The organism is Streptomyces sp. NPDC089919, from assembly GCF_040684615.1.
In the GTDB taxonomy this organism is placed as follows: domain Bacteria; phylum Actinomycetota; class Actinomycetes; order Streptomycetales; family Streptomycetaceae; genus Streptomyces.
In genome coordinates, this window is sequence record NZ_JBFBGK010000054.1 from 1 (window position 1) to 52,915 (window position 52,915).

Sequence of the window (52,915 nt, forward strand, 5' to 3'; positions counted from 1 at the left end):
CCGGCCGCGCCGGGGCCATCTCAGCCTCGCTGGGGGCACCTCCCAGCGGTAGCTGGGGGAGTTTGAGGCGCGGGGTCCGGGGGCGGAGCCCCGAATCCTGGGCCCCGCCCGCCTTGTGCGCCCCGTTGGGCCGGGGACCGCCATTCCAGCCCCGCCGGCGATTGAGGCGCGGGTTCCGGGCCCGGGCCCGGCCGCTGCGCGGAGCCAGACCCCACCCCGCCCCTTCCCGAAACCGGTGGGCGCTGCCCCCGGATCCCCCGCACCGCCGCTGCGCGACGGTCGCCTCAAACGCCGGCGGGGCTGGGTGGGGGCCGCCACGGCGGGTGTGGGCGGGGTAGGCCCGGCAGGGTCGGGCAGGCTGGGTGGGCCCGCCACGGCGGGTGTGGGCGGGGTAGGCCCGGCAGGGGTGGGAGGGCGCGGTCGGGGGAGGGAATTGGCACTCCGCTTGACCGAGTGCTAATCGCCGGAATAGTCTCGGCCCTGGCACTCGCCACCGGTGAGTGCCAACACAGCGACGGGCAGGTCCGGCACCCGCGACGACGGATCCACCTGGTCGCCACCTCAGACAGTTAACCCCGTGAGATCTCCGAAGGGGGAGGTCGGATCGTGACGACCGCCAGCTCCAAGGTTGCCATCAAGCCGCTCGAGGACCGCATCGTGGTCCAGCCGCTGGACGCCGAGCAGACCACGGCCTCTGGCCTGGTCATCCCGGACACTGCGAAGGAGAAGCCCCAGGAGGGCGTCGTCCTCGCCGTGGGCCCGGGCCGCTTCGAGGACGGTCAGCGCCTGCCGCTCGACGTCTCCGTCGGCGACATCGTGCTGTACAGCAAGTACGGCGGCACCGAGGTGAAGTACAGCGGCGAGGAGTACCTCGTCCTCTCGGCTCGCGACGTGCTCGCGATCGTCGAGAAGTAATTCACCCGAGCACCGCACTTAAGCAGATGCTTTGACCTGCGCCCCGGGCCCCAGACCTCCATATCCGGGTGCCCGGGGCGCAGTTCATTTCACCGAAGAGGACAGAACGCTCCCATGGCGAAGATTCTGAAGTTCGACGAGGACGCCCGTCGCGCCCTCGAGCGCGGCGTCAACAAGCTTGCCGACACGGTCAAGGTGACGATCGGCCCCAAGGGCCGCAACGTCGTCATCGACAAGAAGTTCGGCGCCCCCACCATCACCAACGACGGTGTCACGATCGCCCGCGAGGTCGAGATCGACGACCCGTACGAGAACCTGGGCGCCCAGCTCGTGAAGGAGGTGGCGACCAAGACCAACGACATCGCGGGTGACGGCACCACCACCGCCACGGTCCTGGCCCAGGCGCTGGTCCGCGAGGGCCTGCGCAACGTCGCCGCCGGCGCCTCCCCGGCCTCCCTGAAGAAGGGCATCGACGCCGCGGTCAAGGCGGTCTCCGAGGACCTGCTCGCGACCGCCCGTCCGATCGAGGACAAGAGCGACATCGCCGCCGTGGCCGCGCTCTCCGCGCAGGACCAGCAGGTCGGCGAGCTCATCGCCGAGGCCATGGACAAGGTCGGCAAGGACGGTGTCATCACCGTCGAGGAGTCGAACACCTTCGGTCTCGAGCTCGAGTTCACCGAGGGCATGGCCTTCGACAAGGGCTACCTGTCGCCGTACTTCACCACGGACCAGGAGCGCATGGAAGCGGTCCTCGAGGACCCGTACATCCTGATCAACCAGGGCAAGATCTCCTCCATCCAGGACCTCCTGCCGCTGCTCGAGAAGGTCATCCAGGCCGGTGGCTCCAAGCCGCTGCTGATCATCGCCGAGGACGTCGAGGGCGAGGCCCTGTCGACCCTGGTGGTCAACAAGATCCGCGGCACGTTCAACGCCGTCGCCGTCAAGGCCCCCGGCTTCGGTGACCGCCGCAAGGCGATGCTCCAGGACATGGCCACCCTCACCGGTGCCACCGTCATCGCCGAGGAGGTCGGCCTCAAGCTCGACCAGGCCGGTCTGGACGTGCTGGGCTCTGCCCGCCGCGTGACCGTCACCAAGGACGACACCACGATCGTGGACGGCGCCGGTGCCTCCGAGGACGTCCTCGGCCGCGTCAACCAGATCAAGGCCGAGATCGAGGCCACGGACTCCGACTGGGACCGCGAGAAGCTCCAGGAGCGCCTCGCGAAGCTGGCCGGCGGCGTGTGCGTGATCAAGGTCGGCGCCGCCACCGAGGTGGAGCTGAAGGAGAAGAAGCACCGTCTCGAGGACGCCATCTCCGCGACCCGCGCCGCGGTCGAGGAGGGCATCGTCTCCGGTGGTGGCTCCGCTCTGGTGCACGCCGCCAAGGTCCTCGAGGGCAACCTCGGCAAGGACGGCGACGAGGCCACCGGTGTCGCGGTCGTCCGCCGCGCCGTGGTCGAGCCGCTGCGCTGGATCGCCGAGAACGCCGGCCTCGAGGGCTACGTCATCACCTCGAAGGTGGCGGAGCTCGAGAAGGGCCAGGGCTTCAACGCCGCCACCGGCGAGTACGGCGACCTGGTGAAGGCCGGCGTCATCGACCCGGTCAAGGTCACCCGCTCCGCCCTGGAGAACGCCGCCTCCATCGCCTCGCTGCTGCTCACGACCGAGACCCTGGTCGTCGAGAAGCCGGCCGAGGAGGAGGCCGACGCCCACGGTCACGGCCACGGCCACGGCCACAGCCACTGACGCGTCACCGCTTCGACGAGAAGGCCCCCGTCCCGCCGTTCGCACGGCGGGGCGGGGGCCTTCCCGTATGACCGGGCCCGGCCGGGGTCCCGGTACACCTCACATGGCGCCGAGCTGCCGCATCAGGCCCATGGCGTCGTAGTGCCACCAGCCTTCCTTGATCATCCCGTCCTGACATCGGAAGACCGTGGTGCCGGTCATCGTGCAGGACGTGCCGGTCGGCGCGATGCCCATGAACTCGCCCTTGTGCGTGCCGTTCCAGGTCCACAGGGTGGTGACGTAGTCGTCCTGTGCGGTCTGGGCCATCCGCGTGAAGGTGAAGTCGAAGGCGTCGCGCCAGGACCCGACGCCCTCACGGACGCCGGCGTGGCCGGTCCTGGGCTCGGGGTTCGCGATGTCGTGCTCGAGGTAGTCCGCGGCGAAGATCTCCTCGACCACGGACATGTCGCCCTTGACCGCGATCTCGTCGTACATCCGGTTCACCATCATGGCGTTCAGGTGCTCGTCGCGGACCACGTCCAGGTTGGTGAAGGTCGGCATCCCGTCGCACAGGGCCACCATCTCGCGGAACATCCGGTCCGTCTCCGGGAGGTCGGAGTTCTTCATGGCCTCTTCGTACGACGGGAACTCGACCACGTCCACGTAGTGGTTCTCGGCCTCGCGGTCCTTGCCCACCACGCTGTGCGTGACGGTGCGGTGGCCCTGGCTCTGGGCGATGTACCGGTCGAGCAGCTGGTTCAGTTCATCGGCCCGGCTGGTCTTGTAATCGATGATCTGTACGAATGTCATGACGGCTCCCGGGGCTGGATGGGACATGTCCAGTTTAGGGAGGATTCACCCGTTCGGCCGGGCTACCGACCGGTCCTACCGGGAGGTCCTACCGGCCGGTCACTGCGGCCCGTACTTGCGGCCGGTACGGGAGGAGACGCCGCCGAGCAGCCCCCGAGGGGTCAGCTTCACGACCCCCATCAACGCCTTGTAGCGCGGGTCCGGGATCGAGACGGTACGGCCCCGGGCCAGGTCGTCCAGCGCGGCGGCGACCAGCTTGTCCGCGTCCAGCCACATCCAGTTGGGGATGTTGTCCGTGCCCATCCCGGCCCGCTCGTGGAACTCGGTGCGCACGAAGCCGGGGCAGAGCGCCATCATCCGCACCCCGGACCCGGCGAGGTCCCGGGCCGCCCCCTGGGTGAACTGCACGACCCAGGCCTTGCTCGCGCCGTAGGTGCCGCGCGGCACGAAGGCCGCCACCGAGGCGACGTTGACGACCCCGCCGCGGCCGCGCGAGCGCATCGACTCCGTCGCGGCGGAGGTCAGCCGGAGCACCGCCTCGATGTGCACCTTCAGCATCGTCAGCTCGTCGGCCATGGAGACTTCGAGGTAGCGGCCCTTGTTGCCGAAGCCCGCGTTGTTCACCAGCAGGTCCACCGGGTCCTTGCGGTCCCCGAGCCGCTGCTCCACCGCGGCGATCCCGGTCTCCGTGGCCAGGTCCGCGGTCAGCACCTCGGCCTCGATGCCGTGCCGGTCGTGCAGCTCGGTGGCCTGCTCGCGCAGCCGCTTGGTGTCCCGGGCCACCAGCACCAGGTTGTGCCCCTGGGCCGCCAGCTTCCGAGCGAAGGCGGCGCCGATGCCCGCCGTGGATCCCGTGATGAGAGCAGTCGTCATACGGGCAACCTAGCCGCCGCGGGTTTCAGACCGCGGCCCGGCCGTACTTCTCCATGTAGAGGCGTACGGTCTCCTGGCGGCCGGGCTCCATCGCGGCGCCGGCGGCCAGGGTGCGGGGGAGCAGCTGCCGCTCGGTGGTGAAGGCGCGGAACCAGAAGGCCACCGTGACCTCGTGGGCCGGCCGGTGGACGACCTCGATCCGGTCGCCGGGGGAGACCTCGCCCGGCTCGATCACCCGCAGGTAGGCGCCGGGCCGCTGCTCCTGGGTGAAGCGCTTCACCCAGCCGCGCTGGTCCAGCTGGCCCGCGAAGGTGCGGCACGGGATCCGGCCCGAGGCCACTTCGAGGAGCAGTTCCGGTCCGACCCGCCACCGCTCGCCGAGCAGCGCGCCGTTGACGTCCACGCCGGTGGTGGTGAAGTTCTCGCCGAAGGTCCCGGCGGGCAGCTCCCGGCCCAGCCCGCGCTCCCAGTGGTCCAGGTCCTCGCGCGCGTAGGCGTAGACGGCCTGGTGCTCGCCACCGTGGTGGCGCAGGTCGCAGACCGCGTCCCCGGCCAGGCCGCTGCCGCCGGTGCCCTTGGGGCCGGGCGCGGTGACCCGTACCGGACCCGGTACCGGCCGCTTGCCGTGGCCCGTCACCCCGCCGGGGGAGTCGGTGTAGTCGACGGGCACGGCGCGGCCGAGGTTCACGGAGATGAGCTGCATGGAATCACGCTAACCCGCCTGGCCCCCAAGGCGCACACGATTATTCGACCGGTCATCAAAGAAGCCCTTATGCTCAAGGGGTGATCGAAGCACGTCATCTCCGAGTCCTGCGCGCCGTGGCCGCCACCGGCTCCTTCTCCGCCGCCGCCCGCGAGCTGGGCTGCACCCAGCCCGCCGTGAGCCAGCAGATGAAGGCGCTGGAGCAGTCCGCGGGCACCCCGCTGCTGATCCGCACCGGCCGCGAGATGCGGCTGACCCAGGCGGGCGAGGCCCTGGTGCGGCACGCCGCCGGGATCCTGGCCGGGCTGACCGCCGCCGAGGAGGAGGTGGCCGCGATCGCCGGGCTGCGGGCCGGCCGGGTGCGGCTGGTCTCCTTCCCCAGCGGCAGCTCGACCCTGGTCCCCACCGCCCTGGCGGCGATGCGCGAGGACCACCCCGGTACCCGGGTCTCGCTGGTGGAGGCCGAACCGCCGCGCTCGGTGGAGATGCTGCGGGAGGGCGACTGCGACGTGGCGCTGGCCTTCCGCTATTCGGGGGCCGCCGGCGGCGGGCCCGCCGAGTGGGCGGACCTGGTGGTCCGGCCGCTGCTCACGGACCGGCTGATCGGGCTGGTGCCCGAGGGGCACCGGCTGGCCGGGGCGGAGCGGGTGGGGATGGCCGAGCTGGCGGACGAGCCGTGGATCGCGGGCTGCCCGCGCTGCCGCCGCCATCTGGTCGAGGTCTGCGAATCGGCGGGCTTCACCCCCCGGATCGACTTCGCCACCGACGACTACCCGGCCGTGGTGGGCCTGGTGGGCGCCGGGCTGGGCGTGGCGGTGCTGCCCGAGCTGGCCGTGGAGTCGGTACGCACCAAGGCCGCGCGGACCGTGACGGTGGAGCCGGCGGTCGAGCGGGAGGTCGTGGCGCTGACGCTGCCGGACCTGGCCCGGGTACCGGCCGTGGCGGCGATGCTCGACAAGCTGGAGAAGGCCGCGGCCCGCTGACGTGGCGGCCGCCGCGCGCCCCGGAGCACCGGGGCGCGCGGCGGCGCCGTCGACACGCCCGGGCCGCAGGGCGGGTCCCGGTGCTGCCGCGTCGTCGCGGAATCGTTCCTTCAGTGTCTTTCGAACGAGGGTTCTCGTCAGTGGGCGGCGGAGCCGCCGATGCTGGTGGCGGGGATGAGGCGGTGCCGGGCGCGGCCCATCAGCTCCTCCCGTTCGTCCTCGGTCAGGCCTCCCCACACCCCGTAGGGCTCTCGGACGGCGAGTGCGTGCGCGGCGCATTCCGCGCGCACCGGGCATCTCATGCAGACCTCTTTAGCCGAGGCCTCGCGCGCGCTCCGGGCCGCGCCCCGCTCGCCCTCCGGGTGGAAGAAGAGGGAGCTGTCGACTCCCCGGCAGGCGGCCAGCAGCTGCCAGTCCCAGAGGTCGGCGTTCGGTCCGGGGAGGCGGGAGAAATCTGCCATAGCTAGTCCTCTTGAAGCCGGTACTGAGGCGGATACGGTCCAGGTCTCCACATCTACGATCTGAGTAGATGTAAATATGACTCATTGGGAATCTAGCCTCAGACACATGCCGAACGGAAGAAAAGCCGCCAAATAGGGCATAGGTCCAGATGGAGGACAGTCGGCTTGTCGCGCCAGCGCTGTGTTCGCTTCCTCACGTAGAGTGCCGAAGGTGTCCGTCCGACCCGTAACTCTTTCGAGTGACCATCGTTGAGAGTGCGTGGGCGGTTGAACGAAGAAGTTCCCGGACAGGTGTCCGGGGACGTCGACCGCACAGGTGACGATACGTACCAGCCTGGAGGCTCAAGGTGACGCGCATCAGCAGCTGCGGAGGGCGGCCATGACATCCGTCCTCGTCTGCGACGACTCCCCGCTTGCCCGAGAAGCGCTCCGTCGCGCGGTTGCCACCGTGCCCGGCGTCGAGCGTGTGACGACGGCCGCCAACGGCGAGGAAGTCCTCCGCCGCTGGGGTGCCGACCGCTCCGATCTGATTCTGATGGACGTCCGGATGCCCGGCCTCGGCGGTGTCGAGACCGTGCGCCGGCTGCTCTCGGCCGACCCCGGCGCCCGCATCATCATGCTGACGGTCGCCGAGGACCTGGACGGCGTCGCCCTCGCGGTGGCGGCCGGGGCCCGTGGATATCTGCACAAGGACGCCTCGCGCGCCGAGCTCCGGGCCACCGTGACCCAGGCCCTGGCCGACCCCACCTGGCGGCTGGCCCCCCGGCGGCTGCGCTCGGCCGAGATGGGCGCCGCGCCCACCCTCACCGCCCGCGAGATCCAGGTGCTCGAGGGCATGAGCCACGGCCGTTCCAACGCCGAGATCGGCCGTGAGCTGTTCCTTTCCGAGGACACGGTCAAGACGCACGCCCGCCGGCTCTTCAAGAAGCTGGGCGCTTCGGACCGGGCGCACGCCGTGGCACTCGGTTTCCGCTGGGGCCTGGTGCGCTGAGACCGATCTGACCACCGCCCCCTCGACTCCGCCGGATCCGGTGTGCGCGAGGGGGTTGGCGGGGCAGAATCGGGAGGGGCCACCTCCCGGCGGCAGCCGGGGGAGTGTCGCTTCGGACGCGATGCCGCATCCTTGAAGGTGTGCCGCATGCTGGAAATGTGGCGGTCCTTCGGGGACCATTCGGCCGAGCGGGAGGGGAGGGCGCAGATGATGGGGTCCGGCGCGCCTGCTCATAACGCTTCGATGCACGATCCCGACCGGGGTGCCGCGGATGGCGGACAGTCAGTGCACCATGGATTGATGCGCGACGACGAGGCCCTGGGTTCCCCCACGGCCACCGGCCCCGCGGGGGCCCCCAAGCACGGCGCCCCCGGTGCCGTCGGCGCGCTGGTCCGCCGGGCGGTCGAGGGCGACGAGCAGGCGACCCACGACCTGCTGGCCCACGTCCATCCGCTCGCGCTGCGCTACTGCCGCACCCGGCTGTCCCGGCTGCCCGGGGACGCCCGGCACTTCGTCGAGGACCTGGCGCAGGAGGTCTGCGTCGCCGTCCTGATGGCCCTGCCGCGCTACCGGGACACCGGCCGGCCCTTCGAGGCCTTCGTCTTCGCCATCGCCGCGCACAAGGTCGCCGATCTCCAGCGGGCGGCCATGCGGCACCCCGGCAGCACCGCCGTCCCCTCGGACGAGATGCCCGAGCGGCCCGACGACTCCCTCGGCCCCGAGGAGCGGGCGCTGCTCAGCAGCGACGCGGCCTGGGCCAAGAAGCTGCTGGCCAACCTCCCGGAGAACCAGCGCGAACTGCTCGTCCTGCGGGTGGCGGTCGGCCTGACGGCCGAGGAGACCGGCCAGATGCTCGGCATGTCGCCCGGGGCCGTCCGGGTGGCGCAGCACCGCGCGCTGAGCCGGCTGCGGGCGCTCGCGGAGCAGTAGGCCCCGGTGGCTCCGCGCCGCCGGAGCCATAGATCTTGCGATCAAACTTGTAGCAAGGCACGAAAATTGCGGTCGATCTTCGTCGTGGAATGAGACGCCGCGCGATCCCGTTAGCATGGACATCCGCGCCGAGCAAGACCATTGGGAAGGTGTCATGACTGTCAACGCCGACGGAGTGCCCGACAAATTCGCCTCGCTCGGGCTGACCTACGACGACGTGCTGCTGCTTCCCGGCGCGTCGGACATGGCCCCCGACGAGATCGACACCTCCTCCCTGATCTCGCGCAACGTCCGCGTCAACGTCCCGCTGCTCTCCGCGGCCATGGACAAGGTCACCGAGTCCCGGATGGCCATCGCGATGGCGCGCCAGGGCGGCGTCGGCGTCCTGCACCGCAACCTCTCGATCGCCGACCAGGCCAACCAGGTCGACCTGGTCAAGCGCTCCGAGTCGGGCATGGTCACCGACCCGATCACGGTCCACCCGGACGCCACGCTCCGCGAGGCCGACGAGCTCTGCGCGAAGTTCCGCATCTCCGGCGTCCCGGTCACCGACCCGGCCGGCAAGCTGCTCGGCATCGTCACCAACCGCGACATGGCCTTCGAGTCGGACCGCAGCCGCCAGGTGCGCGAGGTCATGACCCCGATGCCGCTGGTCACCGGCAAGGTCGGCATCTCCGGCGTGGACGCCATGGAGCTGCTGCGCCGCCACAAGATCGAGAAGCTGCCGCTGGTCGACGAGGCCGGCATCCTCAAGGGCCTCATCACGGTCAAGGACTTCGTCAAGGCCGAGAAGTACCCCAACGCCGCCAAGGACAAGGACGGCCGCCTGCTGGTCGGCGCCGCGGTCGGCGTCGCCGGTGACGCGTACGAGCGCGCCCAGGCCCTGATCGAGGCGGGCGCCGACTTCATCGTCGTCGACACCGCGCACGGCCACTCCCGGCTGGTCGGCGACATGGTCTCCAAGATCAAGTCGAACTCCGCGGTGGACGTCATCGGCGGCAACGTCGCCACCCGCGACGGCGCCCAGGCGCTCGTCGACGCCGGCTGCGACGGCATCAAGGTCGGCGTCGGCCCCGGCTCCATCTGCACCACCCGCGTGGTCGCCGGCGTCGGCGTCCCGCAGGTGACCGCGATCTACGAGGCCGCCCTGGCGGCCAAGGCCGCGGGCGTGCCGGTCATCGGCGACGGCGGCCTGCAGTACTCCGGCGACATCGCGAAGGCGCTGGTCGCGGGCGCCGACACGGTGATGCTCGGCTCCCTGCTGGCGGGCTGCGAGGAGTCCCCGGGCGAGCTGCTGTTCATCAACGGCAAGCAGTTCAAGTCGTACCGCGGCATGGGCTCGCTGGGCGCCATGCAGACCCGCGGCGACCGCAAGTCCTTCTCCAAGGACCGCTACTTCCAGGAGGGCGTGGGCGGCGACGACAAGCTCATCCCCGAGGGCATCGAGGGCCAGGTGCCCTACCGCGGCCCGCTCTCCGCGGTGGTCCACCAGCTGGTCGGCGGCCTGCGCCAGTCGATGTTCTACGCCGGCGGCCGGACCGTCCCCGAGCTCCAGGAGCGCGGCCGGTTCGTCCGGATCACCTCGGCGGGCCTCAAGGAGAGCCACCCGCACGACATCCAGATGACGGTCGAGGCGCCGAACTACTCCCGCAAGGGCTGACGGCTCCGGCAGCGACCACGAAGGGGCGGACCCGCGAGGCGCGGGGCCGCCCCTTCGGCGTGCGTCCGTACAGCGGTCACCGAAACGCGGCGCCCCGGCCGTCGGGGATACTGGACGGGCAGACCAAGAGGGAAAGGCCACCACACGTGACTGAGATCGAGATCGGGCGCGGCAAGCGCGGCCGCAGGGCGTACGCGTTCGACGACATCGCCATCGTCCCGAGCCGGCGCACCCGGGACCCGAAGGAGGTCTCGATCGCCTGGCAGATCGACGCCTACCGCTTCGAGCTCCCGTTCCTGGCCGCTCCCATGGACTCGGTGGTCTCCCCGCAGACGGCCATCCGGATCGGCGAGCTCGGCGGCCTGGGCGTCCTCAACCTCGAGGGCCTGTGGACGCGCTACGAGGACCCGCAGCCGCTGCTCGACGAGATCGCGGAGCTCGACGAGGACACCGCGACCCGCCGCCTCCAGGAGATCTACGCCGCGCCGATCCAGGCCGACCTGATCGGCCAGCGGATCAAGGAGGTGCGCGACTCGGGCGTCGTGACCGCCGCCGCGCTCTCCCCGCAGCGCACCGCGCAGTTCTCCAAGGCCGTGGTGGACGCCGGGGTCGACATCTTCGTGATCCGCGGCACCACCGTCTCCGCCGAGCACGTCTCCGGCGCCGCCGAGCCGCTGAACCTCAAGCAGTTCATCTACGAGCTCGACGTCCCGGTGATCGTCGGCGGCTGCGCCACCTACACCGCCGCCCTGCACCTGATGCGCACCGGCGCGGCGGGCGTGCTGGTCGGCTTCGGCGGCGGCGCCGCGCACACCACCCGCAACGTCCTGGGCATCCAGGTCCCGATGGCCACCGCGGTGGCCGACGTGGCCGCGGCCCGCCGGGACTACATGGACGAGTCCGGCGGCCGGTACGTGCACGTCATCGCCGACGGCGGCGTGGGCTGGTCCGGCGACCTGCCCAAGGCCATCGCCTGCGGTGCCGACGCCGTGATGATGGGCTCCCCGCTGGCCCGCGCCACCGACGCGCCCGGCAAGGGCAACCACTGGGGCATGGAGGCCGTCCACGAGGACGTGCCGCGCGGCAAGAAGGTCGACCTGGGCACCGTCGGTACCACCGAGGAGATCCTGACCGGCCCGTCGCACAGCCCCGACGGCTCGATGAACCTCTTCGGCGCGCTGCGCCGCTCGATGGCCACCACCGGCTACAGCGAGCTCAAGGAGTTCCAGCGGGTCGAGGTCACCGTCGCGGACTCGCAGCACCGCCGCTGACCCCGTACGCACGCCGGAGGCCCGGTACCCCGTTCCAGGGGTGCCGGGCCTCCGGCGTACGGTCCGCTCAGCGGCGGCCGGCCACCCGGCCGACCTTGAAGGCGGTGAACCCGCCGATGAGGAAGAAGACGAAGTCCATGGCGGTGGCGGTGCCGGTCCAGGCCTCGTTCAGGGTCGGCAGGCCCAGCTCGAGGACGTCCATGGTGGAGTAGCCCAGCTGGTCGGCGTTGGTGATGGCGATGCCGAGGAGCTGACCGGCGTACACCGAGGCCATGGCGAGGACCGCGGCGACCAGCGGAGCCGCCCGGCCCGGGCCGCCGACGCGGCCGGCCACCACGCCGATCAGCGCGCCGAGGAGCACCGCGACGAAGCCGATCTGGTGGTTGATCAGGCCGATCACCCAGCCGTAGAGCCCGGCGGTGGCCAGGGCCGTCACGAGGGTGGCGAGGATGCCGAGCAGCGGGCGGGACGGCCGGGCGGCCGGGGCGGGGGCGGTCGGCGGGGCGAAGGGGGCACCCGGGCCCGGTATGCCGGCGGGCGCGGGCGGTGCCGCGTACACCGGGGGCGCGGGCGGTGCCGCGTACGCCTGGGCCGGGGGCGCGGTCGGGTCGAGGGCCTGGGCGGCGGCCGGGTCGAAGGGCGCGGGAGCGGCGCCGAAGCCGGCCGCCGGGGGCGCCGTCGCCGGGGGGACGTGCGGCGGGTGGTGCGGCTGGTGGTGCTGCGGGGCGTGGTGCGGCTGGTGCGGCGGAACGGGCTCGGACATTGGAGACATCCCCCCAGGAATCTGCGGTCCCCGCGTCCCTCGGACGCGCGTACGACGAAGGTCGCCGAAGGCTAGCAGGGGGCTCGTGGCCCGCAGGAGGGGTTTCCACCGGCCCACAAGGGCCGGTCAGAGCCGGTGCGCCGCCCCCACCGGGGTGGCTCCGCGGGTGTCCAGCAGCAACTGCGCCTTGACCGCCAGGCCTTGGAGGTCGTAGGTGCGGTGGTGCTGGAGCAGGATCGTCAGGTCGGCGTGGGCGGCGGCCTCGTAGAGGGAGTCGGCGCGCGGCACCGGCTGGTCGCGGACCCGCCAGCCGCTCACGTACGGGTCGTGGTAGCTGACCAGCGCGCCCAGGTCGCGCAGCCGGGAGGCGATCTCGCGGGCCGGGGAGCCCTGCTGGTCGGCCAGGTCCGCCTTGTAGGTGACGCCCAGCAGCAGGACCCGGGCGCCGCGGGCCGACTTGCCGTGCTCGTTGAGGAGGGCGGCGCAGCGCTGGATGACGTACTGCGGCATCCGGTTGTTGACCTCCTGGGCCAGGCCGACCATGCGCAGCGGGTGGCCCGGGGTGCGGGCGGGCACCGGCAGGCAGCCGGGGTCGAGCGGGACGCCGTGGCCGCCGACGCCGGGGCCGGGGCGGAAGGCCTGGAAGCCGTACGGCTTCGTCTCGGCGCAGCGGATGACGTCCCAGACGTCCACGCCCAGCTCGTGGCAGAGCACCGCCATCTCGTTGACCAGGGCGATGTTGACGTGCCGGAAGTTGGTCTCCAGCAGGTGGACGGTCTCGGCCTCGCGCAGCCCCCGGGCCCGGACGACCTTGTCGCTCAGCCGGGCGTAGAAGGCGGCGGCGGACTCGGTGCAGGCGGGGGTGAGCCCCCCGATCACCTTGGGGGTGTTGGCGAAGCCGTGGGTGCGGCTGCCCGGGTCGAGCCGGCTGGGGGAGTAGGCGAGGTGGAAGTCGCGGCCGGCCCGCAGCCCGGAGCCCGACTCGAGGATCGGTCGCAGGTGGTCCTCGGTGACCCCGGGGTAGGCGGCGGACTCCAGGATGACCGTGGTGTGCGGGCGCAGCCGGGCGGCCAGCGCCCGGGCCGCCTCGCCGACCGCGGTGAGGTCGAGGGTCTGGTCGGCGCCCAGCGGGGTAGGGGCGCAGATGACGGCGGTGCGGACGCGGCCGAGCTCGGCCGGGTCGGTGGCGACCCGGAAGCCGGCGGCGGACATCCGGCGGATGTCCGCGGCGGTGAGCGTGCTGTCGGTCGCGGGGCCGGTGTCGTAGCCGACCGTCTCGATCCCCGCGGCGACCGCGGCCTGGGCGAGCGGCAGGCCGAGGTGGCCGAGGCCGATGACGGCGAGGTCAGCGGGCATGGGGAGGCCGTCCTTCCATAACCGGAGGTGGCGGGGCGCGCAAGTCCTGTGGACGAAGGGACCTGGCGCTATGTCAGACTAGGCGTATATATGACCGATATGCCGCATTGTGGGATGGTGGCCACGCGTGTGTTGTCCACAGGCAGTGGCCGACCGGTGGACACACGGTCAGAATCGTCGGGGTGGGAAGCGGCGCGTGATCACCCCGACCGACGGGAGGCAGCGGTGAGGACAGCGACTCTGGGACCCGCGCAGCGCGCGGAGGCGCTCGCCCGGATGGCGGAGCGGGAGCTGGACGTGCTCGTGGTCGGCGCGGGGGTGGTCGGCGCCGGGACCGCGCTGGACGCGGCCACCCGGGGCCTGGCCACCGGCCTGGTCGAGGCCCGGGACTGGGCCTCGGGCACCTCCAGCCGCTCCAGCAAGCTCATCCACGGCGGCCTCCGCTATCTGGAGATGCTGGACTTCGCGCTGGTCCGCGAGGCGCTGAAGGAGCGCGGGCTGCTGCTCGAGCGGCTGGCCCCGCACCTGGTCAAGCCGGTGCCGTTCCTCTACCCGCTCCAGCACAAGGGCTGGGAGCGGCTGTACGCCGGCTCGGGCGTGGCGCTGTACGACGCGATGTCGGTCTCCAGCGGGCACGGCCGGGGCCTGCCGGTGCACCGCCACCTCACCCGCAAGCGGGCCCTGCGGGTGGCGCCCTGCCTGCGCAAGGACGCCCTGGTCGGCGCCCTCCAGTACTACGACGCCCAGATGGACGACGCGCGGTACGTCGCGACCCTGGTCCGCACCGCCGCGGCGTACGGCACGCTGGCGGCCAACCGGGCCCGGGTGACCGGCTTCCTGCGCGAGGGCGAGCGGGTGGTCGGGGCGAAGGTGCAGGACGTCGAGGCGGGCGGCGAGTACCTGATCCGCGCCAAGCAGATCGTCAACGCCACCGGCGTGTGGACCGACGACACCCAGGCGCTGATCGGGGAGCGCGGGCAGTTCCACGTCCGGGCGAGCAAGGGCATCCATCTGGTCGTACCCAAGGACCGGATCCACTCCGCCACCGGACTGATCCTGCGGACGGAGAAGTCCGTGCTCTTCGTGATCCCCTGGGGCCGGCACTGGATCGTCGGCACCACCGACACCGACTGGGACCTCGACAAGGCCCACCCGGCCGCCTCCAGCGCGGACATCGACTACCTCCTCGAGCACGTCAACTCCGTGCTGGCCGTCCCGCTGACCCGGGAGGACGTCCAGGGCGTCTACGCGGGCCTGCGGCCCCTGCTGGCCGGCGAGTCGGACGCCACCAGCAAGCTCTCGCGCGAGCACACCGTCGCGCACCCCGCGCCCGGGCTGGTGGTGGTGGCCGGCGGCAAGTACACGACCTACCGGGTGATGGCCAAGGACGCGGTGGACGAGGCGGTGCACGGCCTCGACCAGCGGGTGGCCGACTGCGTCACGGAAGACGTCCCGCTGGTCGGGGCGGAGGGCTACAAGGCCTTGTGGAACGCCCGCGCCCGGATCGCGGCCCGCACCGGACTGCACGTCGCGCGGGTCGAGCATCTGCTCAACCGCTACGGCTCCCTGACGGAGGAACTGCTCGACATGGTGGCGGCCGACCCCTCCCTGGGGCAGCCGCTGGCGGGGGCGGAGGACTACCTGCGCGCGGAGGTCGTCTACGCCGCCTCCCACGAGGGCGCCCGGCACCTCGACGACGTCCTGACCCGGCGGACCCGGATCTCGATCGAGACCTTCGACCGGGGCACCCGCTGCGCCCGGGAGTGCGCGGAGCTGATGGCGCCGGTGCTGGGGTGGGACGCGGGGCAGGTGGACCGGGAGGTCGAGCACTACGAGAAGCGGGTGCAGGCGGAGCGGGAGTCGCAGCGCCAGCCGGACGACCAGACCGCGGACGCGGCCCGGTTGGGGGCGCCGGACATCGTGCCGCTGTAGGGGTGCGGGGGGTGGCCGCCGGGCCGTCGGGTCCCGCGGTTCGCGGTGCCGGTGGGAACCGCGGACCCGGGACACCCGTCCGTGCCGGAGTGAGGAACAATAAGGTTCCTGCCGGGGCGGGTTGCCGTGCGCCCCGGAGAACCGCCGGGGACGCCCGGAGCAGGCGGCACGATCGTTGAGGGGACGCATGTCGAAGCCGGAGCACACCCGCAAGCCGGATGCCCTTGCGGACGGCGTGTCCGACGCCGGTCCGGCCCCCGCGGAACCGCCCCGCCCGGCGGTGCCCGCGCAGAAGTCCGGCGTGCGGTCCGGAGCGGACGCCGGCGCGAAGCCGGGTACGGAAGCCGGGAAGTCCGGCCCGGACGCCGCCGCGGAGCCCGCGGAGGCCCCCGCCGAGGCCGGCGCCCCGGCGGGCTCCGCCGCCGGTGCCACCGGGACCGGTGCGCCCGCGCCCGCCAAGGGCGACGCCGAGTCCGCCGCCCCCGAGCGCGAAGCCGGGTCCGCCGCCCCCAAGCGCGGCGGGGTGCCGCTGGCCAAGCCCAGGGCGGCGGTCGGCGCCAAGTCCGAGGTGGCCGCGCCCGAGTCCGAGGCGGCCGGCACCAAGTCCGGCGCGGCCGGTACCAAGCCCGGGGTGCCGCAGACCGCGTCCGACGCGGCCGGGTCCAGGCCCGAGGCGGCGGCTCCCAAGACGGCGGACGCCGGCGCCAAGCCCGAGGTGGCGAAGACCAAGTCCGAGGCGGGCGGGGGCACGCGCGGCGGCGGGACGGCGGCTCCGCGCGGCGGCGGCGCGTCGGCGGCGGCCGGAGTGCGGGCCCGGGAGGCGCGCGAGCGCGGCGAGGGCGACCTCGAGGGCAGCCTGCTCGCCGGGCGGTACCGGCTGGGCCGGGTGCTCGGCAAGGGCGGCATGGGCACGGTCTGGCGGGCGGTCGACGAGACCCTGGGCCGCACCGTCGCCATCAAGGAACTCCGCTTCTCCTCCGGCGTGGACGAGGACGAGAAGCGCCGCCTGGTCACCCGTACCCTCCGCGAGGCCAAGGCCATCGCGCGGATCCGCAGCGACGGCGCCGTGACCGTCTTCGACGTGGTCGACGACGACGGCCGCCCGTGGATCGTCATGGAGCTCATCGAGGGCGCCTCGCTCGCCGAAGTCATCCGGGAGAAGGGCCCGCTGACGCCCCGCCGGGCGGCCGAGGTCGGTCTCGCCGTGCTCGACGTGCTGCGCGCCGCGCACAGCCAGGGCATCCTGCACCGCGACGTGAAGCCCTCCAACGTCCTGATCGCCGACACCGGCCGGGTCGTCCTGACCGACTTCGGTATCGCGCAGGTCGAGGGCGACCCCTCGGTCACCTCCACCGGCATGCTCGTCGGCGCCCCCTCCTACATCTCGCCCGAGCGGGCCCGCGGCCAGAAGCCCGGCCCGCCGGCCGACATGTGGTCGCTGGGCGGCCTGCTGTACGCGGCCACCGAGGGCACCCCGCCGTACGACAAGGGCTCCGCGCTGGCCACCCTCACCGCGGTGATGACCGAGCCGGTGGACCCGCCGAAGAACGCCGGCCCGCTGCTCACGGACGTCATCTACGGCCTGCTGGACAAGGACCCCGCCACCCGGCTCGACGACCCCGGCGCCCGCACCCTGCTGAACGCCGTCATCGACATGCCCGAGCCCGAGCCGGAGCCGCCGGCCGACGAGACCCGGGTGATCGCGCTGCCGCCGGTCCCGGAGCAGCTGCGCACCCCGGCCGCCCCGGTGCTGCCGGCCACGCCCAAGCAGCCGCTGTTCAAGCCCCGGACCAAGAACAAGCCCCAGAACAAGCCCCAGACCAAGCCCGAGCCGCGGCCCAAGGCGGCGCCGGTGGCCTCCCCGGACCCCGGGCCCCGGCGGCCGGTGGCCGCGCCGCTGACCGACGTGATGTCACGGCAGACCATCGCCCTGGCGATCGTGGCCGTGATCGCGGTCCTCGCGCTCATCGGGGGCGTCATCGCCTGGGCCGTCAGCGGCGACGACGAGCCGACCGGCGGGCAGAGCAAGGGCACCGGGCACTCCGCCGGCCCCACCCCCGCGCGGTCCGCCGGGGGCAGCGCACCGGGCACCACGGGCGGCACCGAGCCGGGTGGCGCGACGGGCGCCACCGGCGACGGCTCCGCGACCGGCTCCCAGGACGGGTCGAAGGACGGCGCGAAGGACGGCTCCCAGGACGGGAGCAAGGACGGGAGCAAGGGCGGCTCCCAGGGCGGCGACGGGACCGGCGGCGCGCTGCCCGCCGGATACGCCACCGTCACCGACGCGCGCTTCCACTTCTCCATGGCCCTGCCCGCGGACTTCTCCCGCAACGCGGTCGCCGGCCGCAACTCCGGCGGCATATACAACCGCGACGGCGGCTACCCGCGGGTCCAGGTCGACTACAACAAGAACCCCACGGACGACGCCAAGCTGGCCTGGGCCGAACTGGCCATGGCCGTCCGGGCCCAGAGCAACGGCTACAAGCAGCTCGGCCTCAAGGTCATGAACTACCGGAACTACCCCACCACCGCGGACTGGGAGTTCGAGCGCACCGAGCACGGCGTGCGGATGCGGGTGCTCAACCGCGGCTTCAAGGTCGACGCCACGCACGGCTACGCCATCATGATCACCTGCCCGTCGGCCGAGTGGGACGGCGCGGAGTGCACCACCCTGCGGGACACCGCCTTCGGCACGTTCAAGCCGCTCGACTGACCGGATCCGTTCCCCGCCCCTCCCACCGGCGCCCGCCCGCCCGGCAATTGACCGGCTGACCTCGCCGGACCCCGCGACGCGAGGGGACCGCGCGACGTATCGTGAGGGAGCGGTGACGGGGGAACGGCACTAGGGGGTAGGCGTCGTGGAGGAGTACGCGGGAAGGGTGCTCGCCGACCGCTACCGTCTGCCGCTGCCCCCTTCCGACGCGTACGAGCTGGTCGAGACCCGGGCCTTCGACACCCACAGCGGGCAGGAAGTGCTGGTCCGGCAGGTGCCGTTGCCGGAGGTCGTGGACGCCGAGCTGCTGGAGGCGGACGGGCGGGCGGTCCCGCCGGCGCCCCGCGGGGCGACCCGGCGGCCCGCGGACCCGGGCGTGCGGCGGGCGATCGAGGCCGCCCAGGCGGCCGCCCGGATACCCGACCACCCGCGGCTGGACCAGGTCTTCGACGTCTTCGCCGAGGGCGGCTCGCTCTGGATCGTGAGCGAACTGGTCGTCGCCCGGCCGCTGGCGGCGCTGATAGCGGACCGCCCGATGAACCCCTACCGCGCGGCCGAGGTCGCCTCCGACGTGCTGACCGCGCTGCGGGTGCTGCACGCGCACGGCTGGACCCACCGCAACATCACCGTCCGGACCGTGCTGGTCTGCGAGGACGGCCGGGTCGTCCTCACCGGCCTCGCCGCCGGCGCCGCGGAGGAGGCCCTCTGCGGCTACGACCCGGTCCCGCCGGCGGACCCGTCCCCGGCCCCGCCGCCGGAGCCCGCCGGCGCCCCGCCCGCGGCCCGCGGTCCGCGCCCCGCGGGCGCCCCGGGCCGTGCGGCGGCGCTGCCGCCGGGCCGTACCCCGGTCCAGCCGGGCCGCGGGTCCGCACCGGGCGCGTCGTACGACCCGGGCACGGGCGCCTGGCCGGCACAGGGTTCCCCCGCTGCGGACTCCGCCCCTGGCGGCGGGGACACCGGTGTGCTGCCGGGTGCCTGGCCGGAGCAGGTGCCGGCGCAGGGTCCGGGTGCCGCGGAGTCCGGTCGTGGCGGCGGGGACACGGGGGTGCTGCCGGGTTCCTGGCCGGACCAGGGGTCCGGTGACGCGCATGCCGGCAGGGACGGCGCAGGCGGGCTGCCGGAGGCCCGGCCGGGACCGGGCTCCGGTCGTGCGGGCGGGCCGCCGGGGGCCGGGCAGGGGCCCGGAGCCGGGCCGGCCGGGGCCCCGGGCCAGGTGCCCGGGCAGGCCGCGGCGGCCCAGGCGCCCACCGTGGCGCCGGGCTACGCGACCCCCGGCGGGGCCGACCTCAAGGCGACCGCCCGGGCCGGGGCCATCGCCGCCTACCGGGCGGGCACCCAGGCCGCGGCCACCCGCCGGATCGCCGCCCCCGAACCGCCGCGCCCCCAGGGCTCCAACCTCCCGCAGGGCTACTCGTACCCGTACGGCGGCGGCCCCGACGACCGGCCGGCCGCGCCCGCCCCCTGGCACGGCGCGACCCCGCGCAGCCTGCCGCCCGGCCCGGCCGCCCAGCCGTCCCCCGACGGGGCGGGGCCGGCCGGCGGGGTCGCCCCGGCTACGGCCGGGGAGGCCGGACGGGGGCCGGAGCGGGCGGGGTTGCCGGCGTTGCCCGCGCGGCCCGCGTTGCCGCAGGGGTACGCACCGGCCGCCGGTCCGCCGGGGTCCGGAGCCGCCGGGCCCGGCCGGGGCGAGGCCCGGCCCGGGCCGTACGACGCCCCCGGCGGAGCCCCCCGTACCGACCGCGGGCCGGGCGCCGGGCCGGCCAACGGCCATGGCACCGGCGATGGGCAGCGCGCCGGCCGGCCCGCCGGAGTCCCGGGCCAGGGCCGGGCCGCGGGCCACGCAGAAGCGCCCGGCCACGGGGAAGCACCCGCCCAAGCCACCGCCGGCGGTACCGCACGTCCCGCCCCCGCCGCCGTCACCCCGCTCGCCGCCGAGCGGGCCCGGCAGACGCGGATCAACGTGGTCGGCGCGGTGACCGAGCGGTGGGCGCCGGAGCAGGCCGTCGCGGTGCACGAGAACTGGCAGTTGGCGGCGCCGGTCGGGCCCGCGACCGACCTGTGGGCGCTGGGCGCGCTGCTGTACCGGGCCGTCCAGGGCCACGCCCCCTACCCCGAGGACAGCGCCGCCGAACTGGTCGAGCTGGTCTGCTCCGAGCCGCCCGCCTTCGCCGAGGAGTGCGGCCCGCTGCGCCCGGTCGTGGAGTCCCTGCTGCGTCAGGACCCCACCGAGCGACCCGACTTCGAGGAGCTGCGCGGCTGGCTGCGCTCGCTGGTGCGGTCCGCGCCCGAGCCGGACGCGGGCGTCCGCGCGGTGCCGCTGCCCGCGCCGGACGCCACCAAGCTGCCGATCGTCCGCCGCCGCGGCGAGCTGGTGCGGCGCCGCCGGGCGGCCCGCGAGGCCGCCGCCGCGCAGCACGGCCGGCACCGGCAGGCCCCGCCCCCCAAGTCCCCCCGCGCGCCCAAGGAACGGCGCCCGCCCAAGGAGCCCCGTACCAGGGAGCCCAGGGAGGCCAAGGCGCCCAGGCCGGCCCGCCCGGCCGCCGCGCCCCGCCGGCCGGCCCGGTCCCTGGGCCGCACCCTGCTGCTGGCGGTGCTGCTGGTGATGGCCGGGTTCGTCGGGTACGCCCTGGTCTTCATGCCCAAGTCCGAGCCCACCGCCAAGGACGTGGGTCCGGCGGCCACCCCGCAGCAGGCCCCGGCCTCCTCGGCGCCGCCGGCCCGTCCCAGCCCCGCGCCCTCGCCGAAGCAGTCGGGTTCGGGTACCCAGCCGCAGACCACCGCCCCGGCCACGCCCGCCGATCCGGGCGCCGGATACACCGTCAGCAAGGACACCGAGGGCTTCGAGGTGGCGGTCCCCAAGGGCTGGCAGCGGCGGCCGCTCAACGACAGCGGCCAGGTCCGCTACTCCGACGGCGACTACGAGCTGATCGTCGTACCGGGCCGCGATCCGGCGGCCGGTGCCGGGGACCCACTCGGCTACCAGCGGGACAAGGAGCGCGAGCTGGAACCGGTCCGCAGCAGCAGCTGGGGCAGCCAGACCGGGGTCCGGGAAATCACCGTCGGCAGCCGGAAGATGGCCGAAGGGCAGTACTCGTGGACCGACGGCAGCGGACGCTCCGTGTACGCCCGCAACCGCGTCTACGTCTCCGGTGGCCGGTACCACGTCCTGCTGGTCATCGGACCGGACTCCGGACGCGACAAGGTCACCGAGATCTACGAGCGGGCCACGGCCAGTTACCGGGTCACGCGCTAAGCCGACAGTTCCGTCACAGTGCGGTCTCGCAGGCCCTTCGTGGTACCCCGGCGGCGACTTCGCTCCGTAATCTGACCCCGAAGGCACAGAGCGGCGGGAATTCGTGGAACACAGGACAGGCGCGGGCTCGGTACTGGCGGGCCGTTACCGGCTCGGCGAGCCCATCGGCAGCGGTGGCATGGGCAAGGTCTGGCGCGCGCACGACGAACTGCTGCACCGGATCGTGGCCGTCAAGGAACTGACGGCGGGTCTGTACGTCGCGGAGGCCGACCGGGCCGTGCTGGTCGAGCGGACCCGCAAGGAGGCCCGGGCCGCCGCCCGGATCCAGCACCCGGCCGTGGTCACCGTCCACGACGTCCTCGAACACGACGACCGGCCCTGGATCGTGATGGAGTACGTCGACGGTCCCTCGCTCGCCGACGCGGCCAAGGCGGCCGGCCACATCGACCCGCGCGAGGCCGCCCGGATCGGCCTGCACGTCCTCGGCGCGCTGCGGGCCGCCCACGCGGTCGGCGTGCTGCACCGGGACGTCAAGCCGGGCAACGTCCTGCTGGCCAAGGACGGCCGGGTGCTGCTCACGGACTTCGGCATCGCGGCGATCGAGGGCGACTCCTCCATCACCCGGACCGGTGAACTGGTCGGCTCCATCGACTACCTGGCCCCCGAGCGGGTCACCGGCGGCGCTCCCGACCCGGCCTCCGACCTGTGGTCGCTGGGCGCCACCCTGTACACGGCCGTCGAGGCCCGGTCGCCGTTCCGCCGTACCTCGCCGATCTCCAGCCTGGCGGCCGTGGTCAACGACGAGCCGCCGCCGCCCCGGCAGGCCGGCGCGCTGGGCCCGGTCATCGCGGCCCTGCTGCGCAAGGAGCCGGGGGAGCGGCCGGGCGCGGCCGAGGCCGAGCGGATGCTGCTGGAGGCGATGGAGGGCCGCGAGCCGCGGTCGGCGCACGCGTACGTGCCCACCCAGCGGGTCACGGTCGGACCGCCGGCCGAGCCGGGCGGCACGGCCCGGCTGCCCGAGGGGCACGAGTTCGTCCGCGAGGGCGCGCCGGCTCCGGCGGTCCCGGGGCCGGGCGGGCGGGGGCGCGGCCGGGGCCGGTCCGGTGCCGAGGGCGGCCGGATCCGGCGGGTGGCGGTGGTGGCCCTGGTGGCCGCGCTGGTCGGCGGCGGGGTGGCCTTCGCGGCCCTCAAGTACGCCGACGGCCGGGACCGGGACGCCGGCCAGGACGGCCGCGACGCCAAGGGCGGCGGCACCCCGGTGACCACCACGGACGGCCCGGCGCAGGGCGCGGTGCCGGCCGGCTGGCGGCGGGTCACCGACCCGGCGGGCTTCACGCTGGCCGTGCCGGTGGGCTGGAAGCGGCGGATGGACGGCGACCAGATCGACTACACCCCCGACAACGGCAAGCACCGGATCCGGCTGAGCAGCGACACCACGCCCGACTTCGAGAACCCGTACCTGCACGTGCTGGACGTGGAGAACACGGTCAGGACCCGGCTGCCGCAGTACCGGCGGATCACCGCCCCGCACCCGAACACCTTCCGCGGGCAGACGGACGCGGCGATCTGGGAGTTCTCCTGGCTGGAGCGGAAGGACCACCCGGGTCCGCGGCGGGCCATCGACCAGATGTACGTGGCCGAGGACGGCACCGAGTACGCGCTCTACATGTCCGGCCCGGAGAAGGACTGGGACACCACCCGGGACCAGTTCGACATCGTCCTGAGGTACTGGCAGCCGCGCTGACGGCCGCCCCGGAGGGCCGCTGAGCAGGGGCTTCCACGGGGGTGCGGCCGGTACGCGCCAGTGAATGCTGGCAGCGTAGGCAAAATATGGTTACCGGCGGGTACCCAAAGGCGGGCGATCGTCATACGCTCACCGCCATGACGGACTCGCAGGCCCCGGCCCCCACCAATCCCGTGGCACCCACACCGGCAGGCGTTCGCACCGCAGCCGACGTCGTCACCCCCGATCTGGTCGCCCGCCTCACCCGCGGTGTGGCCGGCTCCGGTCGGACCGCGAACCACACCCCCTTCACCGGGGAGAAGCTGGCCGACCTGCCCGAGTCCACCCCCGAGGACGTGGCCGGGGCCTTCGACCGGGCCCGCGCCGCGCAGCCCGCCTGGGCCGCGCTGCCGGCCCGCGCCCGGGCCGCGGTCCTGCTCCGCTTCCACGACCTGGTCCTGGCCCGCCAGGCCGAGGTGCTGGACCTCATCCAGCTGGAGACCGGCAAGGCCCGGCTGCACGCCCACGAAGAGGTCCAGGCGGTGGCCGTCGCGGCCCGCCACTACGGCCGCAAGGCCCCGGCGTACCTGCGCCCCAAGGGCCACGCCGGCGCCATGCCCACCCTCACCAAGGTCACCGAGCTGCGCCAGCCGCGCGGCGTGGTCGGCCAGATCGCGCCCTGGAACTACCCGCTGGAGCTGTCGGTCGGCGACGCGCTGCCCGCCTTCGTCGCCGGCAACGCCGTGGTGATGAAGCCGGACACCGAGACCGCGCTGACCGCGCTGTGGGCCCGGGACCTGCTGATCGAGGCCGGGCTGCCCGCCGAGGTCTTCCAGGTGGTGCTGGGCGAGGGCCCGGTGGTCGGCCCCGAGGTGGTCCGGCACGCCGACTACGTCTCCTTCACCGGCTCCACCCGTACCGGCCGGGAGGTCGCGCAGGGCGCCGCCGCCCGGCTGGTCGGCGTCTCCCTCGAGCTCGGCGGCAAGAACGCCATGCTCGTCCTGCGCGACGCGGACGTCGAGAAGGCCGCCGCGGGCGCCGTGCGGGCCTGCTTCTCCTCCGCCGGCCAGCTCTGCATCTCCATCGAGCGGCTGTACGTCCACGCCTCGATCGCGGACGAGTTCACCGCCCGCTTCGCGGCCCGCACCAAGGCCATGCGGCTGGGCAGCGCCCTCGCCTACGGCGCGGACATGGGCTCCCTGGTGGGCGAGCGCCAGCTGGAGACCGTCCGCCGGCACGTCGACGAGGCCGTCGAGAAGGGCGCCAAGCTGGTCGCCGGCGGCGTCGCCCGGCCGGACATCGGCCCGCTCTTCTACGAGCCCACCATCCTCGACGGGGTCGAGGCCCCGATGGCGGTCTGCGCCGAGGAGACCTTCGGCCCGGTCGTCTCGATCTACCGCTTCACGGACGAGGACGAGGCGATCGCGCAGGCCAACGCGACGCCCTACGGCCTCAACGCCAGCGTGTGGACCAAGGACGCCAGGCGCGGGCACCAGGTCGCCGCCCGGCTGCGCACCGGCACCGTCAACATCAACGAGGGCTACGCCCCCGCCTACGGCAGCGTCCAGTCGCCCATGGGCGGCATGAAGGACTCCGGCCTCGGCCGCCGGCACGGCTCCGAGGGCATCCTCAAGTACACCGAGGCCCAGACCGTGGCGCACCAGCGGCTGCTGCCGATGGCGCCCTCGCTGGGCATGTCCGACGACGCGTACGCCGCCTTCATGACCCGCAGCCTGCGGGTCATGAAGGCGCTGCGGATGCGATAGGGGGCCGTGATGGACGACGGGTACGACTACGACGTCATCGTCATCGGATCGGGCTTCGGCGGCTCGGTCTCGGCCCTGCGGCTGACGGAGAAGGGCTACCGGGTCGGCGTGCTGGAGGCCGGCCGGCGCTTCACCCGCGAGACCCTGCCCAAGAACTCCTGGGACCTGCGCAACTACCTGTGGGCGCCGGCCCTCGGCCTGTACGGCATCCAGCGCATCCACCTGCTGGGCAACGTCATGGTGCTGGCCGGCGCCGGGGTCGGCGGCGGCTCGCTCAACTACGCCAACACCCTCTACGTCCCGCCGCCGGCCTTCTTCCAGGACCGCCAGTGGTCCTCGATCACCGACTGGCAGGAGGAGCTGGCCCCGTACTACGACCAGGCCAAGCGGATGCTCGGGGTCCGGCTCAACCCGACCATGACCCCCTCGGACGTCCACCTGAAGGCCGCCGCCGAGAAGATGGGCGTGGGCGACAGCTTCCACATGGCTCCGGTCGGCGTGTTCTTCGGCGACGGCGAGGACGCCGAGGGCCAGCCGAAGGTGCGGCCCGGCGCGGAGGTGCCCGACCCGTACTTCGGCGGCGCGGGCCCCGCCCGCAAGGCCTGCACCGAGTGCGGGGAGTGCATGACCGGCTGCCGGCACGGCGCGAAGAACACCCTCAACGAGAACTACCTGCACCTGGCGGAGAAGGCCGGGGCTCAGATCCGCCCCATGACCACCGTCACCGCGCTCTCCGAGCACCCCGAGGGCGGCTACCGGGTCCGCACCGTCCCCACCGACGACCGCCGCAAGGGCGCGGCGCAGGTGCTGCGCGCCCGGTACGTGGTCGTCGCGGCGGGGACGTACGGCACCCAGACCCTGCTGCACGCGATGAAGGACCGGGGCGAGCTGCCCCGGCTGTCGCAGCGGCTGGGCGAGCTGACCCGGACCAACTCGGAGGGCCTGGTCGGCGCGCAGACCGACGACCGCCGCTACCGCCGCAAGCACGGCGGGCCGGCGGACTTCACCCGGGGCGTGGCGATCACCTCCTCGGTGCACCCCAACGCCGACACGCACATCGAGCCGGTGCGCTACGGCAAGGGCTCCAACGCCATGGGCTTCATGACGGTCCTCCAGGTGCCGTACCACAAGCACCGGGTGGCGGCCTGGTTCGGGCGGACCGCCAAGCACCCGCTGCAGATGCTGCGCTCGCTCTCGAACCGGCGCTGGTCGGAGCGGACCATCATCGGCCTGGTGATGCAGTCCCTGGACAACTCCCTGACCACCTACCGCAAGCCGGGCGGGATCGGGAAGGGCCTGCTCACCGCCCGGCAGGGGCACGGCGCCCCGAACCCGACCCAGATCGCGGAGGCGACACAGGCCGCGACCCTGCTCGCCGAGGAGATCAACGGCTTCCCGGGCAGCAACGTGGGCGAGCTGATGGGCACCCCGCTGACCGCGCACTTCCTGGGCGGCTGCCCGATCGGCGGCTCGGCCGCGGAGGGCGTGGTCGACCCCTACCACCGGCTGTACGGGCACCCGGGGATCTCGGTGGTCGACGGTTCGGCGGTCTCCGCGAACCTCGGCGTCAACCCGTCGCTGACCATCACGGCGCAGGCGGAGCGCGCGATGTCCTTCTGGCCCAACAAGGGCGAGGCGGACCGGCGGCCGGAGCAGGGCGGGGAGTACGTCCGGCTGGCCGCGGTGGAGCCGGCCGCGCCGGCCGTGCCGAAGGAGGCCTTCGGGGCGCTGCGGCTGCCCTTCCTGGCCGTACCCGAGGTCCCCAAGCGCGCCGAGGGTGCCGAGTAGGGCCCCTGCGGACGACGAAAGGGGCTGCACCCCCCTCCTGGTGCAGCCCCTCGCGGTCGAGCGGGATCCGATGCCGAAGCGTTGGATCCGCCCCCAGCTACCGCTGGGTGGTACCCCCAATGTGACTCGCTCGGGCGGGCGATGGTTGTGCACCGGATCCCGGAATTCCGTTGTGATCCAGGTCACATACCCCTCGGGCTCGGGGCATCGTCCCCAATTCGTGATCTCGGAATGCGCAACCTCGTTCGATATTCGAAGGTCGAAGCGGTCATGAGACGAATCTCCCTGCTGGCCGCGGCGGGCCTCGTGGCCCTCGGGCTGACCACCCCCGCGCAGGCCGCCGGCACCCCCGACTACGTGGTGGGCGGGCTCTCCGAGGTCGCTCTGCGGCCGTACGCCGCCTCCGGCACCGCCAAGGCGGCGAGGGCCGACTTCACCGTCGAGACCCCGACGTCGAAGGGGTTCAGCGGCCGGTACGCGCTCACCTTCGACCTGAGCGCGCTCAAGGGCATCGCGGACGTCACGGCCGAGGACGGGGCGGACTGCGCCCGCGACGGCGCGCGCCTGGTCTGCACCGGCTACGAGATCCCGCCGGGGCTGACCGGCGTGGTGAGCCTCCAGCTGAAGGCTGCCAAGGGCAGCAAGAAGGGCCAGCACGGCGCCATCAAGGTGACCGGCAAGGCGCCCGGCATCACCTTCAAGCCGTTCACCTCGAACGTCACGGTCGGCGGCCCCGACCTGGTGATGCAGCGCCTCAAGCTCAAGAACACGATGAAGGTCGGCCAGCGCCAGGCCACCCCCATCGCCTTCGCGAACAAGGGCACCCGCGCCGCCAAGGGCGTGGTGCTGGAGCTGATGCACAGCCGCGGCCTGGAGTTCGTCGAGAAGTACGACAACTGCGCCTACCGCCCCGACCGGAGCGCGGACGGCCGCGGTTTCGGCACCACCGTCTGCACCTTCACCGGCTCCTTCGACGCCGGCTACCTCTACGAGCTGGACGCGCCCCTGCACCTGCGCGCCACCAGCCGGGCCTGGTACGACGTCTTCCTCTACAAGATCCGCGAGGCCGGTCCGGCCGACCGCTCCGCGCTGCGGGCCACCGGCGCCGCCGGTGCGCACCGGCTGGAGCTGAAGCGGGCCCCGGCCACCCCGGCCGGCTACGGCGCCGGCGGCGACCTCGACCCGGGTGACAACGAGCGGGAGGCGGACTTCAAGACCCCCAACACCGCCGACTTCGCGGCCACCGCGCTCGCCCTCAAGGGCAAGGCCGGCGAGACGGTCAAGGCCTCGGTCGGCTTCCGCAACCGGGGCCCGGCCTGGATCTACTACCGCTCCGCGGAATCCATCGCGCTGGTGGACTTCAAGGTGCCGGCCGGCGCCCGCGTCACCAAGAAGCCGGCCGGCTGCTCGGCCACCAACACCGACGGCACCCAGCGCCAGCAGCAGCTCGGCGCTCCGCGCTACCGCTGCGCGACCGACTACACCATCCTCGACAAGGAGAAGGTCGCCTTCCCCTTCGAGCTGACGGTCGACCGGGTGGTCGCCGACGCCAAGGGCTCGGTCTCGGTCGGCGGCTGGCAGCCGGGTCCGGTCCTGGCCCCGCTGCCCTTCGACACCAAGAAGGCGAACAACACCGCGGCCGTGGTGCTCAACAGCACGCACTCCGTCCCGGCCCCCGGCTCCTCGCCGTCGCCTTCGGCCAGTGCCTCGGCCTCCCCGACCCCCTCGGCCACGCCCACCACCACCCCGTCCGCGACGCCGACCGCCACCGCGACCGCGCCCGGCGGCGACCTGGCCCACACCGGCTCGGACGCCCGGACGCTGGCCGCCGCCGCGGCCGCCGCCGTGGCCGCCGGCGCCGCGGTCGTCATCGGCGCCCGGCGCCGCCGCCCGGGCCGCCACGGCTGACCCGCCCCCGGACACGGCGAAGGGCCCTGCGGAGACGTTTCCGCAGGGCCCTTCGCATCCCCGGCCCGGCGTCAGGGCAGCGCCGGAACCGGGCCGCGGCGCCGGGGGGTGCACCGCGTGGACCAGTGACTGCATCGTGCTCGACGGGCCGCGGGCCCGCAACCATTTCGGCCGTACTGACCTTTTCCGGCCAGGACGACGCGGCGGGGCGGAGACGGGGTGCTGGGGAGCAGGGACAAGTGGAAGGCGCCGGACCGGCCGGCCCCGGGCGTCCCCGGAGCCGGCCGTCCTTGGGGTGACCGGGCTGCTGTCCCCTGCCTACCGGTCACGCACCGGAGCGAGGTCCCACGACGTACGCTCCACGGGCCGTACGTCTCATCGCTCCAGCAGAGCCACGCGTGGTTGGTGCCGTCCGCGCCTGGCTGGCACGGACACCCACACCAACGAAGCCCCCGGGGGGCGGTCACGGGCCGTACGGGTGAGAGCCGATTCGCACGTGCTGACGCCCGGGCCCCGATGCGGTCCGGGCCCTGCGGACGCGGGCCTCAGACGCGGCCCCGGCACAGCTCCAGGAGGGTCATCGCGAGGCCGGTGCCCGGCTTGCCCAGCGCCTCGCTGTAGTGCGCGAGCACCTCCATCTCGCGGGACAGGTTCACCCGGCGCCCGCCCGAGGTGATCCGGGCCTCCTGGATGACGGCCGAGACGGCCATCCGCTCCTGGATCAGTCCGATGATCCGGTCGTCGAGGGCGTCGATCCGGTCCCGGGCCCCGGCGATCAGCTCGGCGGCCTCGGCGGTCCCGGCGCCGGTGGTCTCGGCGGCGGTCTTCGTGGCGGTGAGGGTCATGGCGTACTCCAGTCGGAAGAAGGTGACCGACCGGCCCGCGCGACGACAGAGCGCCCCGGGCCTGTCGGCCGGGGGCGCTCTGGGTGGTTTCAGCGGCTCAAGCGAGCATCACGACGACCCATGGCGACCGGACCGGCCGGTGCCATAGGTAAAGAGGAAGCTCAGCTGCTTGCGCACGGTACGGAGTATCCCCCTCCGTACCCTGCGCGGCCAAGCCGGTTCGGATGGTGAGACAGGAGCGGCCGGGGCCCGGCTTCGGATGGTGAGACGAAGACGCGTGTACGGGCCCCGTTAGAATCGACAAAACAAGCCCTCATTTCTTGCCGGAAGGCCCGCCGTGCCAGAAGCACCCTCCGCCGCCCCGGACGTCGTCCTCGTAGTCGACTTCGGCGCGCAGTACGCCCAGCTCATCGCCCGCCGCGTCCGTGAGGCACGGGTCTACAGCGAGATCGTGCCGAGCACGATGCCCGTGGCCGAGATGCTCGCCAAGGACCCCAAGGCGATCATCCTCTCCGGCGGCCCGTCCTCCGTGTACGAGCAGGGCGCCCCGACCATCGACCGCGCCCTGTTCGAGGCCGGCGTCCCGGTCTTCGGCATGTGCTACGGCTTCCAGCTGATGGCCGTCACCCTCGGCGGCACGGTCGACAACACCGGCGCCCGCGAGTACGGCCGCACCCCGCTGGCCGTCAGCAAGGCCGGCTCCACGCTCTTCGAGGGCACCCCCGAGCACCAGTCCGTGTGGATGTCGCACGGCGACGCCTGCTCGGCCGCGCCCGAGGGCTTCACCGTCACCGCGTCCACCAACGTGGTCCCGGTCGCCGCCTTCGAGAACGACGAGAAGAAGCTGTACGGCGTCCAGTACCACCCCGAGGTGCTGCACTCCACGCACGGCCAGCAGATCCTCGAGCACTTCCTCTACCGGGGCGCGGGCCTGAAGCCCGACTGGACCACCGGCAACGTCATCGAGGAGCAGGTCGCGGCCATCCGCGCGCAGGTCGGCGACAAGCGCGCCATCTGCGGCCTCTCCGGCGGCGTGGACTCCGCGGTGGCCGCGGCCCTCGTCCAGAAGGCCATCGGTGACCAGCTGACCTGCGTGTACGTCGACCACGGCCTGATGCGCAAGGGCGAGACCGAGCAGGTCGAGAAGGACTTCGTCGCCGCGACCGGCGTGAAGCTGAAGGTCGTCGACGCGCAGGAGCGCTTCCTGACCGCCCTCGCCGGGGTCTCCGACCCCGAGGAGAAGCGGAAGATCATCGGCCGCGAGTTCATCCGCGTCTTCGAGCAGGCCCAGGCCGAGATCATCGCCGAGGCCCCGGACGACCAGCCCGTCGAGTTCCTGGTCCAGGGCACGCTCTACCCGGACATCGTCGAGTCCGGCGGCGGCACCGGCACCGCGAACATCAAGTCGCACCACAACGTCGGCGGCCTCCCCGAGGACCTGGAGTTCCAGCTCGTCGAGCCGCTGCGCCAGCTGTTCAAGGACGAGGTCCGGATGGTCGGCCAGGACCTGGGCCTGCCCGAGGAGATCGTCCAGCGGCAGCCCTTCCCGGGCCCCGGCCTGGGCATCCGCATCGTCGGCGAGGTCACCAAGGAGCGCCTGGACCTGCTGCGCGAGGCCGACGCCATCGCCCGCCACGAGCTCACCGCGGCCGGCCTGGACCGCGAGATCTGGCAGTGCCCGGTCGTCCTGCTCGCGGACGTCCGCAGCGTGGGCGTGCAGGGCGACGGCCGCACCTACGGCCACCCGATCGTGCTGCGCCCGGTCTCGTCCGAGGACGCCATGACCGCCGACTGGACCCGGATGCCGTACGAGGTGCTGGCCCGCATCTCCACCCGCATCACCAACGAGGTCCCGGACGTGAACCGCGTGGTCCTGGACTGCACCAGCAAGCCGCCGGGCACCATCGAGTGGGAGTGATCCCCCCGGTGCGCCGCTGAGGCCGTCGTCCGCCCTTCGGGTGCGGGCGGCGGCCTTCGCCGTTCCTCTGGCCACCTTCACGGGCCCCCGGTACCTTGCGCCCGCCAGCCGTGCCGACGCGAAGGAGCGCCATGTCCCAGAGGCCCGACCCGGTACCGGTGGACCGGCTGCGGTTCGCGATGCCGCCCCGGCACGAGAGCGCCGCCGAGGAGCGCGCGTACCGCAAGGAGCGGCTGGCCGGCGCGCTGCGGCTGTTCGGCGAGCTGGGCTACGAGGAGGGCGTCTCGGGGCACCTCACCGCCCGGGACCCGGAGTTCGAGGACTGCTACTGGGTGAACCCCTTCGGCCGCTCCTTCGCCCAGGTCACCCCGGCCGACCTGCTGCTGGTGGACGGCGACGGCCGGGTCCTCGACGGCGCCGAGCACGTCAACCAGGCCGCCTTCGCGGTGCACGCGGCGGTCCACCGGGCCCGGCCCGGGGTGGTCGCCGTCGCGCACACGCACTCCGTGCACGGCCGGGCGCTGGCCGCGCTGGGCGAACTGCTCGACCCGCTCACCCAGGAGGCCTGCGCCTTCTACGAGCGGCACGCCCTGCTCGACCAGTACACGGGCGTCACCGTCGACCCGGCCGAATGCGCCCGGATCGCCGCCGCGCTCGGCCCGCACAAGGCGCTGATCCTGCGCAACCACGGGCTGCTGACCGTCGGCGACTCGGTGGACGCGGCCGCCTGGTGGTTCATCGCGATGGAGCGCTGCTGCCAGGTGCAGCTGGCCGCCCGGGCCGCCGGGAAGCCGGTGCCCATCGACCACCGCAGCGCGGTCGCCACCCGCGAGCAGCTGGGCACCGACCTGGTCGCGTGGATCAACTACCAGCCGCTGTGGCAGCGGGTCGCCGGGACGGCGGGGTCAACATCACGTACGGGAACTCACCCCCTCTGACGTCGGCGGCGGCCGGGAGCACTGCCGGGGTGGTGCACAATTCGCAGGCACTGCACGGTAGTTAGAGAGGCGGCACGCACGTGGCTGTCCAAGAGATCCACCACCGAAGTACCCACGGCGGGGGCTGCACCTGCGACGACTGCCCGCACGGGGCCCGCGAGGGGCACCGCCGGGCGGTCACCGCCTTCCTGGAGCAGCGCGACGAGTTCGCCGCCGGCCAGGGGCTGCCCGCCGCCGTCGCCCGGTCCGCCGGGGCCTCCCGCCAGTGGGTCTCCGACGAGCTCACCCAGTCCGCGCGGACGGTCGCCCAGCGCGGCCGGGCGGCCGGGCACTCCTGGCTGTACCTGCTCTCGCGGCGGGCCGTGCTGGCCGTCTGGATCGCCGCCGGGGTGCTCCTGGTGGTGCAGGTCGGCACCGCGCTGGGCACCGGCTGGTCCGCGGCCCGGACCGCGGGGCTGCTCGCCGCCGTGCTGCTGGCCCTGCTGCTCACCGTCGCCGCCCGGGCGCAGACCGTCCGGGGCGGGCTGCTGGCCCCGCTGGTCGGCGAGGACAACCGGCTCTCCACCTCCAAGACGGTGCCCTGCGCCTGGCTGCTGCTGGCGGCCTTCGCCGCGCTGCTGCCCGCGGTGCGGCTGGCGGCCAGTTCGCCGGGCCCCGAGCGGGAGGCCCTGTACGCGGGCCTGGCGCTGTCCCGGGCGCTGCCGCTGCTGGCCGTCCTGGGCATCACCTCGGCGGTCGCGGTGGTGGTCCGCCGGGTGGTGGCCGTCCGGATCTTGGGCCAGCGGCTCCAGAAGCTGCCCGCCGACCGGCCGCGCGGCGCGGACCTGCTCACCGACGACGCGGGCCGGGGCAGCTTCCCCGACGCGCAGTACGTGCTGGTCGGCACGGTCACCCTGGTCTTCGCGGCCGTCTCGCTGGCCCGCTACCCCGACCGGCTGCCGCAGCTGCCCTGGTCGCTGGCGGTGCTGACCGGGCTGTCCGCGGCCGTGTACCTGGCGGCGAAGTACGCCGAGGGCAGCCGCCCGATGGTCCTGTCGGTGGTCCGCCACCGGGAGCCCGGCGACCTGGACGCGGCCGTCCGGACCGGCGACGACATCGAGATCCGGGGCGTGGGGTTCGTGCCGCCCGGGGCGCAGACGCCGGAGATGCTGGCCCGGCTGGTGGTGCGGATCGGGACGGTGCACGTGCACGTGCCGCTGGTGCCGGTGCCGGGCGGTTTCGCCAACCCGTCCGACCAGGTGCTGACCGTGCCGGTGCCGGTCGAGGTGGAGCCCGGACGGGTGGACGTGCAGGTGGTCACCGCGGCAGGAGTGGAATCCAACCGCTGCACCATCGACGTGGCGGAATGAGCCGGGGCACCATGGGGGCGTGACCGGCCTCAGACTCTCCGAACGCCCCGACCTCGCCGCCCTCCGGGCGCGCGCCGCCCGCCACGCGCTGCTGCCGCTGCGCGTCTTCCTGGGCGTGACCTTCGTCTACGCCGGACTGGACAAGCTCACCGACTCGGCCTTCCTCAAGTCCTCCGGTACCGGCTCCATCGGCGAGCTGATGCACGGCGTCCGGGACTCCTCGGCCGTGCCGGCGCTGGTGGACCTGGCGCTGAAGGCGCCGGTGGGCTTCGCGGTGCTGCTGGCCGTGGGGGAGCTGCTGGTCGGGCTGGGCGTGCTGGCCGGGCTGTACGGGCGGCTGGCCGCGGCCGGGGGTGCGCTGATCTCGCTGAGCCTGTGGCTGACCGTCAGCTGGCAGAGCGATCCGTACTACTACGGCAACGACCTCATCTACCTGATGGCCTGGCTGCCGCTGGTCCTCGCGGGTACGCCCGAGCTCTCGCTCGACGCCCGCCGGGCCGCGGCCCGCGCCGCCCGGCGCTCCTGACGACGCGTACGCCCGCCCGGACCGCGTCCAGGTCCGCCCGTCAGCCGCGGCCCGCCGGGCGGCGGCCGCGGCGGACCAGGTACGCCGCCCAGCCCGCCAGGGCGGCCAGCGAGAGGCCCCCGGCGAGCATCGGCAGCAGCGCCCACCAGGGCACCGCCAGCTCCCCGCGGGAGTCGAGGGCGAAGAGCACCCCCGCCACCATCAGGACGATGCCCGCGACCAGGCGGCCGGGCTGGAACTCATGACGCACGGGTGACCTCCACCTGGCCCACGCCCGCCTTGAGCCGCAGCTCGAGGGTGCCGCCCGGGGTGATCCCGGCCGGCTGCGGCAGCGTGAACGTCTTGTCGTAGTCGTGCTGGATGCGGATGTAGTCCGGGTGCTCGCCCGGCAGCGGGAGCAGGATCCGGCCCACCCCCACCTCGATCGCGGTCTTCGCGGTGACCCCGGCCGGCAGGACCACCTCGAGCCGGCCGGCGGCGATCTCCACCGACACCGGCAGGGTGCGGCCGGCCGGGACCGAGACCGCGCTCAGGTCGAGCCGGAAGTCGCCGGTGGCGGCCTCGTAGCGGGGCTGCACCTGGGCCGTCGAGGCGGGCCGCCAGGTGGTGCGGGTCCAGTCGGTGCCGATGTCCCGGGGCAGGACGGTGGCCGCCATCAGCAGGCCGGCGGTCACCAGGGCGAGGAGGAAGGTGCCGAAGGCGGTGCGCCCCCGGAAGGCGCTGACCGCGATGCCGAGGCCGAACACCGCCAGGGCGCAGGCCAGTCCGGTCTGCAGGGCCGTGCCCAGCGGGTTGGTGTCCCAGCTCAGGCCGGTGGCCAGGCCGCCCGCCAGCAGCGCCAGCAGGAAGGTCCGGCCGCCGATGCCGCGGGGCCGGCCGACGGCCCCGGCGGGGGCGGCCTGCGGGGCCGCCTGCTGCTGCGGTCCGGCCGGCCGCCGCGGCGCGGCCGGCTCGGCGGCGTCGTCCGGCCCCCACAGGTAGGGCGCGCCCACCGGGCCGGTGGTGCCGTCCTTGACCAGCGGGTCCCGCCACCACGACATGGAGGCCGGGACCGGCGGGGCCTGGGTCTCCGGCGGTGCCTCGGCGCGGACGTGCCCGGCCAGGGCCGCCTCCACGCGGGTGTCCCGGGGCTCGCTGCGGCGCTTCTGGGACCAGTAGGCCGCCCCGCCGACGGCGAGGATCACCAGGATCGAGAAGACGCCCAGGCCGCCGTTGTCCAGCATCACCAGGAAGAGCGCGCAGCCGACCAGGGAGGTGAGCAGCGCGGCCAGCGTCGCGCCCTCGATGCGGCCGGTGAGCAGCTTCTTCGCCTCGTTCTCCTCGTCGCCCTCCAGGGGGACGAAGAGCCAGGCGAAGCCGTAGAAGATCAGACCCACGCCGCCGGTGGCGGCGAGCACGCCCAGCACGATCCGGAAGATCACCGGGTCGAGGTCGAAATGGCGGCCCAGCCCCCCGCACACACCCGCCAGGACGTGCTGACGGCGGCTGCGGCGCAGCGGGGGCCGCTCGGCCGCGGCCGGATCACCCGGGGCGGTCGTCGCGGTGCTCCCCCCGGTCGGGGAGTCGGAGTGCTCGGTCATGGAACCATGGTGACGGTCCCGCCGAGCTGCCGGTATCCGGCCCTACCCTGGTGCAACCCTGAGATCTCCGGGTCGGAACTGGGGGGATGCCCTGATGTCCCGCCCCCACCGCGCATGTGACCATCGGTGACATGCCAGTTGCCGCGCCCCGTCCCCCGCACCACGCGCCCGATGCCGAAGAGCCGGTGCGCAAGCTGTACCGCAGCGCCGAGGGGCGCCTGCTGGGCGGTGTCGCCCGGGGGCTCGCCGGACACCTCGGGCTGCCGGTGATCTGGGTCCGGCTGGCTTTCCTCGCCCTGTTCCTCTTCGGGGACGGCCTGGGCGTGCCGCTGTACGCGGTCTTCTGGGTGGTCGTCCCGCTCGGCCAGGGCGGCACGCCCGAGGACCGCTCGCTCTTCGAGGAACTGCCCGACGGCCGGCGGCGGCTGCGCAAGCCCGACCGGGGCCAGGTCTTCGCGCTGCTGCTGCTGGCCGGCGGCGCCGCGATCTTCGTGTCCAAGGTCCAGATGGGCGGGGCCTCGGGCCGGTACGTCTGGCCCGCGCTGCTGGTCGCGGCCGGCGTGGTCCTCGTATGGCGGCAGGCGGACAACGCCCGCCGGGCGCACTGGAGCGACGTCTCGCGCCGGCACGGCCGGCTGCTGGCGCTGGCCCGGGCCCTCGCCGGGGTCGGCCTGGTCGGCGTCGGCGTCACCGTCTTCATCGTGGTCCGCGGCTCGGCGGCCCAGCTGGGCAACGTCCTCACCGCCGCGCTCGCCGTCCTGGTCGGCATCGCCCTGCTCGCCGGCCCGTGGTTCATCCGGCTGACGCAGGACCTCTCGTCGGAGCGCCTGATGCGCATCCGCGCCCAGGAGCGGGCCGAGGTCGCCGCGCACGTCCACGACTCGGTGCTGCACACGCTCACGCTCATCCAGCGGGGCGCCGAGGACGCCGGCGAGGTGCGGCGGCTGGCCCGGGCCCAGGAGCGCGAGCTGCGCAACTGGCTCTACAAGCCCGAGGGCACCGGCAAGGACGAGGCGCAGGCCCCGGAGACCCTGGCGGAGGCCGTCAAGAAGTCCGCCGCCGAGGTGGAGGACCACCACGGCGTGCCCATCGAGGTCGTGGTGGTCGGCGACTGCCCGCTGGACGAGCGGCTGCTCGCCCAGGTCCAGGCCGCGCGCGAGGCGATGGTCAACGCCGCCAAGTACGGTGGCGAGGGCGGTCCGGTCCAGGTCTACGCCGAGGTCGAGGGCGGCTCGGTGTTCGTCTCGGTGCGCGACCGGGGCCCGGGCTTCGACCTCGACGCGGTACCGCAGGACCGGATGGGCGTACGAGAATCGATCATCGGCCGGATGCAGCGGTACGGCGGGACCGCGCGCCTGCGGTCCGCGCCCGACGGGGGCACGGAAGTCGAGCTGGAGATGGAGAGGGCGCCGCAATGACCGGGGAGCAGGGCATGACCGAAGAGAACGCAGCGGCCGGCCGGCGGGTCCGGGTGGTGCTCGTCGACGACCACCGGATGTTCCGCGCCGGGGTCCAGGCGGAGATCGGCGAGACCGCGCGGACCGGCGTGGAGGTGGTCGGCGAGGCCGCCGACGTCGACCAGGCCGTCACCGTCATCAACGCCACCCGGCCCGAGGTGGTGCTGCTCGACGTCCACCTGCCGGGCGGCGGCGGGGTCGAGGTGCTGCGCCGCTGCGCCCCGCTGATGGCGGCCGGCGAGCAGTCGGTGCGCTTCCTCGCGCTGTCGGTCTCCGACGCGGCCGAGGACGTGATCGGGGTCATCCGCGGCGGCGCCCGCGGGTACGTCACCAAGACCATCACCGGCACCGACCTGGTCGACTCGGTCTTCCGGGTGCAGGAGGGCGACGCGGTCTTCTCGCCCCGGCTGGCCGGCTTCGTGCTCGACGCCTTCGCCTCGACGGACGCCCCGCCGGTGGACGAGGACCTGGACCGGCTCACCCAGCGGGAGCGCGAGGTGCTGCGCCTGATCGCGCGCGGCTACGCCTACAAGGAGATCGCCAAGCAGCTCTTCATCTCGGTGAAGACGGTCGAGTCGCACGTCTCCGCGGTGCTGCGCAAGCTCCAGCTCTCCAACCGGCACGAGCTCACCCGCTGGGCCACCGCCCGCCGCCTGGTCTGACGGCGCCCGGGGCGGGCCGCCGGGGCTCAGAGCGGCCGGCTGGCGCCCGCGAAGGGCATCTGGTCGATCGGCGCCACCCGCACCGGGGCGCCCGGGTGCGGGGCGTGGATCATCTTGCCGCCGCCGATGTAGAGCCCGACGTGGCTGATCCCGGAGTAGAAGAAGACCAGGTCGCCGGGGGCCAGTTGGGAGCGGGAGACCCGGTGGCCGGCGTTGATCTGGGTGTAGGTGGTGCGCGGCAGGGCGACCCCGGCGGCCCGCCAGGCGGCCTGGGTCAGCCCGGAGCAGTCGAAGGCACCGGGCCCGGTGGCGCCCCAGACGTACGGCTTGCCGAGGGCCGAGTAGGCGAAGGCCACCGCCCGCGCGGCCCGGGAGCCGGCCGCCGGGGGCGGCTCGGTGGCCCGGCGCGTCGGGGCGGGCGTCCCGCGGTCGGCGGTGCTGCCGCCGCCGGTGGCGTCGCGGTGGCTGTCGGAGGCCTCGATCCGGGCCCGCTCCTCGGCGGTGAGCCGGGCCAGCAGCCGCTTGGCCTCGGCGAGCTTGGCCTCGATCACGCTCTTGTGGCGGGCCAGTTCGTCCTGCCGGGCGCGCAGCTGCGTCAGGGCGGCGGTGGCCTTGTCCTGGAGGGCGCGCACCTCCGCCGCCTTGCGCTGCACGGTCGCGACCTCGGCGGCGCCCCGGTCCCCGGCGCGCTCGATCAGCGCGGCCCGGGCGAGGTACTGCTCCGGGTCGGCGGAGAGCGCGAGCTGCATGGCCGGGCCCAGGCCCCCGCTGCGGTACTGGGAGGCGGCGAGCGAGCCCAGGGCGTTGCGCGCGGTGGTGAGGGTGGCGTTCTTGCGGGCGGCCTCCTCGCGCAGCGCGTCGAGCGAGCGGCGGGCCGTGTCCGTCTTCTCCTTCGCCCCGTTGTACTGCTCGGTGGCGGTCTCGGCCTCCTCGTAGAGCCGGTCCACCCGGGCCTTGACCTGGGCCGGGGTGAGCCTGGGCTCCGCGACGGACGAGCCGTCGAACGCGGTCGCGGTCGCAGCGCCCGCCAGGGCGAGGGTGGCGGCGGTCCTCACGGTGCCGCCGGCGAGCGGGCGCTGCCTGGGCTTTCGATGACTGGCCACGAGGGCACTCACGTCCTTCCGTCGGCGCGGCCCCGGAGGGCGCGGACTTCTTGGGGGAGGACGCTAAACCTGTAGGTCACGGCGGGATGACGGAATGACCGCAACTGTCCCGGTCCTCGCACCCGATGACCGCAAGCGAGCGAATCCGACGGGATCCACCCCCGCACCGGTCCGGAAAAGCCCGGACCGTAGGCTCGCGGCCATGGACGTACTCATCAATGTCTTCGTCGGCCTGCACATCATCGGCATCGCCTCGCTGCTCGGCGGCTTCCTCACCCAGATGAAGGCGATGGGCGCCGGCACGGCGCGCTTCGTGCCCGCCATGCTGCACGGCGCGCTGACCATGCTGGTCACCGGCGTGGCCCTGGTCGGCCTGAACCAGGCGGACGACCACACCGTGAACAACGTCAAGATCGGCGTGAAGCTGGCGATCCTCTTCGTCGTCCTCGCCCTGGTCTACGTCAAGCGGGACGAGGAGCGCGTGGAGAAGGGGCTGTTCGCCGCCGTCGGCGCGCTCACCATGACCAACGTCTTCATCGCGGTCCTGTGGACGTGACCGCGAAGTCCATGCGGTCCCGGATCTGATCCAGCCGGGCGTCGACCTCCGCCCCCGATGCGCCCCCGACCACGACGAAGCCGTGCCGGTCGGCCGACCAGGACACCGGGACGATCTCGTCCCCGGGCTGCACCGAGAGCCCGGCCGCCATCACCTCGGGGGCGGAGACCGCCTCCTCCCACCCCGACACCGACACGAGCCGGCCGGGCGGCTCGACGATGACGTGCCGCATGCCGGCGCTCCGCGAAAGGGCCGGCAGCCGGCTCGGTTCGATACCGAGGGCGTCGTCCACGTACGTTCCGTACAGCTCGAACCCGGGGCGCACGTATTCGGCCATGGTCGGGATGAACGCCCCGCCCGGCCGCCCGTGGATCTCCCCCAGGACGACGCCGGCCCCGGTCAGCCAGAACTCGACGTGGAAGAGCCCGTGGGTCAGCCCCACCGCGAGCAGGGCCCGCTCCACCTGCTCGTGGGCCTCCTGCGACTGGGCGGCGGAGAGGTCCGCGGGAATGCGGTGCCCGGTCTCCACGAACCGCGCTCCCACCGACTTCTGCGCCACCGCGACGACGACGGGCCGGCCGCCCACCGCCAGGCCGTCGGCGGAGAACTCGGGGCCGGCGACGAACTCCTCGACCAGGAACGGCACATCCTGGGGGCGCCCGGCAAGCGCCGCGTCCACCTCGTCCGCCGAGCGGACCAGGTCGACGTGGGCGCTGCCCATGCCGTCCCGCGGCTTGAATATCCAGGGCCCGGGCGCGGTCGTCGCCATGAACTCCAGCGCCTCCGCCCGCCCCTGGACCAGCCGGGACGCAGGTTGCGGCAGGCCCGCCGCCCGCAACCGCTCCCGGCACAGGTCCTTGTTCCGGGTGGTGTGCGCCGTCAGCGTGCTGATGCACGGGAAGCCGAGTGCCTCACCGACCGCGGCCAGGGGCTCGACGCACAGGTCGCGGAAGGCCAGGCCGCCCACGAGATCGGCTTCCACCTGCCGCAGCGCCTCGACGGCGGCGGCCGGGTCCTCCACGTCGCAGGCCACGACGGAGGCGAAGAGCGAGGTGTCCGCGTCGGCCAGGCTCCGGGGGTTGTCCGCGCCGACGAGCTGGACGCCGCGGGCCCGGGCCTGGGCGTGCAGACGCTTCATCTGATCACGGCCGTGCAGTGACCGAGGGGAACAGCCCATCACGAGTACGGCCGCGGACACGTGCCCTCCAAGGTTGTCTTCCATCGGTTCGGGAACTGCGCCTACCACTGCACCGGAACGGACGAGAGCCCGCCGATCAGCACGCCGTTCCGCCTGGTGATGTCCTCCGCCGGAACGGCGAGGCGCAGTCCGGGGAAGCGCTGCAGCAGCATCCTGAAGGCCGTGGCGATCTCCAGCCGGGCGAGCGTCGCCCCCACGCAGAGGCGGGGTCCGTGGCCGAAGGACAGGTGCGGGTTGGGATCGCGCCTGATGTCGAAGGCCTCGGGTTCCGGGAAGACGGCGGCGTCACGGTTCGCGGCCAGCGTCGAAAGCAGCACCGCCTCGCCCAGCTTCACGCGCGTCCCGGCGATGTCCAGGTCCTCCCGGGCGTACCGGAGCAGCGGGAGGTCCGGTGACGAGTACCGCAGCACCTCCTCCACCGCGGTGTCCGCCAGGGACGGGTCCTCGTACAGGGCGGCGCGCTGCGACTCGTTGGTCAGCAGCAGCATCATGCCCTGGTCGACCTTGATCGCCGTGGTCCGGTAGCCCGCGAAGAGCAGGGACGCGGCCACGTAGGAGAGGTCGTCGAGCCTGGCCACGCTGCCGGGATCCCGGGGAGCCAGGTCCATCGTCCCCGAGAGCACCAGGTCGCTGACCAGGTCCTCGCCGGGGGCGGCGAGCTTGCGCCGCGCAAGCTCGCGCATGTACTCCGACAGCTCCTGGCGGGCACCGGTCGACCGCTCGAAGTCCGTCATGCTGGACATGCCGTCGAACCAGGCGCGGAACCGGGCGTGGTCCTCGTACGGGACGCCCAGGAGCTCGCAGATGACGAGCAGGGACAGCGGCATCGACACGGTCTCGTGCAGGTCGACCGGTCCCGGGAGTCCGGCCATCTCCTCGAGGATGCCCGCCAGGGTCTCCTCGGTCCGTCCGCGCAGCGCCTTCATCCGCTTCGCCGAGAACGCCGGCGTGAGCCTGCGCCGGTACCGCGCGTGGTCCTCCCGCTCGGACGCGTAGTTCCCGACCGGACCCGCGGTGCTCAACGCCGACTTGATCAGGACCGGTGCCCGGTCGGGAGCCGGGTGGGCGCGACCGAGCCGGGTGTCCGCGAGGAGGGGGCGCACGTCCGCGTAGCGGGTGACGAGCCAGGCTTCGTCCCCCGAAGGCGTGAGCACCTTCGTCGGAGACGCCCTGCGCTGCAGCTCGCGGAGCTCCTTCGGCAGATCGAAGACGCCGTTCCTGTGGAACGGCAACCGGGGGAGAGTGTTCTGCATGTCAGCCTTACCTTTCACCAGCGGGGGCACAGGATGCGGTCGCGCCTGCCGGCGTCAGTTCTTGCGGTAGACCGCCACGTACTCACCGGATCCCGTGTAGCGCTCGCCGCGCCAGCCGCCCGCACGCGAGACACGGGTAAGGCCCGCCAGTTGCGCCATGAGGTCGAGTTCGGAGGGCCACACGTAGCGGTACAGCATGGGGTAGAACGTGTTCCCGTCCTCCCGGAGCTGGATGCTCTGCAGTTCGACGCGCTGCTCGGCCCGGTCGTGCCGGCGGGCGGAGATGATCGCGTTCCGGTCGCCGACCACGCGGGTACCGGTGCTCTGGTTGGCGCAGTACAGATCGTGGTCGGGGACGAACGCCTGGATGACGAACAGGCCGCCCTCCGGCAGGTGTTCCGCCGCGTTCCGCACACAGCGGACCTGGCTCTCCTGGGTGGGCAGCAGGAAGAACGTCTCGCTGATGCAGTAGACGAGGTCGAACTCGCCCTCGACCGGCACATCGGCGAAATCCCCGATGACCACCTCGACGTCCTCGTCGCCGACGTTCCGCTCGAGCCCGGCCGCCATGGTGGGGGAGCCTTCGACGCCGACCACCTTCAGGCCCCGGCCGGCCAGCGGCAGCGCGACCCGTCCCGTGCCGATACCCAGCTCCAGCGCGCGGCCACCCGGTGCGAGGGCGGCCAGGAAGCTGCTCGCCTCGTCCTCGTCGTGCCGCAGCGCCCAGCTCATCGAGTCGTACTCCGGGCGGTGTTCCCCGTACGCAGCGATGTCGTAGTCCATCCCGGCACTCTCTCCTTGAGTCATTCTGAGGTTTGTCCGTCCGGTTGCCGCGGATCGGGACTCGGCTGCGATCCGATGATTCGCCAGGCGACGAAGGAAAGAGCGAGGGTGACGAGGGCCGAAAGGAAGATGCTGCCCCTGCCCCCGAGGGCGTAGACCAGCGGGCCGGCGGCGGCCAGCCCCAGCGGGGCGGCCAGCGTGGAGACGGTGGACCACAGCGTGATGACCGGCTGCGCCTCCTCCTCCGAGAGGAAGGTGTGCAGGTACGTGTACGCGACAGGGGTGAACGGCGCGTAGATGACACCCGCGACGAAGAACGCGATCGAGGCCCACAGCACGCTCTGCGCGCTCGCCAGGCCGATCATGGCGGCGCCCCAGCCGGCGACGATGCCGATGAGGAGCGGCCGCTGGGGGACGTGGCGCAGGTGGTTCGTGGCGAGTGCACCGATGATCGCGCCCGCACCGAAGAGCGTCCAGACGATGCCCAGCGCCTTGCCGTTACCCGCCAGCGGACCGTCGACGAACAGCGGGAGCGCCACTTCCACCGGCATGTAGAACAGGTTGTAGAAGAACACGATGACGAGCAGCCGCCAGGCGATGGGCAGGGTGCGGAGCACCTTCAGCCCGGACTCGGTCCTTTCGGGGCCGGCGGGCGCCGGGGGCTCGGAGGACAGCGTCACGAGCGTGGCGACGAGCAGGGGTAGGAAGGTCGCCCCGTCGATGACCAGGGCCCACTCGGGGCTGAACACGGCGGCGACCAGTCCACCGAGGGCGGGCCCCGCCACGTAGAGGGCGAACTGCCTGACGGTGGACAGCAGTCCGTTCACCGCGTACCGGCCGTGGCTCGGCACCAGGCTGATCGCCGCCAGCCTGATTCCGGAGGCGGACAGGGACCGCAGGCACGAACCCACCAGGAGCGCGCCGATCAGGACTTCGATGCTGAGGGATCCGCCGGCGGCCGCCACACCCAGGGCGGCAAGGGTCACACCCCGCAGCAGGCAGTCCGCTATCAGGGAGGTCTTTACCGGAAATCGGAGTCTTCCCAGGCTGAAGGGGATCGCGAGGCACACGGAGGAGACGTAGGCGGCGGCAGCGGTGAGTGAGACTGCAAACGCGATCGGCATGCTCCCGTGGATCCCGATGGCCACCAGGGGGATCGTGGAGATGAGCATGCCGTCGCCGATGCTGGAAAAGCCGACGCCGGCCAGGAAGAAGGAAAGGCGAGACCCCTTCAGGGCCTGACCGTAGGACATCTCCTGCTGCGTGGATTGCGCCATACAATTTCACCCTATGTGCCAGGTCTGTTCGGCAGGAGGTTCAACGACCGCTGATGGACGGCGTGAATGACTGATCTGAGATCCAGAGCGTGTCCGGCACGAGTCTGACCCACCAGATTCCTTCTGCGGGTCCCTCTTTCACCTTGAACCGGTCGTCCCAAAGGCTCTCGTCCGGGCCCAGATACCTGACGAGCTTGCGACGGGCCCGGGCCGCGTCCCATTCGACGGCCGAGCCGTGGCCCCGGGCGATGACCTGGAGCGTCCGCCCGGTGCGGATGTCACAGGTGTCGACGACGAGTTCGAAGGCCGAATCGGCGCGGAGCCGGTCCGCCAGCCGGGACCACTGGCCGGTGAAGACCCAGAAGGCCTCGTCCTCCCAGAGGAACCAGGTCGGCCGCACCACCCTCTTGCCGGTGGCGATGCGCACGACCAGCGGTTGGCGAAGGAACTCCTCGACGTCGAACGGCGCGTCCGTCATCGGCTCGAGGGCCTGGCCCTGCCGTTTGATCCTTACCGTGGGCACAGCAGCGCACCTCTGATCATGTGCCCGTCAGGCAGGGTAGACACAGCGGAAGGTGATCTCGTTGTGCCGGTCGGTGATGAGGTCCTTGCCGCGGTAGTACGTGGTCATGCACACCGGGGGCGAGGTCCAGGTGCCGCCGCGCAGCACGAAGAAGGCTTCCTTGCGGTTCATGAACTCGACCGGCTTCCTGCCCTTGAGGAAGGGGTCCATCTCTTCCTTGGTGTAGAAGTTCGTCGAGGTCATCTCCCACACGTTGCCCACCATGTTGAGGGCGCCGTACGGACTGGCCCCCTCCGGCAGGGCGTCCGCGGGCAGCACGGGGGTCTTGGGGTACTCGGAGTGCGCCGAGAGGAGGAGCGCCTCGAGTTCGTCGCGGTTCTGGGGCGAGACGCCGAACGACCGCGAGACGTCGTTGGCGCACTCGGAGTTCCACTCGTTCCCCCACGGGAAGACGCGCCCGTCGGTGCCGCGGGCCGCCTTCTCCCACTCGTCCTCGGTGGGGAGCCGCCCACCCGCCCAGGTGGCGAACGCCCAGGCGTCGTACCAGTCGACACCCACCACCGGCTGGTCGGGGTGGTTGAAGCGCGGGTCGTGCCAGTGTGCCGGGGTGTGGTCGTGGCCGATCGGCTGGTCCCGGTGGTCGAACTCCGCGGTGTCCCGGGCGTCGGCGAGGAATTCCGCGTACCGCCGGTTCGTCACGGCCAGCCTGTCGATGTGGTACGACGGCAGTTCGACGACCCGCAGGCGGTTGTCCTGGTCGTTCATCTTGAACGAGCCGAACTGCTCGTACACCGCTTGGATCTGCTGCTGCGAGGCGCCGGCGATGAAGGGTCCGCCGGGGACGAGCACGACGTCCTCGTGGTTGCGCTGGCGCTTCCGGGCGGCCACCTGCTCGCGCAGGCCGGCGAAGTGCTCGTCCTCGAGCCGTCGCAGCGTGTCCGGATCGTCGCTCCCGAAGATCGAGAGCAGTGCGTGCTTGGTGTAGGCCGCGCCGAATCCGACCGGCTTGCTGGTGTGGTCACGGGTCAGCTTGCTCGGCCACCCGGAAATGCCGATCAGGTCCCGGATCGCCGTGTCGACACGCTTTTCGCCCGCGGTCCGAATGGCCGTGAAGGCCACCTGGTCGACCGGGTCGTGGGTGCCGTAGGCGATGGCCTCCTTCGCGTCCTTGTCGTCGGAGAAACGCTCACCGAGCAGGACGATGCAAGCGGCCCGCACCCGCCACTCGCGGTGCTCGCGCGCCAGCTCGCAGATGTCGGCGATCCTGCCCTCGTCGGCGAGCTTTTCGGCAGAGGAAATCGCTTCCCCGACCTGCACCTCATGCTGGTGAGATGTCAACGCGAATCTCCTTCGTGCTTTTCTGGCGGTCTTCCGCGGGTGCGCTGCTGCTGGGTGTTCCGGTTACCGAAAAAGAATTCGACGCAACGGTGCCGCTGCCCACTGCGAATGGGCAGCGGCACCGTTGTGAGGGGGCTTAGGCCTCCCACTTCGCGATGGTCTTGTCGTCCTCATCGCGCGTCTCGAGGAAAGTCTCGTCCGTCATGCTGTTCACCCCCTCTCGCAATCTGCTTTCGGAAAACGAATCTACGTCGGGGGTATATGGCGATCAAGATGTGATCATGTGACGTGGTTCATAGTTTGTTGAGCGTTTTGGCGGTTCCGTCACAAAGGGGGGACGGCTCCGGCGTTTATCCTGTAGCCACTATTCGGCCAGGTGGACGGCACCTGACCTGCTCGTTCGCGTCGCACCGCCGACGGCTTGGCGGAATATGATCGCCCGGTCGTCACGGGGTCGTCGCGCGACCATCACGCGGCCATCACAAAAACTCGACCGCATTCCGTCATGTTTATTGGGAGGCGGGAATTCCGGAATGACTCTTTGCGTGGGCACACGCTCGGTGAGTGACGGCGGGTCATCGGCCCGGTGCGCTGCGTCTCCTGCCCGCTCCTCCTGCGGAACAGGGGTCCGCCTGTCGGTCCGGCCCCCTAGACTCGGAGGGCGATGAGCAGCCTCTTTGACGACAGCTTCCTGGCCGACCTGACCCCCGCCGGCGAGGAGCCCCCGCCGCCCCCGGAGGAGCACGGCGGATACGCCCCCGAAGAGCCCGCGGACGACCTGTTCGACGGGAAGTTCGACGTGCCCATGACCGGGGACGCGTACTACCGCGACGGCGCCCCCAGGCCGGTGATCGACCCCGCCACGCTGCTGGACGGCCTGAACACCGAGCAGCGCGCCGCCGTGGTCCACCACGGCTCCCCGCTGCTCATCGTGGCCGGCGCCGGCTCCGGCAAGACCCGGGTGCTCACCCACCGCATCGGCCACCTGCTGGCCGCGCGGAACGTCCACCCCGGCCAGATCCTCGCGATCACCTTCACCAACAAGGCCGCCGGCGAGATGAAGGAGCGCGTGGAGGGCCTGGTCGGCCCCCGGGCCAACGCGATGTGGGTGTCCACCTTCCACAGCGCCTGCGTCCGCATCCTGCGCCGCGAGTCCAAGCGCCTCGGCTTCACCTCGTCCTTCTCGATCTACGACGCGGCCGACTCCAAGCGCCTGATGGCGCTGGTCTGCCGGGACCTCGACCTGGACCCCAAGAAGTTCCCGCCGAAGTCCTTCAACGCCAAGGTCTCCAACCTCAAGAACGAACTGATCGACGACGAGGCCTTCGCCGGCCAGGCCGCCGACGGCTTCGAGAAGACCCTGGCCCAGGCCTACGCCATGTACCAGTCGCGGCTGCGCGAGGCCAACGCCCTCGACTTCGACGACATCATCATGACCACGGTCCACCTCCTCCAGGCCTTCCCGGACGTGGCCGAGCACTACCGCCGCCGCTTCCGGCACGTCCTGGTCGACGAGTACCAGGACACCAACCACGCCCAGTACACCCTGGTGCGCGAGCTGGTCGGCCCCGGCTACCCCGACCTGCCGCCCGCCGAGCTCTGCGTGGTCGGCGACGCCGACCAGTCGATCTACGCCTTCCGCGGCGCGACCATCCGCAACATCCTCCAGTTCGAGGAGGACTACGGCGACGCCACCACGATCCTGCTGGAGCAGAACTACCGCTCCACCCAGACGATCCTGTCCGCCGCCAACGCCGTCATCGAGCGCAACGAGAACCGCCGCCCCAAGAACCTGTGGACCGACGCCGGCACCGGCGCCGAGATCACCGGCTACGTCGCGGACACCGAGCACGACGAGGCGCAGTTCGTCGCCGACGAGATCGACCGGCTCACCGACGCGGGCGACGCGAAGGCCGGCGACGTCGCCGTCTTCTACCGCACCAACGCCCAGTCCCGCGTCTTCGAAGAGATCTTCATCCGGGTCGGCCTGCCCTACAAGGTCGTCGGCGGCGTCCGCTTCTACGAGCGCAAGGAGGTCCGCGACATCCTCGCGTACCTGCGCGTGCTCGCGAACCCGGAGGACGTCGTCCCGCTCCGCCGGATCATGAACGTCCCCAAGCGCGGCATCGGCGAGCGCGCCGAGGCGATGATCGACGCCCTCGCGCACCGCGAGCGGATCACCTTCCCGCAGGCCCTGCGCCGGGTCGACGAGGCCTACGGCATGGCCGCCCGCTCCACCAACGCCGTCAAGCGGTTCAACGTCCTGATGGAGGAACTGCGCACCATCGTCGAGTCCGGGGCCGGTCCGGCCACCGTCCTCGAAGCCGTCCTGGAGCGCACCGGCTACCTCGCCGAGCTGCAGGCCTCCACCGACCCGCAGGACGAGACCCGGATCGAGAACCTTCAGGAACTCGCCGCCGTGGCGCTGGAGTTCGAGCAGGAGCGGGGGGCCGCGGCGGAGGCCGCCGGGGCCGAGGGCGGCGCCGCCACCGGCGGCACGCTCGCGGACTTCCTGGAGCAGGTGGCCCTGGTCGCCGACTCCGACCAGATCCCCGACGAGGACGAGGACGGCTCCGGGGTCATCACCCTGATGACCCTGCACACCGCCAAGGGCCTCGAGTTCCCGGTGGTCTTCCTGACCGGCATGGAGGACGGCGTCTTCCCGCACATGCGCGCGCTCGGCCAGACCAAGGAGCTGGAGGAGGAGCGGCGGCTGGCGTACGTCGGCATCACCCGCGCCCGCGAGCGGCTGTACCTGACCCGCTCCTCGATGCGCAGCGCCTGGGGCACCCCCTCCTACAACCCGCCCTCGCGGTTCCTGGAGGAGATCCCGGAGAAGTACCTCACCTGGAAGCGGACCGGGGCGCAGCAGCCCGCCGGGCCCATCTCGGCCTCCCGGGCCGGCGGCAAGGCCTCCTTCGGCACCTCGCCCGAGTCCTTCCTCTCCTCCGGGCTGTCCGCCGCGCGCGCCAAGTCGGGGCCCTCGGGCTTCGCCACCCGCCGGGCCGCGGACAAGCCGGTGATCGCGCTGGCCGTCGGCGACCGGGTCACCCACGACCAGTTCGGCCTCGGCACGGTCATGGAGGTGGCCGGCGCGGGCGCCGACGCCCAGGCGACCATCGACTTCGGGGACGCCAAGCCCAAGCGGCTGCTGCTGCGGTACGCGCCGGTGCAGAAGCTCTGAGCCGCCCCGGGGCGGCCGGACACGAAGAAACGCGGGGCCCCTGTCCGGGGGTCCCGCGTTTCTTCGTACGTCGACCGTTCCTCGAGCCGACCGTGGTTACGTCGGGTCGAGGCCGTGGCTGCGCAGCCACGGGAGCGGGTTGATGGCGGAGCCGCCGCCGGGCCGGACCTCGAAGTGCAGGTGCGGGCCGGTGGAGTTGCCGGAGTTGCCGGAGTACGCGATGACCTGGCCGGCCTTGACCGAGCCGGACCGGATCTTCGTGCTGCTCAGGTGGCAGTACCAGGTCTCGGTGCCGTCGGGGGAGGTCACTATGGCCATGTTGCCGTAGGCGCTGTTCCACTGGGTGCGGACGGTGCCGTCGGTGGCGGCCATCACCGGGGTGCCGTACGAGACCGGGAAGTCGATGCCGGTGTGCACCGACATCCAGTTGACCCCGGACTGGCCGAAGCCGGCGCTGAGGCCGTGCTGGGTGACCGGGAGGAAGAACTTGGGGCGCAGCGCCTCGAGGCGGGCCGCCTCCTCCGCACGCTTGCGGCGGTCCTGCTCCTGGCGTTCGCGCAGGTCGATGCGCTCCTGGGTGCGGCTCGCGCGGTCCGCGAAGTCACCGGCGTCGGCGCTGAGGGCGGCCAGCTGGGTGTCCAGCTTGTTGTTGACGGCGATCGGCTTGACCGAGGCCGGGTCCGAGGCCGCCAGCGACGTGGTGTCCTCGACCGGCTGCTGGCCGGTGAGCCCGCCGACCGAGGCGGCGGCCACGCCCGCGACACCCATCACGCAGGCGGAGGGCACGGCGACGGTCAGCAGGGCGGAGCGCTTGGCGGGGGTGCGGCGTCGGCCGCGGTTGCCGGCCGGGGCCGGGGCGGGGGTGCCGCGGCGGGCCGAACGCGGCGCGGTGGCCGGGCCGATCTCCGGTGCGGGGGCCTCGGATCCGGGCTCGTCGTCCGGGCCGGTGCCGTGGTCGTGCCGGGCGTCGGCCTCCTGCTCGGAGTCGAGCGGGAAGTCCAGGTCCAGCTCGCCGATCATGGTGGCCGCGTCGGCGAAGGCGACCGCGTCCGGGGTCGCCTCCGGCGTCGTCCCGTACCCGGGCTGCTGCGGGGCGTACGGGTCGAACTGCTGGAACTGCTGGTGCGGCGCGGGGACTTCGTACGGCGGGGCCGCGGCGAAGGTGTGCGCGTCGAAGGTCTGGGTGGCCTCGTAGGCCAGGGCCGAGGCGTCGAAGGTCTGGGTGGGCTCGTAGCCCTGGCCGGGGCCCTGCGGGTGGGCCTGCTCGGTGGCCGGCGGGTAGCCCTGGTCGTAGGCCTGCCCGTGCGACGGGTCGTACGACTGCTCGTACGCCTGCTCGTAGGCCTGGGAGGCGTCGAAGGTCTGGGTGGCCTCGTAGGCCGCGGGGGCCTCGAAGACGCCGGTCGGCTCGTAGCCGGGGGCGCCCGCCCCGTACGCCTGGTCGTAGCCGGTGGCCGGCTCGCCACCGGAGTTCCAGGCGGTGGCGTCGTACGCGCCGGTCTCGAAGCCCGGCATCGCCCAGTGCCCGGACTGCTGGGCGGGGTCGTGGCCGAAGGCCGCCGGCTGCTCGTACCCGGTGGACCAGGCGCTCGCGTCCCACTGGGCGGAGGTGTCGTCGTGGGCCTGCTGCGCGGGGATGGCCGAGAGGTAGTCGGCCTGGCCGTTCCAGGCGGAGGCGTCGTGGACGCCGGAGTCGTAGCCGCCCTGGGCGGCGTACCCGCCGTAGGGGTCGTAGCCGAACTGCTGGTCCGCGGGGTGGTCCTGGCCGTGCCCGGGGGCGGCGGACTGCGGGTCGTACCCGGCGCCGTAGCCGTTCGGGTAGCCGCTGTCACCGGCGAAAGTGGTGGTGGAAAGGCCGTCGTACCCGGAATGCGGGTAGTGGCCCGACGATGGGCGGTCGTTCACCAACTTCTCTTTCGCCTCGGCAGTGGGGGCCTGGGTGGCCGGGGAGGAGCGGGGTCCCCGGAGGAGAGCAGTGGCGTGACTGTACCCGGCGGTTACTGGCATCGACAATCTTCGGAGCCTTCCGGTGGCTCAGGAACCGGGCATTCAGCCGTCTTTCGGCCGACGGCAGGGCGAGGCTTGGCCTTGAGTTCGAAATCCGTTCGACTTGCGTTCGTGTGCTGATGTCCCGAATCCCCCGGAAGGGGTGCTCTTCGCGAGGCGCCGTGCTGACGCCCGGTACGGCGCCCGGTGATCACTCAGGCGACCGAGAACCGGTCGGTGCTGCCGGCGGTCCCGGGCGCGTCGCCCTCCAGGACCTCGCGGATCCGGGCGGTGATGGTCGGGTGGGTGGGCAGCGCGAGATGGCCCACCCCGCTGACCTGGACGTTTTCCGTGAGCAGGTCGGGGTGGTCCAGCCGGGCCGTCCCGACCGGGACCATCAGCTGGTCCAGATCGCTCCAGAAGGCCACGAAGCGGGTCCGGCAGCCGGGGGCCGGCGCCCGCAGCTCCGCCAGGACGGCCGAGTCCGGTCGCATCTGGCGCACCACCGGATGGGCGTCCAGCAGCGGGGCGATGCGGGTGCCCTGGTGGGGGGTGCCGAGGGTGACGACGGTGCGGACCCGGGCGTCGCCGCCCAGGCACTGGACGTAGTACCGGGCCACCAGCCCGCCGAGGCTGTGCCCGACCAGGTCCACCCGGTCCTGGCCGGTGCGGGCCCGGACGTCGTCGACGTACCCGGCCAGGCGGTGGGCGGCGGTCCGCAGGTCGGTGGTGAACGGGGAGTAGTTGAGCGACTCCACATGGCGGCCGTGGGCGGCGAGGGTACGGCGCAGCAGGACGAAGACCGAGCGGTTGTCGGTGAAGCCGTGCAGCAGGATCACCGGCGGGCGCTCGGCCGGCCGCAGCGGGATGCCCGCCCCGCGCGGCGGGGCGGCCGGGCGGCGCTCGGCGAATACGCCGGTGGGGTACACCAGGAGGTGGCCGGTGAGGATGACCAGCTCCAGCACGGCGGCGCGCAGCGCGGTCGTCGGGATGGTGAGTGACATGCCCATACCGACCTCCCGAAGGATCTCCGGAGTCGGCACCGGGATGCCACGCCACCGCGCCGTGCGGCTGACGGCACGGTGGCCTGGCGACCTCGTCGCTGCTCCCCTGGCGATCGTGTCCCACCGTGTGATTTCCCCCTCGGGGAGTCCCGCGAAACGGCGTCGTGCGCGATGCTGTGCTTAACGTTCGTTTACTTGCGTCGTTCAGCTCTCGACGACAGCGCAGTCGCCATGGAGGCAGTGATGGGTGTGACCGGTCCGATCCGTGTGGTGGTGGCCAAGCCGGGTCTCGACGGCCACGACCGCGGCGCGAAGGTGATCGCCCGGGCGCTGCGCGACGCGGGCATGGAGGTCATCTACACCGGCCTCCACCAGACGCCGGAGCAGATCGTCGACACCGCGATCCAGGAGGACGCCGACGCGATCGGGCTGTCGATCCTCTCCGGCGCGCACAACACGCTCTTCGCCAAGGTCATCGACCTGCTGCGGGAGCGCGAGGCCGAGGACATCCTGGTCTTCGGCGGCGGCATCATCCCCGAAGAGGACATCCCCCCGTTGAAGGCGAAGGGCGTGGCCGAGATCTTCACCCCCGGCGCCACCACGACCGCCATCGTCGACTGGGTCCGCGCGAACGTCCGCGAGCCGATGGGGGCCTGACCGCAGCCTTAGCGGGCGGCGCCCGAGCCGGCCCGTCGCGAAGCCCCGCTGTACCCCGTGCCAGCCTCGCCGGCGTTTGAGGCGACCGGCGCGGAGCGGCGGTGCGGGGTCGGGGCGTAGCCCCGCTTTCCCCCTTACCAGCCCGCCGGCGTTTGAGGCGCGGGGTTCGGGGCGGAGCCCCGCCGTCTCCTTACCCAGCCTCGCCGGCGTTTGAGGCGCGGGGGATCCGGGGGCGGCGCCCACCGGTTTCGGGA

41 protein-coding genes are annotated in these 52,915 nt (G+C 72.9%); 23 read left to right on the forward strand and 18 right to left on the reverse strand.

Annotation, left to right across the window (positions count from 1 at the left end; translation table 11 throughout):
* The first annotated feature begins 606 nt into the window (after positions 1–606).
* Together groES and groL are read left to right on the forward strand one after the other, a co-directional pair.
* Positions 607–915, forward strand: coding sequence for a co-chaperone GroES (groES, locus tag AB0O40_RS21620; protein ID WP_030230757.1), 309 nt, complete (start codon positions 607–609; stop codon positions 913–915).
* Between the two features lie 114 nt (positions 916–1,029).
* On the forward strand, positions 1,030–2,661 hold the full coding sequence (gene groL / locus AB0O40_RS21625) for a chaperonin GroEL (protein ID WP_365043952.1): 1,632 nt from the start codon (positions 1,030–1,032) through the stop codon (positions 2,659–2,661).
* 99 nt (positions 2,662–2,760) lie between these two features.
* On the opposite strand, the gene AB0O40_RS21630 is transcribed toward groL, so the two are convergent.
* The 3 genes from AB0O40_RS21630 to AB0O40_RS21640 form a co-directional block, all read right to left on the reverse strand.
* Positions 2,761–3,450, reverse strand: coding sequence for an ester cyclase (locus AB0O40_RS21630; RefSeq protein ID WP_365043955.1), 690 nt, complete (start codon positions 3,448–3,450; stop codon positions 2,761–2,763).
* A 99-nt stretch (positions 3,451–3,549) separates the two neighbouring features.
* Complete coding sequence (locus AB0O40_RS21635; RefSeq protein WP_365043958.1) at positions 3,550–4,323, reverse strand: SDR family oxidoreductase; 774 nt, start codon at positions 4,321–4,323, stop codon at positions 3,550–3,552.
* A gap of 25 nt (positions 4,324–4,348) precedes the next feature.
* Positions 4,349–5,026: an MOSC domain-containing protein gene (locus AB0O40_RS21640; RefSeq protein ID WP_365043961.1), complete on the reverse strand. Its 678-nt coding sequence runs from the start codon at positions 5,024–5,026 to the stop codon at positions 4,349–4,351.
* Positions 5,027–5,106: 80 nt separating this feature from the next.
* Here AB0O40_RS21640 and AB0O40_RS21645 point away from each other — a divergent pair, with 80 nt between their 5' ends.
* Positions 5,107–6,009, forward strand: a complete 903-nt coding sequence (locus AB0O40_RS21645; RefSeq protein ID WP_365043964.1) for a LysR family transcriptional regulator — start codon at positions 5,107–5,109, stop codon at positions 6,007–6,009.
* Between the two features lie 137 nt (positions 6,010–6,146).
* Here AB0O40_RS21645 and AB0O40_RS21650 read toward each other — a convergent pair whose 3' ends face one another.
* Positions 6,147–6,470, reverse strand: a complete 324-nt coding sequence (locus AB0O40_RS21650) for a WhiB family transcriptional regulator (protein ID WP_365043967.1) — start codon at positions 6,468–6,470, stop codon at positions 6,147–6,149.
* Between the two features lie 379 nt (positions 6,471–6,849).
* Between AB0O40_RS21650 and AB0O40_RS21655 the strand changes: the two genes are divergently transcribed.
* From AB0O40_RS21655 to AB0O40_RS21670, 4 genes are all read left to right on the forward strand, one after another.
* Entirely contained in the window at positions 6,850–7,461 is a 612-nt protein-coding gene (locus tag AB0O40_RS21655; protein WP_003948568.1) for a response regulator transcription factor, read from the forward strand.
* A gap of 300 nt (positions 7,462–7,761) precedes the next feature.
* On the forward strand, positions 7,762–8,391 hold the full coding sequence (locus AB0O40_RS21660) for a sigma-70 family RNA polymerase sigma factor (protein ID WP_365043970.1): 630 nt from the start codon (positions 7,762–7,764) through the stop codon (positions 8,389–8,391).
* A gap of 154 nt (positions 8,392–8,545) precedes the next feature.
* The gene (gene guaB, locus AB0O40_RS21665; protein ID WP_365043973.1) at positions 8,546–10,051 is read left to right on the forward strand and encodes an IMP dehydrogenase; all 1,506 of its coding nucleotides are present in this window, start codon (positions 8,546–8,548) and stop codon (positions 10,049–10,051) included.
* Between the two features lie 146 nt (positions 10,052–10,197).
* On the forward strand, positions 10,198–11,322 hold the full coding sequence (locus tag AB0O40_RS21670; RefSeq protein WP_365043975.1) for a GuaB3 family IMP dehydrogenase-related protein: 1,125 nt from the start codon (positions 10,198–10,200) through the stop codon (positions 11,320–11,322).
* Between the two features lie 67 nt (positions 11,323–11,389).
* Here AB0O40_RS21670 and AB0O40_RS21675 read toward each other — a convergent pair whose 3' ends face one another.
* Together AB0O40_RS21675 and AB0O40_RS21680 are read right to left on the reverse strand one after the other, a co-directional pair.
* Positions 11,390–12,085 carry a hypothetical protein gene (locus AB0O40_RS21675; protein ID WP_365043978.1) on the reverse strand — a complete coding sequence of 232 codons (696 nt, stop codon included), beginning with the start codon at positions 12,083–12,085 and terminating at the stop codon, positions 11,390–11,392.
* A gap of 126 nt (positions 12,086–12,211) precedes the next feature.
* Positions 12,212–13,441 (reverse strand): nucleotide sugar dehydrogenase, encoded by a 1,230-nt coding sequence (locus AB0O40_RS21680; protein ID WP_365043981.1) that lies wholly within the window; start codon positions 13,439–13,441, stop codon positions 12,212–12,214.
* Positions 13,442–13,666: 225 nt separating this feature from the next.
* Here AB0O40_RS21680 and AB0O40_RS21685 point away from each other — a divergent pair, with 225 nt between their 5' ends.
* The 7 genes from AB0O40_RS21685 (at position 13,667) to AB0O40_RS21715 (ending at position 28,524) form a co-directional block, all read left to right on the forward strand.
* Positions 13,667–15,373 (forward strand): glycerol-3-phosphate dehydrogenase/oxidase, encoded by a 1,707-nt coding sequence (locus AB0O40_RS21685; protein WP_365043984.1) that lies wholly within the window; start codon positions 13,667–13,669, stop codon positions 15,371–15,373.
* Positions 15,374–15,560: 187 nt separating this feature from the next.
* Positions 15,561–18,086 carry a protein kinase gene (locus AB0O40_RS21690; protein ID WP_365043987.1) on the forward strand — a complete coding sequence of 842 codons (2,526 nt, stop codon included), beginning with the start codon at positions 15,561–15,563 and terminating at the stop codon, positions 18,084–18,086.
* Between the two features lie 145 nt (positions 18,087–18,231).
* A complete protein-coding gene (locus AB0O40_RS21695; RefSeq protein WP_365043990.1) occupies positions 18,232–21,339 on the forward strand; it encodes a serine/threonine protein kinase in 3,108 nt (1,035 codons plus the stop codon).
* 103 nt (positions 21,340–21,442) lie between these two features.
* Positions 21,443–23,083, forward strand: coding sequence for a serine/threonine-protein kinase (locus tag AB0O40_RS21700; protein WP_365043993.1), 1,641 nt, complete (start codon positions 21,443–21,445; stop codon positions 23,081–23,083).
* A 137-nt stretch (positions 23,084–23,220) separates the two neighbouring features.
* Positions 23,221–24,828 carry a succinic semialdehyde dehydrogenase gene (locus AB0O40_RS21705; RefSeq protein WP_365043996.1) on the forward strand — a complete coding sequence of 536 codons (1,608 nt, stop codon included), beginning with the start codon at positions 23,221–23,223 and terminating at the stop codon, positions 24,826–24,828.
* A gap of 9 nt (positions 24,829–24,837) precedes the next feature.
* Positions 24,838–26,616 carry a GMC family oxidoreductase gene (locus AB0O40_RS21710; RefSeq protein WP_365044000.1) on the forward strand — a complete coding sequence of 593 codons (1,779 nt, stop codon included), beginning with the start codon at positions 24,838–24,840 and terminating at the stop codon, positions 26,614–26,616.
* Between the two features lie 270 nt (positions 26,617–26,886).
* The gene (locus AB0O40_RS21715) at positions 26,887–28,524 is read left to right on the forward strand and encodes a peptidase (protein WP_365044003.1); all 1,638 of its coding nucleotides are present in this window, start codon (positions 26,887–26,889) and stop codon (positions 28,522–28,524) included.
* 545 nt (positions 28,525–29,069) lie between these two features.
* Here AB0O40_RS21715 and AB0O40_RS21720 read toward each other — a convergent pair.
* Complete coding sequence (locus AB0O40_RS21720) at positions 29,070–29,369, reverse strand: chorismate mutase (RefSeq protein ID WP_365044006.1); 300 nt, start codon at positions 29,367–29,369, stop codon at positions 29,070–29,072.
* A 337-nt stretch (positions 29,370–29,706) separates the two neighbouring features.
* Between AB0O40_RS21720 and guaA the strand changes: the two genes are divergently transcribed.
* The 4 genes from guaA (at position 29,707) to AB0O40_RS21740 (ending at position 34,100) form a co-directional block, all read left to right on the forward strand.
* A complete protein-coding gene (gene guaA, locus AB0O40_RS21725) occupies positions 29,707–31,287 on the forward strand; it encodes a glutamine-hydrolyzing GMP synthase (protein ID WP_365044009.1) in 1,581 nt (526 codons plus the stop codon).
* 131 nt (positions 31,288–31,418) lie between these two features.
* The gene (locus tag AB0O40_RS21730; RefSeq protein ID WP_365044012.1) at positions 31,419–32,225 is read left to right on the forward strand and encodes a class II aldolase/adducin family protein; all 807 of its coding nucleotides are present in this window, start codon (positions 31,419–31,421) and stop codon (positions 32,223–32,225) included.
* An 80-nt stretch (positions 32,226–32,305) separates the two neighbouring features.
* Complete coding sequence (locus tag AB0O40_RS21735; protein WP_365044014.1) at positions 32,306–33,574, forward strand: hypothetical protein; 1,269 nt, start codon at positions 32,306–32,308, stop codon at positions 33,572–33,574.
* 19 nt (positions 33,575–33,593) lie between these two features.
* On the forward strand, positions 33,594–34,100 hold the full coding sequence (locus AB0O40_RS21740) for a DoxX family protein (protein WP_365044016.1): 507 nt from the start codon (positions 33,594–33,596) through the stop codon (positions 34,098–34,100).
* Between the two features lie 40 nt (positions 34,101–34,140).
* On the opposite strand, the gene AB0O40_RS21745 is transcribed toward AB0O40_RS21740, so the two are convergent.
* Positions 34,141–34,350 carry a hypothetical protein gene (locus AB0O40_RS21745; RefSeq protein ID WP_365044019.1) on the reverse strand — a complete coding sequence of 70 codons (210 nt, stop codon included), beginning with the start codon at positions 34,348–34,350 and terminating at the stop codon, positions 34,141–34,143.
* Positions 34,340–35,680: a PspC domain-containing protein gene (locus AB0O40_RS21750; protein WP_365044022.1), complete on the reverse strand. Its 1,341-nt coding sequence runs from the start codon at positions 35,678–35,680 to the stop codon at positions 34,340–34,342. The genes AB0O40_RS21745 and AB0O40_RS21750 overlap by 11 nt, the downstream gene beginning before the upstream one ends.
* A 131-nt stretch (positions 35,681–35,811) precedes the next feature.
* On the opposite strand from AB0O40_RS21750, the gene AB0O40_RS21755 reads away from it, so the two are divergent.
* Together AB0O40_RS21755 and AB0O40_RS21760 are read left to right on the forward strand one after the other, a co-directional pair.
* Positions 35,812–37,098, forward strand: a complete 1,287-nt coding sequence (locus AB0O40_RS21755) for a PspC domain-containing protein (protein WP_365044025.1) — start codon at positions 35,812–35,814, stop codon at positions 37,096–37,098.
* Positions 37,099–37,112: 14 nt separating this feature from the next.
* Positions 37,113–37,799: a response regulator transcription factor gene (locus AB0O40_RS21760; RefSeq protein WP_365044028.1), complete on the forward strand. Its 687-nt coding sequence runs from the start codon at positions 37,113–37,115 to the stop codon at positions 37,797–37,799.
* A gap of 26 nt (positions 37,800–37,825) precedes the next feature.
* Here AB0O40_RS21760 and AB0O40_RS21765 read toward each other — a convergent pair whose 3' ends face one another.
* Positions 37,826–38,902, reverse strand: coding sequence for an NlpC/P60 family protein (locus AB0O40_RS21765; RefSeq protein WP_365044031.1), 1,077 nt, complete (start codon positions 38,900–38,902; stop codon positions 37,826–37,828).
* Positions 38,903–39,104: 202 nt separating this feature from the next.
* Between AB0O40_RS21765 and AB0O40_RS21770 the strand changes: the two genes are divergently transcribed.
* The gene (locus AB0O40_RS21770) at positions 39,105–39,458 is read left to right on the forward strand and encodes a hypothetical protein (RefSeq protein WP_365044034.1); all 354 of its coding nucleotides are present in this window, start codon (positions 39,105–39,107) and stop codon (positions 39,456–39,458) included.
* Here AB0O40_RS21770 and AB0O40_RS21775 read toward each other — a convergent pair.
* The 6 genes from AB0O40_RS21775 to AB0O40_RS21800 form a co-directional block, all read right to left on the reverse strand.
* Positions 39,436–40,596, reverse strand: a complete 1,161-nt coding sequence (locus AB0O40_RS21775; RefSeq protein WP_365044037.1) for an ATP-grasp domain-containing protein — start codon at positions 40,594–40,596, stop codon at positions 39,436–39,438. The two genes, AB0O40_RS21770 and AB0O40_RS21775, sit on opposite strands and share 23 nt — an antisense overlap.
* Before the next feature lie 101 nt (positions 40,597–40,697).
* Complete coding sequence (locus tag AB0O40_RS21780) at positions 40,698–41,909, reverse strand: cytochrome P450 (protein WP_365044040.1); 1,212 nt, start codon at positions 41,907–41,909, stop codon at positions 40,698–40,700.
* Between the two features lie 54 nt (positions 41,910–41,963).
* Complete coding sequence (locus tag AB0O40_RS21785) at positions 41,964–42,692, reverse strand: class I SAM-dependent methyltransferase (protein ID WP_365044043.1); 729 nt, start codon at positions 42,690–42,692, stop codon at positions 41,964–41,966.
* 20 nt (positions 42,693–42,712) lie between these two features.
* Positions 42,713–43,969, reverse strand: coding sequence for an MFS transporter (locus AB0O40_RS21790; RefSeq protein ID WP_365044046.1), 1,257 nt, complete (start codon positions 43,967–43,969; stop codon positions 42,713–42,715).
* Positions 43,970–44,009: 40 nt separating this feature from the next.
* Positions 44,010–44,492 (reverse strand): pyridoxamine 5'-phosphate oxidase family protein, encoded by a 483-nt coding sequence (locus AB0O40_RS21795; protein ID WP_365044049.1) that lies wholly within the window; start codon positions 44,490–44,492, stop codon positions 44,010–44,012.
* Between the two features lie 27 nt (positions 44,493–44,519).
* Positions 44,520–45,830: an SUMF1/EgtB/PvdO family nonheme iron enzyme gene (locus AB0O40_RS21800; RefSeq protein WP_365044052.1), complete on the reverse strand. Its 1,311-nt coding sequence runs from the start codon at positions 45,828–45,830 to the stop codon at positions 44,520–44,522.
* 664 nt (positions 45,831–46,494) lie between these two features.
* Between AB0O40_RS21800 and pcrA the strand changes: the two genes are divergently transcribed.
* Entirely contained in the window at positions 46,495–49,014 is a 2,520-nt protein-coding gene (gene pcrA, locus AB0O40_RS21805; RefSeq protein WP_365044055.1) for a DNA helicase PcrA, read from the forward strand.
* Positions 49,015–49,110: 96 nt separating this feature from the next.
* Here pcrA and AB0O40_RS21810 read toward each other — a convergent pair whose 3' ends face one another.
* Both AB0O40_RS21810 and AB0O40_RS21815 read right to left on the reverse strand, forming a co-directional pair.
* Complete coding sequence (locus AB0O40_RS21810; RefSeq protein ID WP_365044058.1) at positions 49,111–50,919, reverse strand: peptidoglycan DD-metalloendopeptidase family protein; 1,809 nt, start codon at positions 50,917–50,919, stop codon at positions 49,111–49,113.
* A 296-nt stretch (positions 50,920–51,215) separates the two neighbouring features.
* The gene (locus AB0O40_RS21815) at positions 51,216–52,010 is read right to left on the reverse strand and encodes an alpha/beta fold hydrolase (protein WP_365044061.1); all 795 of its coding nucleotides are present in this window, start codon (positions 52,008–52,010) and stop codon (positions 51,216–51,218) included.
* Between the two features lie 237 nt (positions 52,011–52,247).
* Here AB0O40_RS21815 and AB0O40_RS21820 point away from each other — a divergent pair, with 237 nt between their 5' ends.
* Entirely contained in the window at positions 52,248–52,661 is a 414-nt protein-coding gene (locus AB0O40_RS21820) for a cobalamin B12-binding domain-containing protein (protein WP_365044064.1), read from the forward strand.
* The last annotated feature ends 254 nt before the right edge of the window (positions 52,662–52,915 follow it).

Bases quoted from the DNA above. Each gene is read 5' to 3' on its own strand.
- groL (WP_365043952.1), top strand. From the start codon at position 1,030: ATGGCGAAGATTCTGAAGTTCGACGAGGACGCCCGTCGCGCCCTCGAG.
- AB0O40_RS21630 (WP_365043955.1), bottom strand. From the start codon at position 3,450: ATGACATTCGTACAGATCATCGATTACAAGACCAGCCGGGCCGATGAA.
- AB0O40_RS21635 (WP_365043958.1), bottom strand. From the start codon at position 4,323: ATGACGACTGCTCTCATCACGGGATCCACGGCGGGCATCGGCGCCGCC.
- AB0O40_RS21640 (WP_365043961.1), bottom strand. From the start codon at position 5,026: ATGCAGCTCATCTCCGTGAACCTCGGCCGCGCCGTGCCCGTCGACTAC.
- AB0O40_RS21650 (WP_365043967.1), bottom strand. From the start codon at position 6,470: ATGGCAGATTTCTCCCGCCTCCCCGGACCGAACGCCGACCTCTGGGAC.
- AB0O40_RS21655 (WP_003948568.1), top strand. From the start codon at position 6,850: ATGACATCCGTCCTCGTCTGCGACGACTCCCCGCTTGCCCGAGAAGCG.
- AB0O40_RS21660 (WP_365043970.1), top strand. From the start codon at position 7,762: ATGCGCGACGACGAGGCCCTGGGTTCCCCCACGGCCACCGGCCCCGCG.
- guaB (WP_365043973.1), top strand. From the start codon at position 8,546: ATGACTGTCAACGCCGACGGAGTGCCCGACAAATTCGCCTCGCTCGGG.
- AB0O40_RS21675 (WP_365043978.1), bottom strand. From the start codon at position 12,085: ATGTCCGAGCCCGTTCCGCCGCACCAGCCGCACCACGCCCCGCAGCAC.
- AB0O40_RS21680 (WP_365043981.1), bottom strand. From the start codon at position 13,441: ATGCCCGCTGACCTCGCCGTCATCGGCCTCGGCCACCTCGGCCTGCCG.
- AB0O40_RS21690 (WP_365043987.1), top strand. From the start codon at position 15,561: ATGTCGAAGCCGGAGCACACCCGCAAGCCGGATGCCCTTGCGGACGGC.
- AB0O40_RS21705 (WP_365043996.1), top strand. From the start codon at position 23,221: ATGACGGACTCGCAGGCCCCGGCCCCCACCAATCCCGTGGCACCCACA.
- AB0O40_RS21710 (WP_365044000.1), top strand. From the start codon at position 24,838: ATGGACGACGGGTACGACTACGACGTCATCGTCATCGGATCGGGCTTC.
- AB0O40_RS21715 (WP_365044003.1), top strand. From the start codon at position 26,887: ATGAGACGAATCTCCCTGCTGGCCGCGGCGGGCCTCGTGGCCCTCGGG.
- AB0O40_RS21720 (WP_365044006.1), bottom strand. From the start codon at position 29,369: ATGACCCTCACCGCCACGAAGACCGCCGCCGAGACCACCGGCGCCGGG.
- AB0O40_RS21730 (WP_365044012.1), top strand. From the start codon at position 31,419: ATGTCCCAGAGGCCCGACCCGGTACCGGTGGACCGGCTGCGGTTCGCG.
- AB0O40_RS21750 (WP_365044022.1), bottom strand. From the start codon at position 35,680: ATGACCGAGCACTCCGACTCCCCGACCGGGGGGAGCACCGCGACGACC.
- AB0O40_RS21755 (WP_365044025.1), top strand. From the start codon at position 35,812: ATGCCAGTTGCCGCGCCCCGTCCCCCGCACCACGCGCCCGATGCCGAA.
- AB0O40_RS21760 (WP_365044028.1), top strand. From the start codon at position 37,113: ATGACCGAAGAGAACGCAGCGGCCGGCCGGCGGGTCCGGGTGGTGCTC.
- AB0O40_RS21770 (WP_365044034.1), top strand. From the start codon at position 39,105: ATGGACGTACTCATCAATGTCTTCGTCGGCCTGCACATCATCGGCATC.
- AB0O40_RS21775 (WP_365044037.1), bottom strand. From the start codon at position 40,596: ATGAAGCGTCTGCACGCCCAGGCCCGGGCCCGCGGCGTCCAGCTCGTC.
- AB0O40_RS21780 (WP_365044040.1), bottom strand. From the start codon at position 41,909: ATGCAGAACACTCTCCCCCGGTTGCCGTTCCACAGGAACGGCGTCTTC.
- AB0O40_RS21785 (WP_365044043.1), bottom strand. From the start codon at position 42,692: ATGGACTACGACATCGCTGCGTACGGGGAACACCGCCCGGAGTACGAC.
- AB0O40_RS21790 (WP_365044046.1), bottom strand. From the start codon at position 43,969: ATGGCGCAATCCACGCAGCAGGAGATGTCCTACGGTCAGGCCCTGAAG.
- pcrA (WP_365044055.1), top strand. From the start codon at position 46,495: ATGAGCAGCCTCTTTGACGACAGCTTCCTGGCCGACCTGACCCCCGCC.
- AB0O40_RS21815 (WP_365044061.1), bottom strand. From the start codon at position 52,010: ATGGGCATGTCACTCACCATCCCGACGACCGCGCTGCGCGCCGCCGTG.
- AB0O40_RS21820 (WP_365044064.1), top strand. From the start codon at position 52,248: ATGGGTGTGACCGGTCCGATCCGTGTGGTGGTGGCCAAGCCGGGTCTC.